Origin of the sequence: Agrobacterium sp. 22094, assembly GCF_052046015.1 — a bacterium.
GTDB classification, from domain to species: Bacteria; Pseudomonadota; Alphaproteobacteria; order Rhizobiales; family Rhizobiaceae; genus Agrobacterium; species Agrobacterium cavarae.
The window spans coordinates 1,643,448-1,697,069 of sequence record NZ_JBQEPX010000001.1; the positions used below are offsets into that span (position 1 = coordinate 1,643,448).

Consider the following 53,622-nt stretch of genomic DNA (forward strand, 5'->3'; position numbering starts at 1 on the left):
GTGCGCCTGTAAGGAAGAGATTCATCGAAGCGCCCCTTCCGGAAAGACGGAGCAGATATAGGCGGATGGATCGCCAAGAGTCCCAGCGGCATCTTCGCTGAGTTTCATCAGCGATTCTGGAAAAAGCCCGACGGCGATGATCAACGCCGTCAGAACTGCGACGGGCATCAGGGACGACCCTTTCATATCCGCGACGGCACGTGGCGCATTACCTGTTGATGGTCTCCAAAAACAGAGAAGAAACGCCCTTGCCAAGGCGATGGTGGAGATGAAGCCCGCGACGAGAATGGCGGCAGCAAGCCACCATGCACCAATATCGATGGCGGACTTCGTCAGCATGGCTTTTGGCCAGAAACCGGAAAAGGGCGGCAAGCCCGCACCGGCGAAGAAGAGTGCCAGCACCATGGCCGAGAACCAGGGGGCCTTGGCGTAAAGCCCGCCGAGGCCGGACAGTGTCCATGCACCGCCAAGCCGCGCGGTGTGGCCAATAGCGAGGTAGAGCGCGGTCATCAGCACGATCGAGTTCAGTGCATAAAGCACCACGCCGCTGAGTGCCGCCTGGGTGCCGATCGCAATACCCGCCATCATGTAGCCGATGCCGGAAATGACGATGTAGCCGAGCATGCGACGCAGATCGTTCTGGGCAAGAGCGCCCATGGCGCCGAGGATCATCGTCAAGGCAGCCGAGATGGCAATGACGAAGCTCAGTTCCTCCCGCTGGACCGGAAACAGCATGACCATGACGCGCAACAGGGCATAGATGCCGACCTTCGTCAGCAGGCCGCCAAAGAGTGCGGAAACCACAATTTTCGGCGTGTGGTAGGACGCGGGTAGCCAAAAATTGACCGGAAAGGCAGCCGCCTTCATGGCGAATGCCAGCGTGAACAACGAAGCCAGAGTGATCAGCGGCGCGGTCTCGCCGACTGCCGTGGACTTCATGGCGATGTCGGCCATGTTGAGCGTGCCGAAGATGGCATAGAGATAGCCAACGGCGATCAGGAACAACGTCGTGCCAATGAGATTGAGGATGGCATATTTGAGCGCACCATCGATCTGTTCCCGCGTCGAGCCAAGCACGATAAGGCCGAAGGAGGAGACGAGCAGCGCTTCAAACCAGACATAGAGGTTGAAGATATCGCCGGTGAGAAAGGCGCCGGTGACGCCCGCCATCAACAGCATCAGGAATGGGTAGAAGCCGTACCGCCTCCCCGATTCATCGATATCGCGCGCCGCGTGAATGGCGCAAACCAGCGCCACGATACCTCCGGCCAACGCGAACAATGTTCCCGTCAGATCCGCGGTAAAGGCGATGCCGAAGGGCGGGAGCCAGCGGCCCATGACCATGTTTAAGGGGCCATTCAAAGCGACACGCCAGGCAAGTGCGGCATCCAACCCGACGAGGATGCCAAGTCCTGCAATTGCGATCGGTGCGTGGAGGCGGGTTTGGTGGCGGATCATCATCAGCACCGCACCAATACCGATGCAAAGCGCCACGGGCAGCACGATCAGCCAATCGGCAAAGGTCGTCGGCTGCATGACGAGTGCAGCCGAGAGATCCACACTTGCTGTTGGGCCGGATGCGGTGAGAAGCAATTGCGCGGGCATTCAGTACCCCACCGGCGGAAGCGGTTCGCTTTGCGGTTCGGCTGCGCGCATCTCATCCGTGTCGTCGGTCTTCAACTCCTGGAAGGCCCGCCAGACCAGCACCAGCAGAAAACAGAAGAAGCAGAAGGAGATGACGATCGCCGTCAGGATAAGCGCCTGGGGCAATGGATTGGCCGTATCCGGTGGCAATACGTCAAGACCAGCGGGAATGATGGGTGGCACCTCGCGATGCAGGCGCCCGGCAGTGAAGAGCAGAAGATTGACGGCATTGCCGAGGATCGCGATGCCAAGCAGAAGGCGCACACTGTGACGCGACAGCATGAGATAGATCGCGGTCGAGAAGAAGATGCCGACGAGGATAGAGAATATCGCTTCCATCAGTCGCGATCCTTTTCTTCCAGCGCAAGTGCGATGGAGGTGAAGCCGCCGACCACGACGAGGTAGACGCCGATATCGAAGGAGATAACGGTCGCGAGCGGCACTTCAACACCGAAGAGGCTCGGATAGATCCAAAGGCCGGTCATGAAGGGAACGTTGACGACGAGGGATATCATACCGGAAAGCGTCGCGACCAGCAGGCCAAAACCGGCAATCGACAGCGGATGGAAGATGATCGCGCGCCGCACGGTTTCGACGCCAAAGGCAATACCGTAGATCGCCAGTGCCGAGACGGCGATCAATCCGCCGATGAAGCCACCGCCTGGCGCGTTATGGCCGCGCAGCAGAACGAAAATGGAAAACAGCGTCATCAGGCTGGTGATCACGGGCGCTGCGGTTCTGAAGATCAGCGTGTTCATGCCCTGCCCTTCCCGGCGCGTTCATACTCATCATCAGGATTGTTGTCGCGAGGGCGCAACGGCGCTCCCGGACGAATACGGATCAGTGCCAGAACGGCGAGTGCCGTGATCATCACCACTGCGATTTCGCCGAGCGTATCTGTTCCGCGAAAGTCAACGATGATGACGTTCACGACATTGTTTCCATGCGCGATGATCTTGGAATAGGCGTTAAAGAACGCCGTCAGGCTGTTATCGAAGCTCTGCTCAGTGGTTTTCAACAGCATCAGAGCAAAACCCGTGCCGCATGCAATCGCGATCGTTCCATCGAGAAGCTTCTGGCCAAGTCTACGGTGATCGGATGGCGATAGACGCAAACGTGTCATGACGAGCGTCAGGATCACCACCGACAGTGTCTCCACCATGAACTGGGTGAAGGAGAGGTCCGGCGCGCCAAACAGCAAGAAAAGAACAGCAACTGCGAAGCCCTGGATGCCGAGCGCGATGATCGCCGTTAAACGGCTCGCCGCCATCAGCACCGCGATGAGGCCAATCACGGCGATGGCGATGAAGGTCAGTTCATGGATTTGCGCATCCTGTGGCCATGTGGGCTTTGCAGGCAGTTCGCCATAGACGAAAAGTGGTACCAGCAGTGCCACGGCGATCATGGCGCAGGTCGCGGTGATGTAAAATTCCAGTCGGCCGGGTTGAAGCACGCGGGTCAAGACGAAGGAGATGCGGACGAGCGCGGAGATGAAAGTATCGAACCCCTTGTCCGGCCCGGGGCCGATGGCCCGCAGGGTGCGATCCATCAGAGAGCGTGCCGTGCCCAGCATCGTGAAGATCATGATCCCAAGACCGATGGTGAAGAGTGAGAGCGCCAGTGGGACACCGACATGCGGCATGAGCGATATGTCTATCACGCGCGGCTGGTCGGCGATGGCCGTTGCCATCGGCGTGGAGACGGCCGCGTGAAACGAACTGGAAAACACCGCCGCAAGAAGTCCCGAAAGAGCCAACACAGCCGGTCCGAGCCACAGCAGGACCGGCGCCTCGTGTGCCATCTTCGGTGTCCGCGGCGTGATGCCGATAAAGGGTTTGAGGCCGACCGCAAGAGCGATCGCCAACATCAGAGCATTGCCGATGACCGCTACGCCGGTGAAGAGGATGGCCCGCGGATTGGCATGCGCCAAGGCATAATAGATTTCCTCCTTTGCCAGAAAGCCCAAGAAGGGTGGCAGTCCGGCCATGGAGAGCGCTGCGGCAAGAGCCGCGACAAAGGTGATCGGCATCGCCTTTCGCAAGCCGCCGAGTTGGCGGACATCCCGGGTTCCGGTCTCGTGATCGATGATGCCAGCGACCATGAAGAGAGCGCCCTTGAACAATGAATGCGCCACGAGGTAAAGCACCGCCGCTTCGAGCGCATGCTCCGATCCAAAACCGATCAGCATGACCAGAAGGCCAAGCGAGGATACCGTCGTATAGGCGAGCATCAGCTTGAGGTCGGTCTGGCGGATGGCCATCAGCGCACCGGTCAGCATCGTCAGCCCACCGAAGAAGGGCAGCAGAATTTGCCAGGCCGCCGTGTCGCCGAGAACCGGATTGAGCCGCATAAGGAGATAGACACCCGCCTTCACCATGGTGGCGGAATGCAGATAGGCCGACACCGGTGTCGGCGCTTCCATGGCATTGGGGAGCCAGAAGTGAAAGGGAAACTGCGCGGATTTCGTGAAAGCGCCGCCGAGGACCAACAGCAGTGCCGCAAAGTAGAACGGGCTTTGGCGCAGCACATCGCCGCCATGAACCAGCAGCGAAAGCTGGGTCGTGCCGCTCATGTTCCAGATGAAGATGAGGCCCGCCAGAAGCGCCAGACCACCACCGCCGGTGACGACGAGCGCCTGAAGTGCTGCCCGGCGTGACGCTTCTCTCTCATGATCGAAGCCGATCAGCAGGAAAGAGGTGATAGACGTCAGTTCCCAATAGACGAACAGCATCATCAGGCTGTCGGAGATGACGACGCCAAGCATCGCTCCCATGAAGAGAAAAAGGAAAGCGAGAAAGCGACCCTGCTGCGGATGCACGGCCATATAGCCGCCAGCATAGAGCACGATCAAAGTGCCGATGCCGGTGATCAGCAGCGCAAAGGTCAGGGAAAGACCGTCGATGAACCAGGAGAAACTGAGATTGAAGCTCGGCACCCAGACGTAACCACCGGTCACCACCTCGCCTGCCGCGATCTCAGGAAGGAAGCCTAAGAAATGGACAAAGGCAAATGCGGGAATGAGCGCCAGCAGCCAGGTAGCCTTGACGCCAAGCTTTCCAACCAGCGGGGGCGCGAGCAGCGCCGCCAGGAATGGCGAAAAAAGTGCGATGAATGTCAGCGACGTGACACCGAATGCCATCTGGCCTCCCCTTAAGAGCCAAAAGCTGACTCTCTATCAGAACAGACTGAATTATGGGAAAGGTCGAGACCTCTCAACCCTTTGAGTAGCGAAAACGACAGACTACACGCCGATTTGTCCCTCTTTTAATAGCAAAGCAGCATCCCTATATCTTCGGCAACAGAAAGGGGCCTCTGATGAGCGATCTCAAATCTCCGAAAATTACCAAGACCGATGCCGAATGGCGCGAACAACTCACGCCGGAACAGTATCGAATCCTGCGCGAACACGGCACCGAACGCGCCTTTACTGGCCCCTATTGGAACAGCACTGAAAAAGGCCTGTACCGTTGCGCAGCCTGTGACGAAGCGCTGTTCATCTCCGACACCAAATTCGATGCCGGTTGCGGCTGGCCGAGCTATTTCGAGCCCGTCAAGCCGGATGCGGTTACCGAGCACCGCGATATCAGCCATGGCATGGTGCGCACGGAAATCCGCTGCGCCAATTGCGGCGGTCATTTGGGCCACGTCTTCCCCGACGGCCCACCACCGACCGGCCTGCGCTATTGCATCAACGGCCACTCCATGGTGTTCGAGCCGCAAGCGTAAGAATGATAGTGAGGGCCGGCGTGTGAGCGCCGGCCTTTTACTTTTGCTCGGGAATGTCCAGCCCTCAAGCAGACAGGAATCCCTTCAAAAAGGCGCACTTCTGTCGCCGATGCTCCTCCGGGGCGCACCCTCGCTTTAATCAAAACAATTTGGACGACGTCTCCCAACGAAAGTTGCAGAGCTCTCACGCTCAATCCGCGAGACGTATTCGCCTCGGCATCCTGTTCTTCCCGTATTCAAGCACTCCCAGCTCCATTTGCCACGCTCCTGGATCGGACCTCCTGTCTCCATTCAAGTGCACGCGGCTCTTTGGTCAAACAAATTTTATAGATAATTTTGCATTTTCAGCCACTTTTTAGCGCCTTGACTCTTTCGAGACTCGAAATAAGCTAAATTCCATCAATAAATTATCTATAATTTGAGAGTGCCATGATCAGACCTGATATATCTTCTTCCCTTCCCGCAACACGCAGCTTGCCTCGCCAAGCTCTCATGATCGTCGCTGGCGTGGCGCTGATGACGCTTGCAGCCAAGACGCAGGTTCCCTTCTGGCCGGTGCCGATGACGCTTCATACGCTGGCGGTGATGGGCTTTGCCGTTGCATTTGGGCCTCGCATGGCCTGCGCGATCTTCATCGCCTATCTAGCAACCGGTGCTGCAGGACTGCCGGTTTTCTCAGGCTCCCCCGAACGCGGTATCGGTCTTGCCTATATGATCGGGCCGACCGGCGGATATCTTGCCGGCTTCCTCGTGGCATCCTGGCTGACGGGATGGCTTGCTCAGAACGGGACATTATTGCGGCGTTTGTTTGCCATGTTGGCGGGACTTGTCGTGGTCTATACCTTCGGCATGGCATGGCTGGTGGCCTTCCTCCCCACTGCGAAGCTGTTTTCCGTTGGCGTTGCGCCCTTTATCCTGGGCGACCTCGTCAAAATCGGCGTTGTAGCAGCTGCTTCGATGCTTCTTCCCAAGGTCAAGGGGTTGGAGAAAGCTGCGAATGACTGAGGATGCGAAAGAGGACGGCGTCATCCGGCATGACTGGAGCGTCGACGAGATTGCGTCGCTCTATCGGCTTCCGCTTCTGGAACTTGTGGGCCGCGCCAATGCGGTTCACCGGCAGTATCACGACCCGAACCGGGTGCAGAAGGCGAGCCTCCTGTCGATCAAGACGGGTGGCTGTCCGGAAAATTGCGCCTACTGCCCGCAGTCGGCCCACCATCGCGAAGTGGATCTGACCCGCGACCTGCTGATGGAGCCTCAAAAGGTGCTGGCGATGGCAGCAACGGCCAAAGCTGCGGGTGCGGAGCGTTTCTGTATGGGGGCTGCCTGGCGGCAGGTGCGTGACGGCAAGGAGTTCGATGCGGTCATCGAAATGGTGGAAGGCGTGCGCCGCCTCGACATGGAAGCCTGCGTCACGCTCGGCATGCTGAAACCGCACCAAGCCGAGCGCCTGGCAAAGGCGGGTTTGACTGCCTATAACCACAATCTCGATACCAGCCCGGAATTTTATAGCCGCATCATCAGCACCCGAACCTATCAGGATCGCCTGGAGACGCTTTCCACCGTTCGCGCCACAGGCGTCGAACTGTGCAGCGGCGGGATTATCGGCATGGGTGAAGGCATTCCCGATCGCGCCGCCATGCTGCAGGTTCTGGCGGGCTTCGCGCCTCACCCGGAAAGCGTACCCATCAACGCGCTGGTCCCCGTCGAAGGCACGCCGCTTGCCAAGCGAGAACGCATCGATCCGCTGGAACTGGTGCGCATGGTGGCAACTGCACGCCTCGTCATGCCGCAATCCACAGTGCGCCTGTCGGCCGGTCGCTCCAGCCTGACCCGAGAGGCACAAATCCTCTGCCTCATGGCGGGCGCCAACTCGATCTTCTACGGCGACACACTGCTGACGACGCCGAATGCCGGCATTGGTGAGGATGCCGAATTGCTCGCCGCTATCGGGCCGGTCAATGATGATGCGGAACGAGCATCCGCCGCTTAGCCAAAGCATTTGAGGCGGGCAGCCCTTCTTGCTGCCCGTCTTCTTCAGGCGGTCGCGAAGGCAAAACCTTCATCTGCCCAGCCGGTCATTCCACCGATCATGATCTTCACCCTGCACCCAAGCCGGGCGAGGTTCAGAGCCGCCCGATCCGCGCCATTGCAATGCGGGCCGGCACAGTAGACGACAAAGAGCGTGTCCTGCGGCCATGCCCGCATACGTTCTGCCGTCATATCCACATGACGAAGATGGATGGCGCCCGGCAGGTGACGCTTTGCAAATACCGCCGGCGAACCGACGACATGCAGAAGGACGAAATCCTGTTCGCCCTTCTCCATGGATGCAAAGACATCCCAGCAATCGGTCTCAACCGAGAGGCGCTTAGAGAAATGGTCGATAACGATCTCAGCGGGAGCCGCTGGTATTTCAGTGACATAGCTCAAGGTTCGTCTCCTTCTTATCAAGTGTCCGCAGTTTAGATCGTGCTTTTCCTCCTTTGCAGATGGCAGGATTGCCATATATCGTAAAGATCATGACAAACCATCCAACCCCCAGCGGCAATCCGAACCGGCTCGTCGTGGCGCTTGCCTATGACGGGCTTTGCACATTCGAATTCGGCGTTGCCGTCGAAGTCTTCGGTCTCGCTCGCCCAGAAATGGGAGACGACTGGTATGGCTTTGCGGTGGCCGCGGTGGATGACGGAGAAATGCGCGCGACAGGTGGGGTTCGCTTTACGGCCGATGGCGGCTTGGAGCTTGTCGAACAGGCGGGCACCATCATTGTGCCTGGCTGGCGCGGGATGGATGCGCCCGTTCCGGACGCACTTTGCGCGGCGTTGCAGAGGGCTCATGCGAAGGGCGCGCGGCTGCTTTCCATCTGTTCCGGCGTCTTCGTTCTGGCAGCAAGCGGGTTGCTCGACGGCAAACGCGTGACCACCCATTGGCGTTACACCGAGGTCCTGAAGGAGCGTTATCCGGCCATCACGGTTCTGCCGGATGTGCTCTATGTCGATGAAGGCACAGTGCTAACCTCTGCCGGAAGTGCTGCGGGCATCGATCTCTGCCTGCATCTGATCCGTCGCGACTTTGGCACGAAGGCTGCCAATATGGTGGCACGTCGCCTGGTGGTGCCGCCTCATCGTGATGGCGGACAGGCGCAGTTCATCGATAAGGCCGTGCCTGAGCTTCATGAAAAGGCAAGGCTTGGGCCACTGCTCGATACGATGCAGGCCGATCTCAGCAAGAGTTTTACGGTTGCCCAGCTCGCGGATATGGCAGGCATGAGTGCGCGGACTCTGCTGCGCCGCTTCGAGGCGGCAACAGGCACCACACCGGCAAAGTGGCTTTTGCTGCAGCGACTTTCAAAAGCCAGGGATCTGCTGGAAACATCAGCGCTGACGATCGAGGCAATTGCCGAGAGCTGCGGACTTGGCTCTACTGCCAATCTGCGTCACCACTTCCGCCAACAGTTTTCCACTACGCCTGCCGCCTATCGCGGCAGGTTCAGCTCTACAGCATCGGCCCGAAAATCGAACTCGATTTTCGAAAAGCACGATGCGTAGATTCAAAAAAGGAAAGCGTCCTTTGTGCGTCCGTTGGGACGCACGGCGCTTTAGCCGCTTATGAGGGCACACTGAGTTCCATCGTGGTGAGGTCCAGCCATCTGCCGAATTTCTTGCCGACTTCCGAATATTGACCTGCAATGCGGAAGCCGAGCTTTTCGTGAAGACGAATGGAAGCAACGTTTTCGGACTCGATGGCCCCGATCAGCACATGCACGCCGGCCGCCTTGGCGTGTTCGATGAGCGACAGCATCAGCAGCCTGCCAATACCGTGGCCGCGTGCGTCCTTATGCACATAGACCGAATGTTCGCGCGTGTGGCGGTAACCGTCAAATGCGCGCCAGTCGCCAAACGAGGCGTAGCCTACGACAGCGCCGTCCTTGATCGCCACGATCACTGGAAAGCCGCGCTCCTTGCGCAGCTTGAACCATTCCTTGCGGTTATCGAGATCCACCAGGATTTCGTTCCAGATAGCAGTCGTGTTCTCCACGGCATCATTGTAAATTTCCATGATGCCGGCCAGGTCTTCGACGGTGGCGTCGCGCAGTTGAATGCTCATTCTCGATATCCGCTTCGTATCAATGTCTACCCCGACCATAGGGATCAAGGCAGAGCGTGTGAAGCAATTTTCGGAAGGCTTCAAGCGAATGGTGGGATCAGGAGCCGATCACCGGCGCAAGGCTGAAGCTCGTCATTACCGCGGAGTAATGGACCGCAGCGGCCACCACCACGAAGCCGTGCCAGATGGCATTCTGAAACCGCAGGCGTTCCCATACGTGGAAGATCACGCCCATGGAGTAGATCATGCCGCCGATGACGATCAGCCACATGGTGATCGGTGCCAGATGGTTCGATAGAGGCTCTGCCACCATAACCCCGCTCCATCCCATCCCGAGATAAAGCAGGATTGCCAGCCGGTCATATCGTCCGGGATAGAAGCATTTGAGGAAAATACCGCCGAGAGCCGCCATCCAGATTCCGGCGAGTGTCAGTGCAATCAGAGGATCTTCGATGCCGCGCTGGAGAAACGGCGTGTAAGTGGCGGCTATCAAGATGAAAATTGCCGAATGATCGAGCCTGCGAAGCAGCCACTTCGCCCGCGAATGCGGCCAGATGTTATAGGTGAAGGAAATGGAGAGACAGAGAATAAGCCCGAGCGCATAGATCCAAGCCGCAGCAATCGCGCTGAGGCTGCCCCAAAGGGTCACGTAGAAAATGAGCGCAGTCGCCCCCACAAGGGCAAAGGCAATGCCGACGCCATGCACGATGCCATCGGCTACAATTTCATGAAGGTCATACCGGCGGCCAAAAGGCCAAAGCTCGCTCATTTCGTTTTCCCGTCCGTCGTCGCCACATCATGACGCCATTATGAGACGGGAACAAGACGACGGGCGGAGTCAGACTTCACTTTCCGTTCCTGCCTGTTGCAAAACCGGAGACGGGTTTAACGGTCCACCAGTACCGAGCACTTGGCATGACGCACCACGCGATCTGCGGTGGAGCCAATGAAATAGTTGGTGAAATCCGGTGTGTGCGAGGAGATGATGATGAGATCCACGCCCATCTCTTCCGCGAACGCCAGAATTTCACGGGCTGGAGCACCGCTTCGAATTTCCGTCAACGAAATATGCGGCGACTTCGCCTTCAGAACGGCGAGCTGGCTCTTTGCATCCTTCACCGCATTTTCGATGATGTCCATCGGCACATCGATTGCCAGATAGCCCGGCAGATCTTCCACCACATTCATCAGCACGATCTGGCCGCCTTGATCGAGAAGCGCCTCGGCCTTTTTCACCGCGCGCTCTGCCTTGTTGGCGTTGCTGAGATCGACAGGAACCAGAATTTTTCCGTACATTGCATGCTCCCTTGGTTTGGAAGCAATTCTGATGCTTCCTGCCTGTAATTATAGGCTCTCCAGGAAAGTTTCGCCATAACGGACGTCAAGTCCGAACGCGTTGCTGTCAACGATTATTAGACAGTTTATCGCCGAATGGTGAGCTTCTCGGAACGATCGACTGTCTCCATATTGAGGTCAACAACTTCGCGGCCTAGCGAACGAAATGGAGACGGTCCAATGGACACTAAAAAGCAGTTTGCCTTCACCCGCCCCGGCTATGTGGGACAGGCGCATCTGGTGGTGAAAGATCTCGGTCAGGTCTCCCGCTTCTATCAGGACGTCATCGGCCTTTCGGTTATCGACAAGAGTGCCAGCGGTGAGATTCTTGGCGTCAATGATTTGCCGCTCTTGACGCTGACAACGTCCAACGATGCCGCGAAAGCGCCAACCACCGCAGCCGGCCTTTTCCATACCGCCTTCCTCCTGCCAAGCCGCAATGCCTTGGCGGACTGGCTAGCGCATGTGGCGCATAACAATATCCGGCTTGAGGGTGCGTCGGATCACCTCGTCAGCGAGGCGATCTATCTGTCCGACCCGGAAGGAAACGGCATCGAGGTCTATCGCGACCGGCAACCGGACGAGTGGAACTACCAGCCCGACGGAACGGTGGAGATGGCAACGAAGAGGCTCGATCTCCAGGCACTTTATGAGAGCGCCGGCAAAACCCCATTCCGGCAGGCCGCCGAAGGCACTGCAATCGGCCATATTCATCTTCAGGTCGGCGCACTACCGCAAGCGGATGCGTTCTATCAGGATGTTCTCGGGTTGAAGATCATGGCACGTTATCCCGGTGCCAGCTTCTTCGGCTACGGTGCCTACCACCACCATGTGGCAGCCAATATCTGGAACAGCAGGGGCGCCGAAACGCGCAAAGAGAATATGACAGGACTGTCGGGCTACTCTTTGAAGTTCAACGAAAAAGAGACCCTCGCCACGGCACTTGCCGCACTGGACCGATTGGAAATTCCGACCGAGCGTCAGAGCGACGGGATTGCCGTAAAAGATCCATGGGGCATCGGTTTGAAGCTGTCTGCATAACGCGTGGTCAGCGTGAAGCGGAGTCGAGAGATCGCGACACGCTCTGACCGCTTGAAAAGGGCGCAAATCACGTGCCCTTTCCTTATTTTAGCGGTTCTGGAACTGCGACCCGCACGGAGAGTTATAGCTCTCCATGAGGGGTCGGGAAAAAGATGAACAACCACGTTTTCAGCCGGAAGAAAAAAAAGAAAGCCGAAGCGCTTCCCATCGAGCAAAATCGCGATCCGGTTCTCAAAAGTGCGCTCGCCACGGCGCAGGACGATGCCCGCAGCCAGCAACCGCTTGGGCGTGAGGCGCTTGATGTGGCCGTCGCATGGTCGGTCGTCGGCCTCTTCATCATCGTTCTGATGAGCGTGATCCACGCGCTTTCTCTCGTCCTCATCCCCATCGTTATGGCGATCGTCGTCGGCATGATCCTCGGTGTCGCAGCGGAAAAGCTCGGCTCCTACGGCATTCCCGGTTTCGCTGTTGCCGTCATTCTGTCATCGGCGGTGGCGCTCGTTCTGTTTCTTGTCATCAACTCGTTGGTCGAGCCTCTATCGGCGCTTGCGAATGAAGGTCCGGCGCTGCTTGAACGGACGCTTGATCGCTTCCTGCCCTACCTGCAAGGCTGGCGATGGGTGAACATTTCCTCAGCGACATTCAACCTCGGCAACATTTCGATGGAATCGCTGATCTCGCGCAGTGGCGAGATCATATCGGTGGTGGGTGCCAACCTGACGCCCGCTATCGTCCAGGGTCTGATGTTCTTCGCGGCATTGCTGCTTTTTCTCTACAGTCGTCTGCGACTGCGTAAAGCCGTCATCATGGCCTTTCCGCAGCGCCATCAGCGGCTTAGAACCATCCGCACTATCGCCTCCATCGAAAACGTTCTGGGCTCCTACTTCGCCACCGCTTCGCTGCTCTATGCAGCACTTGGCGTTTCCATGGTGGTGATCGCGTTCCTTGGCGGCCTCGCCATGCCGTTTCTCTGGGGGCTGTTCGCGTTTCTCTCCAGCTTCGTCCCGTTTATCGGCATCACGGCGATGACGTTGGCGCTGGCGATTGCGGGCATCATCACGCATGACAATCTGTTTCTCGCGCTGCTTCCCTCCATCGTCTTCTTCACCATCCACTTGCTGATGGAAAACCTGGTCTTCCCGGCGGTCGTCGGCAAGAACATGGAGATCAACCCGTTCCTCGTCTTCGTTGCCATCATCTTCTGGACATGGATGTGGGGCGCAGCGGGCGCGATGCTCGCACTGCCGCTCTCGCTCATCGGCATGACGATTGCGCGCGAACTCTTCCCCTCGCGTCGGGTCGTACCAAACCTGCCAGACTGATCCGTCGGGCCTACTTGGTCAGTTGGAAGGTGGGTTGAAGGCCGGATCGTCCAGCCGCACGAAGGTCACGCCGCGCGCTTTCAGAGCCAGCAGACCTTTCACCACACCCTCGCCTGCCTCATGGGTCGGCTGGTTGATGTGCGAGATCACCACATCGCCATCCTTCGCGCCAGCAATATGCTTTGCCGTCATCGCGCTTCCAAGAAGTGATCCGCCATCGCCATTGATGGAATAGCCGGCGACGCGCTCGCCGAGCTGATTGATCGTGGTCATGGAGGTGTTGGTATATTTTGCCGTGGCGCCGCGAAACCATTGCGGCTGCCTGCCGGTCGCAGCAAGAATGGCCTGCCTTCCGCCCTCGACCTCCTGAACGACGGCCTGCTCGGAACCGGCCGCTGCAATGCCATAGATCGACACCGGCTTGTCCACCGCCGGGATATGATTTTCGCCGTGGTTTTCCAGTTCGAAAAGATCCGGGTGGGCCATCAGGATCGCGAGAGCATCGCTATTGTGTTTCAGCCAGCGGGCCGTAACGAAGATGGTCGCCGGAATCTTTTCCTGCACCAGCGTGTTGAGAATGCGAAAATCGGTCTTGCCCATGCAGGCATCCAGCGTGATGGCGACGCGCACCGGCGCACCCTTTGCCTGCACCTTCGAAACAGGCATTCTGAGGCTCGGCTCCAGAAGCCCCGTTCCGGCAAAGGCTGGTATGGCAAGGGTCGCAAACAGGGCGGCAAGGGCAATAGGCTTCAACATATCAGACGGGCTTTCGATCAAATTTCACTGGCAATGCGGCTCTCAAAACGCCGGAATTATGGCGTCGCTGCCGGTAGCGCGTCCAGTTCGGCGAGCTTCGCCAGCGCTTCCTCCACGCGGTGCGTATCGCTGACACCAAGCGGCATGATGGGCAGCGGCGGCTGGCGGTGGGTGAGCGAGAGGAGATTTGCGGCCGTGTAGATCACGCGGTAGCTGCCAAAGGTCTTGAAGAGCGCCCAGAGCGGTTCAAAGAACGTCTGCAAGCGTTGCACCTCCGCCTTGTTGCCCGCCTTGGCAGCGGCGAAGAGACGCCGTGCCGGAACGGGCAGAACCCCGGCAATCACACTATACCAGCTATCCGCACCCTGAAGCAGCGCGTCGGCGCAGCCCCAGTCTCCGCTGTAGCCAATGGCAAAACCCTCTCCGAGGCGTGGACGTAGTCGTTCCAGTTCCGCCTTGAACTGCATATCCGAAGGCAACGGCATTTTCACCGAGAGGATATGGGGAATATAGGCAAGCCGCACCAACAGCTCTTCACCAAAGGTGAAATGTGTGGTGGACGGATTGTTGTATATGCAGAGCGGCAGCGCCGTGGAGCCAGCGACCGCGGCGAAGTGATGATACGCCTCTTCCTGGGTCAGAGGTGTATAGGAGACAGGTGCCAGCAAAAGCGCATCGGCGCCTGCCTTTTCGGCATCCTGCGCCAGTGCAAAAGCCTCATCCGTGCGCAGCGCCCCTGCCCCGACGATGAGTGTTCGTTTGCCTTTCAGGCATTCGACGGCTGCCTGCACCGCGCGTAAGCGCTCTCCGCGGCTGAGATAAGCATAGCTGCCGGTACTGCCGAGAAGTCCGATGGAATCGACGCCTGCCGCATCCAGCCTTTCGATCAGGCGAGACAACGCTTCCACATCGACGCGGCCATCCTCATCCGCTGGCGTCAGCGGAAATGCCGAAAGGCCATGAAACCTGCTGCTCATGCGACGTCACCCCGAAATCCCTCTTCGAGAAGGATTACGGGGCAAATGACGGAACGACAATAACGATATGAAATCATTGAGATATGGTTGCAGATAAGCAACTACTATCCCATTGGCTTTCTCAGGTTCCGCAATAGGTTCTGAAGACCCTCTCATGGTTCATCGGCGCTTGCATGTAGACGGAGAATTCCGGCAGTTCTTCGAAAGGACGGGCGGTTGCCCTTATCATCTCGTGGAACGGCGCAAAATCATTATCCTCGACGGCCGCGGCAATCACCTCCTCGATCCTGTGGTTGCGCGGAATGATGGCCGGGTTGACGGCGCGCATGGCGTCTGCACGCTCCTGGCCTGAACGGCTCTCCTGCGCCGCGCGGTTCCTCCAGCGCTCCAACCATTCGTCCGCAGCAGTGAGGTCGATGAACATGCCGCGGAACGGCTCGGCGTTATCGCTTGCGGCATCACAGAGCCTGCGGAAGGTCAGGGTGTAGTCCACCTCCGACCGCTGCATCAGCGCCAGGAGATCCTGCACCAACTGCTCGTCACCCTCTGCCTCAGTCTGAAGCCCGAGTTTAGTGCGCATGCCGGAAAGCCAGCGTTTCGGAAACGCCTTGGCGAAATCCGCCAGGACGCCGTTGGCCATATCGACGGCCTTGTCCTGATCCTCATCCAGTAGCGGTATCAGGCATTCGGCAAGCCTTGCGATATTCCATTGGGCGATGCCGGGCTGGTTGTTATAGGCGTAACGGCCCTGGGCATCGATTGAGGAAAACACTTTGTTTGGATGGTACTCATCCATGAAGGCGCAGGGGCCAAAGTCGATGGTTTCACCGGATACGGCCATATTGTCGGTGTTCATCACCCCATGGATGAAGCCCACCATCAGCCAGCGGCAGATCAGGTCGCATTGCCTCTCGGCAATGGCCTGAAGCATGGCGAGATAGGGCGTTTCCGATTGCCGGGCTTCCGGATAGTGCCGATCGATGACGTGGTCGGATAGCGCCTTCAACGCTTCGGTATCTTCGCGCGCGGCAAAAAACTGGAAGGTGCCGACGCGGATGTGGCTTGCTGCAACGCGGGTGAAGACGCCGCCTGGAAGACCAATTTCGCGCTGAACGCGTTCACCTGTCGTCACTGCTGCCAAGGCACGGGTTGCGGGAATACCGAGCGCGAACATTGCCTCGGAAACGATATATTCGCGAAGGACCGGTCCTAGCGCCGCACGTCCGTCTCCCCTGCGGGAGAAGCGCGTCGGGCCAGACCCTTTTAATTGAATGTCCCGCCGCCTGCCTTGGCGGTCGATCACCTCACCTAACAGAATGGCGCGGCCGTCCCCGAGCTGGGGCACGAAATTACCGAACTGATGTCCGGCATAGGCCATCGCCAAAGGTTCGGCCCCCTGGGGCACGGCGTTGCCAGAGAAGATCGCCGCCAGCCGCTCGTCGTCCATGCCCTCTACGTCAAGACCAAGCTCTTCTGCCAAGGGCCGATTGAAGGCGATGAGCTGCGGTGCCTTGACCGGTGTAGGAAGAACGGCAGCGGTAAAGTGCTCCGGCAGGCGGGCATAGGAATTATCGAAACGGATCACGGGCTTGCTCCCTTTTGCCCCTATATTGGGTCTGAAGCCCGGCTTTGCCAGTGTTCGAGATGATACCAATATCCGAACAGGTCAGCCTGCAGCGCCTCCCCGTCATTGGTGCGCCTCCATTCCGGGATGGCGGCGAGGCCTTACGGATTGGTCTTCATCACACGGGACTACTGCCCGGCCTTTTTGCCAGTGAACTTTAACCTGCCATTTTCATTCCTATTCTGAGCTTGGTTTGCAAAGAAAGGATAGTGGAATGAATGACATCGCTGCGCCAACCGAGAGCGAAAGCGCGATCCGTACCATTCACACCGATCTTCCCGTCAATGCCACATTCCATGTCTGGCTCAAGGCGAAGAAACCAGATGTTGCAGGTGCTGTCTCGTTTTCAAACGCCAATGGCAAGTTCGGCGAAGTCTCCACCTCCAATCTGGAAGAGTACAGTTTTCGCATCTATCAGGTGTTTGGCGGCGGGCGCGTCGATATCGCCTATGACACGATGACGACCGCCGTCTCGGTGATCTATTGGTTCACCGCCTCCGATGTGCTGGAGACCGGTATTACCGTCGTCCACACCAAGCCGGACAATGCCCCACCGGATCTGCCGGACAGCTATCACTTCCGCCCACCCTTTGGCTGGATGAATGACCCGAACGGGTTTGGACGGTTCGAGGGGCACCCGCATCTTTTCTACCAGCATTATTCGCACGGGCTTCGCTGGAACACGATGCATTGGGGCCATGCGATCTCGTCGGATTATCTGCGCTGGCGACACCTGCCTATCTTCCTTTTCCCGTCGGAAGATCTGACGACGCGACCGGACAAGCGCGGCGGTGCCTATTCCGGATCTACCATCCCGCTTGTGGAAGGGACCGGTATTCGCGTCTTTTTCACCGAACAGGTGCAGGACCGTGTGCCTGAGCAACAGATCCAGCTCACCGCCACCTCCTCCGATCTGATCATGGCGGGACAGGCGGAGGTCATCCTCGGCCACCGGCCCGATGGGCAAGGGCTTACGCCGGACTTTCGCGACCCTTATGTGGTGCGCGGCCCCGATGGCCTCTGGAAGATGCTGCTCGGCAGCCAGAGCGACAGCGGCGGCGTCATCCTGCTTTATGAAACGCAGGACCCGACAGCCGCTTCCGGCTGGACCTATGTGGGCAAGCTTTGGGTGGAGACCCGCTACAAGACCACAGCGATTGAGTGCCCCTGCCTGCTGCCGCTCGATGGACCGGCCAATGCCCGTTCCACGCGCTGGGTTCTGACCTATGGCCTGATGCATTCGGAAGATCCGGCCACGGGACGGAAGAACCTGACCATGGCCGATGTCGGCTGGTTTGACGGCAAGAAGTTCGTCAAGGAATTCGGCCAGGAGCTCGATTTCGGCACCGACAATTATGCCTTCCAGGCGTTTCTCGATGGCGACAGCATCGTCGGCATTGGCTGGTTGGCGAATTGGGCGGATGCGACACCCGAGATCGACTTCCCCACCTCCATGACCTTGCCGCGGCGGCTGCATTTTTCCAACGGCGCACTTCTCACACCGCCGATCGGGGCGGCGGAGAGCCTGCGGCACCGCATTCTGGACCGCACGAGACTGGCGGCTGGCGACCGGGTCGATCTCTCAACGGGTGCGGTAGAGTTGCTGTTCGAACTCAACAAGCCAGGCCTGCCTTTCGATCTGGAACTCGACCACCCGGATGTCAGGCTCGGTGTCGTCTGTGACGAAACCGGTCTCTGGATTCGCCACGAGGACGGTCGCGACGGTCCATCGCCGCGTTATGTCTCGGAAGGGGCACGCCCCTATCGCCTGCGCATCTTTGTCGATTACGGATCGATCGAGGTGTTTGCCGACCGGGGACGCTACGTCGGCACAAAGCGCATCGCCAGCTTCAAGCCGGTGCGCGCAGCCCACCTGAAGACTCTGGAGGGGGCAGTCGCGCATGCGACAATCTGGAGTCTCAAACAGTAAATATAGGAACCTTTGCTGCTTTGGCGCCTTTCCTGAATGACGAGATTTTCAAGAAGGGCGATCAGATGACACAGATTAGAGAAACAGATCCGGTCCATTTTCCCACGCAGGCGAATGAGAACAAAGGCGAAAAACGCAAGGCTGGCAAAGGCATCGTCCTGGTGATCGCAGGCATCGGCATCCTCGCCTTTGTCATCTACATGGCGACGATCCTGATCGCCTCGACCCAATCCTAAATCAAGCCCGCATATTGAGAGGAAAACCCATGGACCCGCGCGAACCACTTCTGGAAAGTGAAGACGCACTCGATCAGGCAGTTTCAGACCTCGATGTCGAAGAGCTGCCATCGAAAGGCGAAATCCCGCAAGAGCTGGAGCATGAAATCGAGGAAGACGAACTCGAAACGGAAGACGACCCTTACCAGGAGAGCGACGAAGCCCTTCCAGACGACGAAGAGGAGCGCGTCATCGACCGCAATCCCTCCCGCGAAGGTGGCGCTTTCGACGAGGTTTGACGCTAAGCCTTTGTAGCTAACATCGTGCCTGAGCGAGCTGATTTATGCGGCTAGCTCAGGCGTGTAACCCACTTCCTGCATGGCAGCGATCGCAGTGTCAGCGTCGCCGTCTACCACGACCTTGTGCGATGACAGATCGATACTCACTTCAGCACCGGGCAGTGCCTCGCTCAATGCATTTCGGATGGTTTTCTCGCAATGTCCGCAGGTCATGTCCGGCACGGTGAATGTAGTCTCAGTCATGGTCTTTCCTTTCTTTTATCAGTTTTGATGGTTCGGCTTCCGGCCAGGTCATCCAGGATCGGGCAATCCGGTCTGTGGTCGCCGCCGCAGCAATGGGCGAGGTGCGACAGCGTTTTCACCATGCTCCTCATATCCTCGATCTTGCGCTCCAGGTCGGCGATATGGGTGAGAGCAATTGCTTTCACCGCGCCGCTTTCTCGCGCCTTGTCCTGCCAGAGTTTCAGCAGAGCTTCGGTTTCCTCCAGTGAAAAACCGAGGGTTCGGGCGCGTTTGATGAAGCGGAGATTATGGACCTCCTGATCGCCATAGAGCCGGTAATTGTTATCAGCACGGGTCGCGGGAGAGATCAGGCCGATCTGCTCGTAATAGCGTATCATCTTCGCAGAGACGCCGGAGGCCTCTGAGGCTTCGCCAATATTCATGACGTCACCTTTCCACCCGTGACGCTTATGGTCTTGAGACGCAGCGCATTGCCTACGACGAAAACAGAGGACAGCGCCATGGCACCTGCTCCGATCATTGGTGACAGCGTGATGCCAAAAGCCGGGTAAAGCGCGCCGGCGGCGAGTGGGATCAGCGCGACGTTGTAGCCGAACGCCCAGAATAGGTTCTGGCGAATGTTGCGCATCGTTGCGCGGCTCATTTCGATTGCATGGACGACACCGATCAGATCGCCACCGACCAGCACCACATCCGCACTTTCAATCGCGACATCGGTGCCCGTCCCGATGGCGATGCCGATATCGGCTTCGGCAAGCGCCGGCGCGTCATTGATGCCATCGCCGATGAACGCAAGGATTTTCCCGCCCTGGCGCAGGTCGTGGATGGCCTCTACCTTGCCTTCCGGCAGAACGCCGGCGATGACCCTGTCGATGCCGACCTCATTAGCAATCGTACGCGCCGTTGCCCCATTGTCGCCGGTCACCATCACCACCTCGATGCCCATGCTGCGAAGCGTTCTGATCGCCTCGACGCTTGAGGGTTTCAAAGGATCGGCAACCGCTATGACGGCGGCAAGCACACCCTCGATCGCGGCATAAATCGGAGTCTTGCCTTCACGGCCCAAGCGCTTTGCGGCGTCGGCGAAAGGTGCGACCGAGAGGCCGAGCCTCTCCATATATCGATCCGCACCGACATCGACCTGGCGGCCATCAACGACTGCGCGGATGCCATAACCGGTGATGCTTTCGAAGTTCCGGGCATTCATCGGTTCGAGTCCTGCAGGAGCTGCCATTTTTTCCCGTGCGGCACGGGTGATGGCCTCCGCAATCGGATGCTCTGATTGCGCTTCGACCGCTGCGACCAGACGCAGAACGTCGTCCTGTTCAAAGCCATCCGCGACGATCAGGTCAGTCAGTTCCGGCCGGCCTTTGGTCACCGTGCCGGTCTTGTCGACCACGACGATCTCGGCACTGCGCAGCTGCTGTAGCGCTTCGCCCTTGCGGAAAAGTACGCCGAGTTCGGCGGCACGGCCGGTACCGACCATGATAGAAGTCGGAGTTGCGAGCCCCATGGCACAGGGGCAGGCAATGATGAGCACGGCAACGGCGTTGATCAATGCAAATGTGTAGGCTGGATCGGGACCGAAGACCGCCCAGATGATGAAGGTCAAGAGCGCGATGCCGATAACGACCGGGACGAACAGCGCGGTGACTCTATCGACCACCAGCTGAATGGGAAGCTTCGAGCCTTGTGCCTGCTCCACCAGACTGATGATCTGCGACAGCATCATATCCCCGCCGACCTTCGTCGCCCGATATTTGAATGCGCCGGTCTTGTTGATCGTGCCGCCCACAACCCCAGTGCCCACGGTCTTTTCCACCGGAACAGGCTCTCCCGAGATCATCGATTCGTCCACATAGGAATGACCGTCGACCAACTCTCCATCGACCGGCAACCGCTCGCCGGGACGAATGACGACAACGTCGCCTGCCCTGACCTCTTCCACGGCCAAATCGACAATCTCACTGTTACGCTCGACGCGAGCGGTCTTGGCCTGAAGGCTCGCAAGCTTTCGGATCGCATCGCCCGTTTTGCCGCTGGCGCGGGCCTCAAGCAGCCGGCCGATGAGGATGAGCGTGACGATGACGGTGGCAGCTTCGTAATAGACATGCCGTGCATTTTCCGGCAGGACACCCGGCGCGAAGGTCGTGACCAGGGAATAGAGATAGGCTGCGCTGACACCGAGTGCCACGAGCGAATTCATCTCCGGCGCTCCATGGAAAAGGGTAGGAAAGCCGCTCTTCAGGAAGCGTCGTCCCGGTCCAAAAATCACCGCCGTCGCCAACAGGAAATAGACGTAGTAAAGGTTCTGGGTATCGATCACGCCCATCAACCAGTGGTGCATCGGCGCATAGATATGCCCGCCCATCTCCAACACGAAAAGTGGCGCGGTCAGCACGGCCGCGATGATCACATCGCGCTTCAACGTCGCTTCATCACCCATATGGTGGGCGTGATCATGTGCACCATGCTGATGATGAGCAGAGTGGTCATGCTGCGTGGCCTTTGCCGTGGCAGGTGGGAAGCCAGCGGCTTTCGCCGTTTCGGTCACCATCTCGCGCTGGCGCAAGCCGCCCACACCCTCGACAACGACCTTGCCGTCAGCCTCGACCTTTGCGTTGATGACCGTCGCGACGGCCTCAAGCACGCCCTTCAATCGTGAAGCGTCCGCCTCACCTTTCACGCCATCGACGGAAAACTCGGTTCGTGTAGGCTCGATCTCATAGCCGATCTTCTTGACCGCCGCCGCCAAGGTCTTGGCAGAAAAGCCTTCTGCAGGCTCCACCGTCAGCTTCTTCGTCGCGAAGTTGACAGAGCTCGAGGCGACACCCGGAACCTTCGCCGCCGCCGTTTCCACACGACGAACGCAGGACGCACAGGTCATGCCTTCGACGGGAACCGACAAAGGCTCCTGCAATTGCTTGGGTCTGACCATCTCGTTCATCGCTCTCCCCTTTCGAGGTCTGTCACTGTCATGGTTATGACGGGCGGAACTTCTAAATAGTTCCGACGTGAAACAACACCAATGTAGGGCTTCCCATCATGGGAAGGTCAAGGGAGGAAATTGCGTTTTATGGCTTGTTCGCCAAAACAGGCAGCCGCGATCCAGAAGCACGCTCTTCGTGGGGAAAGCTAGCCGCCGCTACGTCTTGCCAAATAGACCGTCGCCCCACCACAGTTCTGGTCGTCGATCTCATGTGCGATGATCTGAAAGCCACCGCCAGCAAGGATCACCCGATACTCCTCAAATGCCAGGCTGGCGTGATAAAGCGGTTGGCCACAGAAACGTCCAAGCTTTTCCCGACGGTCTGGCCCCGCCGTAAACATCAAGACGGCCTCTTCTGCTGCCAGGCGCATGCATGTTTGGAGGACAATTTGCTGGTCGTCCGGCGTCAGGTGAAAGAGGCTGTGCCAGGCGATCAGGCCATCAAATCGGCTATCCAATTTCATATCGCGCATATCTCGGACCAGCCATTGATGGCCGGGAAAGCGCGCACGACAAAGCGAAATCAGCGCTGGCGAAGCATCGATGCCAGTCACCTCGTGACCGTTTTCGATGCAGTAGCGCGCGATGGGCTCCCCGGCTCCGCATCCGATGTCCAGTATCGAAGCCTTCGGCGGCAGATATACGAGAAACCTGTCCAGCCAATGCTTCTCCATCAGCACGCGGCTGCGCGACCGATCAAAATCCGCAGCATATGTCTGGTACAGCGCGATGACATTGCTTGCGGCATCAGCAGACATGACCGCTTCTACCGATGGGTGGCGTAGCGCTGAATATCGCGCAGGAACTCGCCGCGCACCACCTCGCCCATTGGCTGCTCCGATGGCTTGTCGCCCACACGCAGGCGAACGAAGACGATGTGCTGACCTTCGCGTTCGGCCCAGCCGACGAACCAACCGAAGGGCCGATTGGGATCTGGCTTACCATCCGGCCCCTTCATGGTGCCGGTCCCGGTCATGCCATGAGCACTCCAGGCTTCCGCACCATCAAACACCGGAACGATGGCCTTGGTCTTGTTCTGCGCATCACGAGAAAAAGGCAGGTTGTTGGCCAACAGTCGGCGCATGAACCCCACCTGCTCGACCGGAGAAATCTCCGGGGAGGTGTTCACCCAGGAGTCGGTCAGCCCATTGTCCTTGCCCGGCTCTCCGGCCACGTCACCATTGCCGAAACCGAGGCGCCGGACATAGGAGACAAATTTCTCCTTGCCGAGACGTCTGGTGATCTCGCGCGAATACCAGCGGATCGACTCTTTCTGCCAGGTCGTCGGATCGACTGTCTTGCGCTCCTGCGGCGCGGCATCCATGCCCTTTTGCCAGTCCCAGGCCGGATTGAACTCGTCCTGCAGAATTCCGGCGTCATAACCGATCAGCGCAAGCGGCACCTTGAAGGTGGAGGCTGGCGAGACGCGCCTGTCGCAGGCGCCCTGCTGGTTGATGACGGCACCGGTTTCCACCGATGTGACCAGCGTGCATTCGAAAGGCTGCACGGCCTGAGCGCGCGCGGGCCCGACACCGGATAAAAGAACGCAGATCGGCGCAAGAAGCGTTAAAGCACGCCGCACTCTTTCAGATGCGCTCTTCACGCTTGAGCTCCTGGTTTTCTCGCATGACGTCATCGCAAAACCGGGTCACGTTTTTACGCTGGCCATGCTTTTGACTTTGGCGCATGCAGGGTCCTTGATTGTCCGGCAGATTATCATAGCCGGGAACGGGCCTAAGAAAAGCAAGGTAGCGGGATACAGGGGTCATGCGGCAGGAATAGGACGGGATTTTACACGGGCCGAAGAGAGCGCACGGGTTTGTACTCAACGCGGTTTTTGCGCCTCCGGTCGCTCTCCCACCGTCAAAGGCCAGTCCACCACATAGTCCTCAAAGTCGTCCACATCGACGTCATTCTCATTGACGGTGCGACCACGCGCGGAAATGCCCGCCACGTGAACGGTTTCGGGATCACCCGACACCAGATGGTGCCACCAGTAGAGATCCTGCCCGTCCCGCACCAGCGCATAGGCGCATGTCGGCGGCAACCAGCCGATCTCATCGACCAGCTTCAGATCGAGCTGGATGCAATCGGGCACGGTGGCACGGCGGTTTTCATAATCGGAACAGCGACAGCTCGTGCCATCCAGCAGTTGGCAGGCGACGGAGGTGAACACCACCTCGCCCGTATCCCAGTCTTCCAGCTTGTTGAGACAGCAGAGGCCACAGCCATCGCATAGGCTCTCCCATTCGCTGTTACTCATTTGCGCCAGCGATTTGGTTTTCCAGAACGGCGCGTCACTCATCGTTAAGATTTCCGTTTCATTTTGCATCTTCGGGCATCAAATAGGAAAGCCCGTTTTGTCGTATCGCCATAGGCTGGATTATAAGATAATTCTTAAATCCGGCGGAGTGGTGGTGAGGAATGACCCGCGCAAGCTTATCGCGTCAAGCGTTCACTCACCACATCGAACAGGAATACGTTTCAGGTGCAGGAAGACAACAACAAGAAACCGGCGCGCCGTAAACGCCATATTCTGCTTCGCATCGATTCCTGGATCGATTCGAGCCTGTGGACAGCCGCATCCCGTGTGTTCGATTTCTGGGAAGAGGTGACGATCGCCTCTCGCAAGCTGCATGTGCGCGGCTGGAAGAAATTTCTCGTCAACATGACCTGCAACGCGCTGACCGTCGGTACGGCCGGCTCCGTCGTCATGCTGGCGCTGGCGCTGCCCGCCTTCGAGGAAACCAAGAAGGACTGGCGCTATCGCGGTGATTTTGCCGTGACTTTCCTTGATCGCTACGGCAACACGATCGGCCATCGCGGCATCATTCACGAAGATTCCGTTCCAATCGACCAGATGCCGGATCACTTCATCAAGGCGGTTCTGGCAACGGAAGACCGACGCTTCTTCGACCATTTCGGCATCGATTTCATCGGCCTTGCCCGCGCCATGAGCGAGAATGCGCGCGCAGGTGGCGTCGTCCAGGGCGGCTCGACGCTGACGCAGCAGCTTGCCAAAAACCTGTTTCTGACCAATGAGCGCTCGCTGGAGCGCAAGATCAAGGAAGCCTTCCTGGCATTGTGGCTGGAAGCCAACATGTCGAAGAAGGAAATCCTCGCGCTCTATCTCGACCGCGCCTATATGGGCGGCGGCACCTTCGGTGCAGCGGCGGCTGCGCAATTCTATTTCGGCAAGAATCTGACGGACGTCACATTGGCGGAATCCGCCATTCTTGCCGGCCTGTTTAAGGCTCCGGCGAAATACGCGCCGCATGTGAACCTGCCGGCTGCGCGTGCGCGCGCCAACACGGTTCTTTCCAACCTCGTCCAAGGCGGCTTGATGACCGAAGGCCAGGTGGTCGGTGCACGTCGCAACCCGGCGACGGTCATCGACCGCGAAGAGGTCCAGGCACCCGATTACTTCCTCGACTGGGCGTTCGACGAAGTGCAGCGCCTGGCCAGGGACGGCAAGATCAAGGATCACACCGTGGTGGTGCGCACCACCATCGACACCGGCCTACAACAGGCCGCAGAGCAGGCCATGGAAGGGAGCCTTCGTGAGTTCGGCGAAGGCTACAAGGTCAAGCAGGGCGCAATGGTGATGATCGAGAATGGCGGCGGTATCCGCGCCATGGTCGGCGGTCGCGACTATGGTGAGAGCCAGTTCAACCGCGCAACGGCAGCCCTTCGTCAGCCGGGTTCTTCTTTCAAGGTCTACACCTATTCCGCTGCGATGGAAAAAGGCTACAAGCCGGAAACGCTGATTTCCGACGCGCCTGTCACATGGCGCGGCTGGTCGCCGCAGAATTACGGCCGCTCCTATGCCGGCAAGGTAACGCTGCAGACGGCGCTGGCGAAATCCTACAACACCGTGCCGGTGCGGCTTGCCAAGGATGTGCTCGGCACGCAGATCATCGTCGATACCGCAAAGGCCATGGGCGTTGCCACGCCGCTTCGCAGCGACAAGACCATTCCGCTCGGTACTTCTGAGTTGACAGTGCTGGATCAGGCGACGGGCTACGCCGTCTTCCCGGCGAATGGCATGCAATCGCGCCGCCATGGCATCGAGCAGGTTCTCGACTACGAGGGCAAAGTTCTCTACGACTTCGATCGCGACGAACCGCCGGCGCATCGTGTGCTTTCGGAAGAAGCGACGTCGAAGATGAACCGCATGCTGGTCACCATCCCGGTGGAAGGTACCGCACGGCGTGGAGCGCTCGACAATGGTATAGTCTCCGGCGGCAAGACCGGAACGTCCCAGGCCTATCGCGACGCCTGGTATGTCGGCTTCACCGGCAACTACACGACGGCGGTGTGGTTCGGGAATGACGACTTCACCTCGATGAACAACATGACCGGCGGCGCCCTTCCCGCCATGACCTTCAAGCGGCTGATGGACTATGCCCATCAAGGCATGGAACTGCGTCCTATTCCAGGCATCCAGAACCCGCTGCCAACCGGCTCGCGCCCGCAACCTGGCGCCAATGGCGCTCAGGTGGCCTCAGCTGACGCCAATGCACTGCCGGCTCTCACCCGCCCCCGCTCTCTTTCGGCAGAAGCCACCCGCGTTCTTCGCGCAGTCGGCCAGCAGTTGAAAGAGGCTTCCGCGCCGACCTTGTCGCCGCAGAAGGTGGCTGATGTGGGCGGTGATGGGGTGAAGCGTTGAGAGGCTGACACCTTCAAGCGACCGAAAGCCGCTGATGGTTTTTGAAGTGGCCGAGCGCCAGCATCAGGCATAGCGCGGCTCCGCTGCAGACAATCATCAGCGAAAGCATGGCGGACGGGCCCGCAGTCGCCATGAGGAATGAAAGAAGCGGCGGCGCGGTGGCATTCACGAGATTCATAGGCAGGCCGATCATCGACATCGCTGCGGCGTAGTCTGATTTCTCGTAGAACTCCAATGGCATGGTCGCCCGCGCGACGGCGAAAGCGCCGCTGCCAATGCCGAAGATCACGACATAGGCAAGGATAGCTCCACTGCTCGCACCGAGAATCACAGGTATCAGCATAGCAACGGGGATCATGGCTCCTGAAAAGATTCCGGCTCGAACCGCGTTCCATCGTTTGCCTCCCACCAATTCTATCAGCCGCCCGCCCGCTTTCAGAATGCCCATGAGGGAGGCCAGACCAACCGCCAAACTCAGGTCTGCGCCCAGCGCCTTGAAAAGCTCTATGCCGACCGCTTCCATTCCCAAGGTGACAAAGCTGTTCAGCGAGATCGCGGCGACGAGGAACCAGAGAATGTGGCCTTTCCGACTTGTGGTTCTGCTGGAGACTGGAGCGGCGGGATGGCTTCTGACATCCGGCAGGCTCAAGGCGATCAAGGGGAGCACAAGAAGAAGAATGCCGCCCGCATAGATTTGCGTTGCGCCGCGCCAACCGACGAGGTGATCAAGCCACGCCGTCAGCGGCCAGAAGACGCTGCCGGCAAGGCCGGTAACCAGCATCAATGACCCGATCATGCCTCGCGCTCTGTTGCCTGCGAACTCCGCGAGATAGGCATAAGCAGAGGTGGTGAGAAACATGGCACCGCCAACGCCGATGGCGCACCAGCTTGCCAGGTAGGCCAAGAGTGAGTTGACGCTCCCCATCGCAGCAAGGCCGATACAGATCACGCTTGCACCGCATAGCATGACGTGTTTCACCCCCAACCTCGCGAAGGCTTTCCCCGCAACAGGTGCGGACAGGCCCATCACCACATACATCGCTGTCACACCGAGGAACGCCGTCGCTGGGTCGGTTTGAAAATCTTTAGCAATGGAGGATGCCAGCACCGGCAGGATGCCGACCACCCCCCATCCGGCGATTTGGGTGATGGCCAGAGTTATAAAGACAAGGACACGCGATTTCATCGCTGCACGCTAATGCGGTCGCGTGTCAATCATGTAACATCCTTGCCTGGACAATCGTCACGCTTTTGGAATTCAGCGGGCGTTTGTCGCAGAGAAGGCGACGCATCCACTGCCAAGTCATCCATCTGACCTCACCGCCAACCCGCACGTCAAAATAGCTGCAACCAAATCGCACCTCCAACCGTTTGCAAGAGCACAAAAGCGCCCATCGGGACTTGGGCGCTCCCCTCAATACCGGTTGGAGCCAAGACATGAGTGATGCATCCCACGGGGAAGCTTCCGCCTATCCTTTTCAGTTGCTGTTCGTGCCTTTTCCCTTTGTCTGCTTTTCGCTGACGTTTGCGACGGACATTGCCTATTGGCGCACCGCCAACCTGATGTGGTCGAATTTTTCGGCTTGGCTTCTTTTCGCGGGGCTGGTCGCCGGCGGTCTGGCAATTCTTGCCGGTCTTATCGATCTGCTGCGTAGGCGCACACGACCGATGCGTCCGTCCTTCGTCTCCATCATCCTTTTCATCGTGATGCTGATCCTCGCCTTCATCAACAGCCTCGTTCACGCAGGTGACGGTTGGACGGCTGTGGTGCCTTACGGGCTGCTGCTTTCGGCCATCACCTTCGTGGTGTCGTTGATGGCTGTTTCCGCCTCCTCCCGCAAATATGCCCGTCTGGCCTGGAGAGTATGATCATGGTTTCCCGCATTTTAGCCCCCGCCCTGCTGCTTGCAGGCGTTGCACTCATTCTGCCGGCCTGCAGCGACCAGAACGATAATTTCGATATTTCCCAGCAGATCGGCCCCGACCCTGTCCTTCCCGAGCCCTCCATGAGCCTTATCCCCGACCTGAAGGTCGCAGAGGTGGTGGGCTGGAAGGACGGTGAAATGCCGACGGTGCCGGAAGGCCTGAAGATTTCCGTCTACCAGAAGGACCTCGTCAATCCGCGCACCGTGCATACGTTGCCGAATGGCGACGTTCTGGTCGTGCAGTCGCGGGCACCGGAGGGTGGGCAATCATCGTCGCGTCCCAAGGACATCATCCGCAGCTTCATCATGTCGATTGCCCATGGCGAAACCGGTGGACCGCCGAAGGAAAGCAACATCATCACCCTGCTTCGGGACACGAACCGAGACGGCATTGTGGATGAACGCCACGATCTTCTGAAGAAGCTCGACTCGCCGTTTGGCGTCGCCTTTGCCGACAACACGCTTTATGTCGCAACGTCCAATGAAATCCTCGCCTATCCCTATCAACTGGGTCAGAACGAAATCACCGCCGAACCGCGCGTGCTGACCCAGCTTCCGGGTGGCCCGATCAATCACCACTGGACAAAGGATCTGGCACTGAGCCCCGATGGCAAGTTCCTCTATGCCTCCGTCGGATCGAACTCGAACATCACCGAAAACGGGCTGGAGGCCGAGAAGAACCGCGCCGCCATCCTGCAGGTCGACCGTCAGACGGGTGCGTGGAAACTCTTTGCGTCCGGCTTGCGCAATCCGAACGGTCTTGCCTTCAACCCCGAAAGCAAGGAGTTGTGGGCCGTGATCAACGAGCGCGACGAGCTCGGCCCGAACCTTGTGCCCGATTACATGACCTCGGTGAAGGAAGGCGGGTTCTACGGCTGGCCGTGGAGCTATTACGGCAACCATGTGGATGACCGCGTGCATCCTCTCCGGCCGGATATGGTGGAGAAGGCAATCAAGCCGGATTACGCGCTGTCCAGCCATGTTGCTGCACTCGGCCTTACTTTCTCGCTGAACTCGGCGCTGCCGGCCCCCTACCAGAACGGCGCCTTCATCGGCGAACATGGAAGCTGGAACAGGACGGCCTTCAATGGCTACCGCGTGACCTTCGTGCCGTTCGAAAACGGCAAGCCCGTCGGCAAGACGCAGGACGTGGTGACGGGATTCATTCAGGGCGACAAGGCGAGAGGCCGTCCCGTCGGCGTCGGCATCGACGGCACCGGCGCGTTGCTGGTAGCAGATGATGCGGGCAATACGGTGTGGCGTGTCGCAGCCGCAGATGGCGCTGTCACACCGGCGCCGATTGCGACCGACGATGTCTCCGGCACATCGTCGGGCCCTGCCCAAGCGGGACAACCGGCAGCACCCGCTGCTCCCGCCCAGCCTGCGGCACCCGCACCTGCACAGCCCGCAGCTCCCGCATTGCCGGCACCGCCCGCCCCTGCGAATTGAGAAATATCGATGATAAGGAACGGCTGGCCACCTGATCGGGTGGCCGGCCCTTTTTATGACGTCCGCGCGGCCTTACGCCCGCGCATCTTGGCGTCGTTGAATGCGATCGCGGACCGGATCAGCGCCGATAGCGCATCGTCATCAATGTCATCACCTTCGCGAAGGTCGATCGCACGGCGTGTCCCTCCGTCAAGCGAAGCGTTGAACAGACCGAACGGATCCTCCAGCGACGCGCCGTGAGGGAAGGTCATTTTTACGGTGGAGCGATAGGTCTCCCCGGTACAGATGATGCCGTTGCAGGCCCAGACGGGCACGCCACGCCATTTCCAGTCCTCCTCCACACGTGGATCCGCACTGCGAATAATAGATCTGATCCGCGACAGCGCCTGCCCACGCCAGTCCGTCAACTCGGCAATCCGTCCGTCGATCAGCCGGGAAGCCGGAGAGCCTTCCTCATCCTCTGTCGGAGCGATGCCCACAGAGTCGGCGGCGTCCATATGCATGTGCTCTCCTCCACCATCAGCGCTAGGTAGCGCATCCTAGCACATGCAACCTTGATTTGAACTTTATAAATACTGAAAAACACGACAAGCGCACAGAAGGCTGCAAAATATTGCGGGTCCTTCAAAGCCAAAAAAAGTCTTTGCCTTTCAACGCGAAAGACTACAGCGGCAGGGGTGGGCAGCTTGAATATCCCCATCGAAGGTGAGCAATTGCACGCGAGGGACATCTCATCTAGGGGGAACTACTATGAAGAAACTCAATCCAGTGCTCGCCGCTCTGGCAGTGTTCGTCTGTACATCCGCAATGGCACAGGCCGACGACCTGACCTTTACGCTGAAGAACGGTACCAAGTCCGTCCTGACGCGCTTTTACACATCGCCGGTTGGCGTCAATGAATGGGAAGACGACGTCTTCGGCGAGCAGGTTCTCGAACCGGGCGAAAGCATAGACATCACCATTGCCGACGGCCGCACGGTCTGTCGCTACGACATGCGTTTCGAGTTCGAAGAAGGCTCCGGCCTCGACACGACGGAAGACAGACAGGATCTCTGCAAGCTCGGTTCTTACACGATTCACGAGTAAGAGACAGCTCGTAAGGGCGCTGGCGTCATCGATCAGCGCCCTACGGCACCTGCCCAAGAATCGAAAACATTTTTTGAGAGCGCGACATGCCGATCCAAAGAGCGAGGTGCGTCCGTTTCGCGTCCAAAGGGACGTACGCGCTCTGGGAACGAAGACTGAGTTTACGGTGTCGCTTGCAGAATCCTGCGAGACACGCGCTTCGGAGCCGGCGCAGATGCACGCCTGGCTCTTTTACGCAGCCAAGAGGGCGACACTTCGACCCTCCTCCACCGGAGTTTCCCAACGCCGCACATATTTCAGAACCAGAATATTCCAGTACAGGTTTGCCCATCCCTCATCCAGGGCATTTCCCCGAGTCGGAATCAATGCTAACCGTGACACTGCTCCAAATCGGGAAAGCAGTGTGTTTCGAGTTCCGTTTCTTGTCGCCATCTCGCTCGTCATTGCCTTCGGCGGTGGCATCGTTTCCACGCTTGTGGCGCTGGAAGCCACATCCGGTTTCGGGTCGATCAAGATCGGTGCGTGGAACGCGTTTCCCGAATCGCAGACGATCGAAGCGGACCCTTACGCCAAGGCGCACCGGGCGGATGCAGGCAAGCTTCTCTATGGAACGGCTGAAGGTTTGGCCTTTACCGCGGCGAATGACAGCAGCGGCCAGCGCTTGACCGGCCAGTGCCGCTATACGCTTACCGGCAACCTGCCGCCTGCCCGCTTCTGGACCATCTATGTTGCCGATCAACAGGGTAATCTTTTGGATGACGGATCTGGACGGCCGATCGCCCTGAATTCACGCAACCTTCTGCACGGCCCTGAAGGTGGTGTCTCCATTACGCTTGCGTCAACGGCAACGCCGTTCAACTGGCTTGCCGTGCCGACAAACGGCGATTTCAAGCTGGTCCTGACGCTGCTCGATACCCCGATTGCTGGAAGTGCGGGTCTGATCGACATCACCATGCCGACGATCAACAAAACGGATTGCGGCAATGCTTAGGCTCATTTTGGCAATCTTCACGGGCCTGGTGGGTGCAGCTGTCCTCCACCTCGTCATCCTCTTCTCGATCCCGCACTTTTCCAACCGCGATGCCTACACGCGCGCAGAATTTCAGGCTGTGCCCAATCGTTTTCATCTGGTCGACAAGGATGGTCACCGCAAGGGTGGTCTGAGCAGCGAAGACCCTTTCATGCGGGTTGCCGTGTGTACCTATAACGTCGAAGAGAAGCCGGTCAGGCTGTCGGCCTTCGGTGCCGTGCCGTTCTGGTCGATCGCAATTTTCGACAGTGCATCCAATGAAATCTTCAGCATGAACGACCGCACATCGGCTGGGGGTGAACTGGATATTCTGATTTCCACCCCGGAGCAGAGCGGTGCCATTCGCAAGGCGGAAGTTCAAGCGCTATCGAAATCGATTTTGGTGGAAGCAAATCGCAACGAGGGCTATGCCGTTTTGCGAACGATGGTACCGCAGGCAAGCTTCCTGGAGGAAGCAGAGCGGTTTCTCGGAGAGGCTACATGCGAGCCCGCACCGCTGAAGTAGGCGCACTTCAGAGCACCATAAAAGATCGGTCAGGCGTTGAGAGCCGTTTCGGAAGACGCCGCCGCATTGCCCTTCCGCTTGCGCGTCTTGGTCTTCTCGGCGAAGTCATAACGCTCGTAGCGCACACCGGTAAAAAACAGCAGCTGCGCTGGGCCGGCTGCGATTGCGTTCGCGTCAGCCGTTTTGTGAGGACGGCGCGTCGCCGTCGAAATCGAAATAATGTCTGCCATTGCCATCTCCTTTCACAGGCACGACGGATGTTGTTGACCGGATCGCGATGCATGACTTTCCATCCGACGATCCAGTATGAGGAAGCGCCATATCGAGCTTTTCAGCAAAAATTTCTTCTTGATCTGCGTGCCGGAGTCTTCAGGACGGCGGCATCAAGCCGATATGGAATGCCAGTACCACTACATCGGGCATCACCAGTCCACGGACTGGGCATTAACTGAGGCTTGGACATTCGTCCGTCCCTCATAAGCGAGCTCATGTCAGAACTTTAGCACCGAATCTCGGACTTGCCCACGACATTAGAATCATCGGGAGGTTAAGCAAAGGTTAATAATAAAAGCGGCTTGCAGCCTTCCCTCCAATATTGAGGTTCATTACGCCCCAATTCCGGTTCATACGAGAGGAACGCCAAAGTTGGCTTGCGGTTCCAGCGGGTCGAAAAATCCTTTCGTTAACAAAACAGCTGTGAATAAGCTGAAAAATCCTCTTGCCGACGCCCGTGGTTAACAGGGCGTCAACGCATTCGTTATAGTTTGAGCGCTCCTGTAGTTTTGCGTCTGGTTGGGTATTGCGTTGACAGACCGTTTTCGAGAACTGGAACGGCCAAGGGCCGAGAGGAAGAAGGACGTGGTATTGATGGCAACCGTCTCGAGTTTCGAAGGCTTGCCTTACCCGTCGAAATCAGAATTGCGACAGTTCGCAGAACTGTTCATGCCGCTGTTTTCCGCGTCCACCGCCGAAGCGAAGAGAGAGGCGATTGCGGCGCTGTCGCAGAACCCGAACGTGCCCTCGGCCGTCGCGTTCTTCATCGCCAGCCAGCCGATTTCGCTGTCCGCACCGTTTCTCGTCTCCTCCAAGGCGCTGGATGACGAGACGCTGATTGCGATTGCACGAACGCAAGGGGCGGCGCACGCTCGTACGATCGTCCGGCGCGAAGACCTCTCCCCCACTGTCGTCGATGCCTTGGTGGGCTTACGTCACTCCCGCCACGCGACCGGCTCAACGCACGACAATCTTCAAAGCTCTACGTCTCCAGCGGCGCTGACCGAAAGCGAGGCGCGTGCCGAGCGGGAAGAGAAGCTGCGCAGGCAACTGCGTACCATGGCGCGACAGATGCACCGCCCTGCGGGCGACACGCTTGGCGTTCGCCGCCTGACCGAAGTACAGGAAGCCCTGCTTGTGCGGTTTGCACGTGAACGCGACGCAAGCCGTTTCGCCGCCACGCTTTCCGACTCGCTGTCTGCAAGCCACTGGCTGTCGGAGCGCATCCTCCTCGATATTTCCGGTCGGCAACTGGCAACAACGCTTGTCGGCATCGGCATGGATACCGACGACGCCATCTTCATCCTCGAAAGCTTCTACCCGCATATGCGCCAGCTCGTTGGCGATATCAGCCGTGCGGAATCCATGCTGGAGTCGTTGGAGACGGCCGAGTGCGAGGAGCGGATCGAAAGCTGGCGACGGGCAGATCGCTACACCACGAGTTCCGGCAGCGACGCCGACGAGCGTCGTGAAGAGCCCGCTCCAACCCACAAGCTTGTGGTGCGCCGTTAAGGTCGATCGCTGGATGCGGTAGAAGGAAAGGATCTGTCACCCCACGATGGTGAACAGGTCTCCGACCTTGTCGGTTTCAAGTTCGACCACCCAGAGATCGGCGTCAAAGCGACGCTCTTTTTCCAGTAGCGCCTCTACCTCCTGGGCTTGCGCTTCAGTGAGACGACGTTCGAAGCGGCGCTCGGCCCTCACCTCCTCGTCTTCGGCGAAGCTCTGGGGTGCAGGACCATAGAGATTTTCGCGCCCATCACGCAGGCGTTGGCGGATAAAGATCGCGCCGGCCTCGTCGGCCCCCTTGCGTTCGATAGCGGCGAAATCACCTGCAGCGAAGACGCGGCGCGTGAGGGCGGAAACGAAGATTTCGGATTTGAGGCGCATGGGAGAACTATAGGACCTCAGGGACAATGGGGCCATGCTTTTGTTAGCCGCGAGACTGGTCCTGGTCGCCAGGTACCAAACCGTGGGGGGAAGGGTGAAAGTCCCAATTATTGAGTGTTTTGGCGTCAAGCGCTCGTCCTTTGAATCGCGAAAGGACGGCAAATGACCAGGAGGCTCAGTCAGAGATTCAACTGAGGCTCACAAGGCCCCGATAGATTTCAGCTTTTTCAGCACCGCTTCGCTCGGCTCGCCTGTTTCCGGCAGGCGATAATGCTTTTCGAAATTGCGAATGGCCTGACGGGTCTGTTCGCCGGCAACGCCATCCACTTTCACATCGGCATAGGCAATGTTGACGAGGCCTTGCTGGATCTTGGAAACCAGATCCTTCCCGACCGGCTTTGCACCACTGTCGGACGTAAGAGACACGTTCTGCGCCTTCGGCGGATGAACCTCTGCGTTGCGAATGGCGGCTGCGACGGGGTCGATCGCCACTCCGCCCCCATTGGCTGCTGCTGGTCGATCCTTCGGCAGGGCTTTGGGAATGGCGGCGACGGTTGTCGCGCTGTCGATCTTCAAAGCCGAGAGAATGCGGCTGGTCGGCTCCCCCGTCTGTTCCATGCCGACCGTCTCTTCGAAGAAGAGGATGGCCGCCGTCGTGCGCGGTCCCGTCAGACCATCGGCCGGACCATCGTAGAGGCCGCGGCGCGCGAGTTCCCGCTGGATTTCTGCGACGAGTTCGGATGGCGGATGGGTGCCGGCCGGCTGTGCCTGACCGGCGGGTACCGCTGCCCCCCCCTGCCCTGCCGGAGGCTGAGCCTCAGTCTGCTGCGTGGGTTCTGGAACATCCGTCTGGCGCTCTATGCGGAACGTCGTGACATTGCCGTGCTGGCCAAGCGTCGATGTCATGCGATAGCCGGCAATGCCGTTTGGATCTTCCTCATCACGCGTGCGCAGGAACGGGGATGGATGGTGGCCGGGTTGATACCAGAGAGCGTTGGCAGCGACGAAGCCGAAAACGACAAGGAACGCGGTCGAGCCGCCGACCAGTTTGGGATGGCTCAGAATCTGCTGGCCGAGGGCGCGTACGGCCACGGACAGCAAACCCGGCTCCTTCCGGACCGTCTTTTTCCTAGGCGATTTTCGCTTTGGCGCGGCCATCCGCAGTGTCCTTCCTCTTCATCATGTCGGCGCCACCCGCCGTGTCTTTCAGGCGCGGCGGAAATTCCACCGGCGCATCGGCATCTTCACAGCTGCTGAGCGGCTGGCCGGAGCCATCAGCCGGCATCAATATGGTGACAACCGTTCCCTCGCCCGGCTTGCTGGTGATGACAAGGCTTCCGCCATGCAATTCCACAAGTCCTTTGACGAGCGACAGTCCAAGCCCCGTGCCCTCATAGCGACGGGTATAATCATTCTGAACCTGCATGAACGGGCGGCCCAGAAGTTCGATCTTGTCGGCGGCAATACCGATGCCGGTGTCGCTGACCGTCAGCTTGAGCATCTCGCCCTGCAGAGCCGCATCAATCACCACCACACCACCGGATTCGGTAAACTTGATGGCGTTGCTCGCAAGATTGATCAGAACCTGCTGGATGGCGCGCTGATCGGCAACGACTTCCGTCAGATCGCGCTGGATGCGGCTTGTCAGCGTCAAGCCCTTCTGCTTTGCCTGAAGACCCAGCATGCCTTCGCAGGACGCGATGACATCGCCGATGCGGAAAGGCTCCATCATCAATTCGTAGCGACCGGCCTCAAGCTTGCTCATATCCAGCATGGTGTTGACGACCGACAGCAGGTGACCACCCGACTGGCGAATGAGTTTGACATATTCGCGCTGGCGATCATTCTCCAGTTTGCCGAAATATTCGCCGGCGAGAATATCGGAGAAGCCCAGGATGGCATTGAGAGGGGTGCGCAGTTCGTGGCTGACAGCGGCGAGAAAACGCGACTTCGCCTCCGTCGCCGTCTCTGCCTCGATCGTCCTGCGGGCCGCTTCGCGGCGCAAAGCTTCCAACTCGCTGACATCGATAAGCTGACCGACGACGCGCACCAGCCGACCGAACTGGTCCCGCTCTGCGGTCATATCCATGCGGGCATAGACGAACTGAATCTGCCGATTGACGGAGCCGGTCTCGAAACGCAGATCGACGCTGGCGTGATCCTCACCCTGGCGCATCGTGTCGAAAGCCTGCATCAGGGCGATGCGATCGGAAACATGGACCATCTCGGCGAGGATATGGCCGGCGCAGTTCTGCAGCTGAAGCGGAAACTGCCGCAGGTCGCGACCTGATACCGCGTGAACGATGCCCTGCTCGTTGAAGAACAGCAGGAGACCTGGCACCTGCGATGCAAGCTGCTCACGGTCGATGACAGCGTCCTGAGCCTCGCGCGCGGGCTTATAGACCGTCAGGAGCACAGCGCAGGATGCCAGAAACAGCGCAACGACAAGGGCTGCACCGAGCGGCAGCGCCACGGATGCCGGCAGGACAAAGCAGATGATGGCGGGAACGATGAAGAGCGCCACAAGAGAGAAAGCAACGAGGCGGCGCAGAACGGCGATGATCGCCAAGCTTTCGCTGGCATCGTCTTCCATGCGCGACAGCCACATGCCCGCGACATGATCGACCAACGCAATCGCTTTTTCCGCTATGTTACGCAATACCAGTACACCGCATTCTAAAAGCAGCAGGCTCGAACCTACCTTGAAACATGCCCGACAATAGGGCTCCGCGGCTTAAGGAATGGATAAAAGCAGGCGCGCCAAAGCCGCCTCAAGCACCATCAAGTCCCATTTCGGGGCAAATCACAAGCACTTTGTCTGTTATGGTTAATGACGGGTAAGCAGAGGATTTCCTTGTATTTTTTCGGTACCGTTAAGATTTGTGGCGGGCGTTATCGTCGCGAAGGCCTGCGATTGCGCGCGCCCGCCGCAATTATGCTTAACATCGGTCGCTAAAATCCGACCTAAATCACAATCGTCACCAGCGGCGGGAACAAGTCGCTAAAATTTGAATTAAATCACGCGTTTTTTTGCAAAGGGGTGTTGGTCTCTTGGCTCTAGGGTGTTTGCAAGCCCGGACAACAGGGCAACAGCGGATGATCCGAAAAGGGCGCCGGTCAAACAGGGTAGTCTTGCAATGTGGTTTCTGATCAAAGGAACAATCTGGTTTTCGCTGGTGCTGGTCGCACTGTCCTATTTTGGCGGCAACAACACCGATAGCCAGAACTCGCAAATGAACGTCGCCGGCGCGGTTTCCGCTGCCAGCGAAGCCTACCGTTACGTCAGTGCCATCTGCGTCGAAAAGCCGGACGTCTGCGTCAAGGGTGCGGAGACCTTCCATGCTCTGGGTGAGCGGGCACGCGAAGGCGCCAAGGTAGCCTATGAATTGATCGACTCCCACCTGAACACTGCCGATGAACCCAAGGTCGCCCCTGCTGGCGAGGCTGTCGCCAAGGCCGAGACCGTTGCAGCCAGCGACGATATCAAGACCGGAACCATCAAGGTCGATAACACCATTCCCCTGCCGCAGAAGCGCCCCGCGCTCTGACGATAGAGGGAAGCGATCAAGCCTAACCAATTCGAGAGATCCTCTCAAAACCCCTTGTGACTCATCCCCGCTATAGATGAGCCGCCTGACTGCCCGACTCCTGATGCCCTGCCCGAAGCCCATGCTTTGCCGCAGGGCTTTTTTCTTGAGGCAGCGGTTCAATTCCATTCGCCATTGCCCTATATCGGGGCAGCAACATGGATGGCAGGCAAATGGCTTCTCTCGACAAGATCATGGACGACTTCTCCTTCCTGGACGATTGGGAGGATCGCTACCGCTACGTGATCGAACTGGGGAAGGAACTGCCGGATCTGGCGGACGAGAAGAAGACCGCAGAGAACAAGGTCCAGGGCTGCGCCAGCCAGGTCTGGGTCGTAAGCCACAGCGATGGCGGACCTGACCCGATATTGACCTTCGAGGGCGATTCGGATGCGCATATCGTGCGCGGGCTGGTGGCTATCGTGCTCGCCACCTATTCAGGCAAAAAGGCCTCGGAAATTGCCGCCCTCGACGCCATCGAAGTGTTTGGCAAGATCGGTCTGGTCGAACATCTCTCATCGCAGCGCGCCAACGGCCTTCGTTCGATGGTCAATCGCATCCGCGAGGAAGCGAGGCTGCTGGCCGCCTGATCGCGGCGGGCAAAGCCGCCGCTCTCATTGTTCTCAATCGTAGAGATAGTGCTTCGCCCACTGCGATTCCGGCACCTTGTCGCCCACCTTGTAATCGAAGTTGCGGATGCCGAGTGTCGTCGGCGCCACCTGGCATTTGTATCTGAGGCGGAACCATTCGCCACCACTGCGGAAGACCGCGCCGGAAGCCTTGATCGAATCCTTGGCGACATCGGGATCGCCAAAGGCATAGGCAATCACCTTGTCGGGCTTCATGCCTTTCTGCTCCTTGGCAATGCGCTCCATCGCTTCGATATCGCACCGTTGCTCCAGGCGCTCCTCGGGCGCAAGCTGGTTCAACTGTCTTATGACATTTGCATCGATGGCGTAGGACGGAAGCGAGAACGAGAGGACGGAAGAGGCGGTCAAAAGGGCGATCAATAGAGGCTTTTGCATCGGATTTAATGAGGCTTTCTCAAGTCTTCTTGGCATTCTTCGGGCGGGGAAACGCCTGCCGCATCTCCTCGAAGCAACAGGCGATGGCGTCGTCTACCGCCAGAATGTGATCGAAACCCGACGAAAATGTGCCCTGCTGATATTCCGTCGGGGACAATGAAACTTGATAGCGCCGCAGGGGCACTTTACATCATTAAAACGCAGAGTGATTTTCCTATGAAAGCGAGTTTGTCTTGACCATTTTCAAGAACCTGCCCACCCCGCCCCATGCACAGAAGAAGCCGGTGAGCGATACGCATCACGGCATCACGCGCACGGATGATTACGGCTGGTTGCGGGCGGATAACTGGCAGGCGATGTTCAAGGACCCTTCCCTGCTCGACCCCGCGATCCGCACCCATCTGGAAGCGGAAAACGCCTATATGGAAGCCGCGATGGCGGATACGAAGCCGCTTCAGGAAAAGCTCTTCGAAGAAATGAAGGGCCGCATCAAGCAGGACGATTCCTCAGTTCCGGTCAATGACGGGCCTTATGCCTATGGCACGCTGTTCGTGACCGGCGGTGAGCAGCCGCATTACTTCCGCACCCCGCGCGATGGCGGCGAGAAGCATGTCCTGCTCGACGGCGACAAGGAAGCGGAAGGCAAGGACTATTTCCGTCTCGGCGGACTCGATCAATCCTCCGATCACAGCCGCGGTATTTGGAGCTATGACGACAAGGGCTCCGAATTTTACACGCTGCGCATCCGCGACCTTGCGACCGGCGTCGATCTCGATGATGTCGTTGAAAACACCGGCGGCGGTGGCGCCTGGGCGCCTGACGGCAAGAGCTTCTTTTACACACTTCAGGACGAAAACCACCGCCCGTCCAAGGTCTTCCACCACATTGTCGGACAGCCGCAATCGTCCGACCGGCTGGTTTACGAGGAAAAGGATCCGGGCTTCTTCATGGGCGTCGGCGCCTCGGTTCTCGATGACTTCATTTTCATCGATATCCACGATCACGAGACGAGCGAATACCGCATCCTCTCCACCAAGGATCTGATGGCGGAGCCGCAGATCGTGGCCGAGCGCGAGGAAGGCATCGAGTATTCGATGGCGGAAGGCGGCAATGTCTTCTTCATTCTTACCAATGATGGAGACGCCAAGGATTTCCGCATCGTCGAAGCCCCGATAGAGGCGCCGGGCAAGGAAAACTGGAAAGAGGTCGTGCCGCATGAGCCGGGCCGACTCATTCTCTCCGTCGATGCCTATGCCCGCCATCTGCTCTGGCTGGAGCGCCGGGACGGCCTGCCGCGTATCGTCATTCGCGATCGCTCCACCGGTGAAGAACATGCGATCGCCTTTGCCGAGGAAGCCTATTCGCTAGGGCTGCATGGCGCTGCCGAATACGACACCGACGTCATCCGCTTCAGCTATTCATCCATGACGACGCCAAGCCAGTTGTTCGACTACAATATGGTGACGCGCGAGCGCACGCTTCTGAAAACCCAGGAAGTGCCATCCGGGCATAACCCGGACGACTATGTGACACGCCGCGTTATGGCGCCTTCGCATGACGGTGCACTGGTGCCAGTGTCGCTGCTTTACCGCAAGGACACGCCGCTCGATGGTTCCGCACCTTGCCTGCTCTATGGTTACGGCGCCTATGGCATCACCATTCCGGCCTCCTTCAGCACCAACAACCTGTCGCTTGCCGATCGGGGCTTCATCTATGCGGTCGCGCATATACGCGGCGGCAAGGACAAGGGGTTCGAGTGGTATGAAAACGGCAAGATGGAGCACAAGCAGAACACCTTCAAGGACTTCATCGCCGCCGCCGACCATCTGGTGAAGGAGGGCTTCACCTCCTATAGCGGCATTATCGCCGAAGGCGGATCTGCCGGCGGCATGCTGATGGGAGCTGTCGCCAATATGGCGCCGGAGAAATTCGCTGGCATCATTGCCGCCGTTCCCTTCGTCGACGTGCTGACCACGATGCTCGACGACACGTTGCCACTGACGCCGCCGGAGTGGCCGGAATGGGGCAATCCGCTGGAGTCCGAAGAGGAGTATCAGTGGATTGCTGCTTACTCGCCCTATGACAATGTCGGTGCCAAGCCATACCCGCCTCTCCTTGCGATCTCCGGTCTGACGGACCCGCGCGTGACCTATTGGGAGCCGACAAAGTGGGTGGCAAAGCTGCGTGAGAAGACCACCGGCGACGCGCCAATCCTGCTCAAAACCAATATGGCCGCAGGTCATGGCGGCAAGTCCGGCCGCTTCCAACGGCTCGAGGAGATCGCCTTCGAATATGCCTTCGCGCTGAAAGTCGCGGGCAAGGATCAAGTCTAAGGCCATTCAAGCCATTTTGGAGAGATCGGCGGTGCGTTCGGGCGCATCGCTGATTCTGCCCATTCTCAAAGTGATTCCCCGCGTAATGCAGGTTCGAACGGCGTCTGATCGTCAAAGAATCGGCATTTGGGGGGTTTTTGTTATTTTGCAAGCCCCTAAAGTGCAAAAACGAAGCAGGGGTTTGTCCCCTGTCAAGCACCGTCAACGCATCCGAACAACGCGCAGCAAGCTTCGCGCAAGCTTCAGCGGTTAAAAAACCGTTAACAGCTTGGTGAGGCTAACGATGAACATCGACAACAACATTGGCGGAGCGCCCTATCAAAGTCGCTCACAACCTATTGAGAAAGTGCAAACAGACGCCGCTGTCTCAGAGGTTTCTTCGCCTGCCTTTTCCGGCAGCACGATTTCCTTCGTTAACGCCCTGCAAGCAGGTGCGCTGGCAAGCGTGCTCTGGACCGTCAACCGCGACGCGGTGAAAGAGGCTGCGGCGGCGCCATCGACCGCGTCACAGGGACCTTCAGAAGCCGCTGATGCGGCATGGGTCTATCAGGCCTATACGGAACACTGATACCGCCGGATGCTTCCGGCGGCGCCCACTCTACCGGCTGTCGCGGCTTCAGGCAAAGCCCCGAGCCATTGCAAGAGCGCGTTTTGCGCATCGATCACGCAGCCGCGTTGATCTCGACCGTCACATGCGACAATTCTTCAATCTCTAAAAGCTTTTCCCGGTAGGCTGCAGCTGATGTCTCGCCTCTCGTGGACAGGGACACGATGGCAGCGTGATGGCCTGGGCCAACTTGCCAGACATGTAAGTCGGTAATGCTTTCTTCGCCCGTTTCGACCACGTCGCGGATTTTCGCCACGAGTGAGCGCTGCTGCGGCATCGCATCCACCAGCACTGCGCCCGTGCTGCGAAGCAGTCCCCAGGACCAACGGGCAATGACGATACCGCCGACAAAGCCCATCGCCGGATCGAGGAAGGTCCAGCCGTTCCATTTGCCGAGAACAAGGGCCACGATGGCCAGCACCGAGGTCAAGGCATCTGCCACCACGTGCAGATAGGCGGCGCGCAGGTTGTTGTCGCGGCTCCCATGATGCGCGTGCGATCCATGGGAATCCGAGTGATGAGCGTGAGCGCCGTGATGGTGGGCGTGGCTCTCGTGGCTATGATCATCGTGATGATCGTGATGATGTCCATGGTGATGGTGATCGTTCTTGAGGAGAAGCGCGCTGACGATGTTGACGACCAGACCGATCACTGCAACGATGATCGCCTGGTTGAAGTCGATCTCTACCGGCGAGAGGAAGCGCAAGGCGCTCTCCCAGGCAATCAGCAGCGCAACGACGCCTAACACTACCGCACTGGCAAAACCGGCGAGATCACCAAACTTTCCCGTACCGAAGGTGAAGCGCGGATCATGCGCGTGCTTGCGGGCATAAAGATAGGCAAGCGCCGAAATCAGCATCGCGCCTGCATGGGTCGACATATGCCAGCCATCGGCCGTCAGGGCCATGGAGCCGAACCAGTGACCTGCTGCGATCTCCACCACCATCATGACGGTGGTCAGAGCAATGACCATCCAGACGCGTCGCTCGTTGCGCTCGTGATCGCTGCCTAAGAAAACGTGGCTATGTGTGCCATCCGCGTGGCTATGTTCCATCGTTGCCATCATCGTCACCTTATCGAATGTAGGTTTTGAGAACCTGCGCCAGCTCTTCCGCAGCCTTGGCGCGTTCCTCGTCATTTGCGGCGTGCAGCACATGCTCGTGCAGATGCTCCTGCATCACTTCGCCCGTCAGGCCAGAGAGCGCGCCGCGAACCGAGGCGAGGAGTTGCAGAACATCGCCACAGGGCTTGCCGCCCTCCAGCGCCCGTTCCACCGCTTCCATTTGCCCCTTCATGCGCCGGATACGCGCCATAAGCTTATCCTTGTCGCGGATCGTATGGGACATCTGCCTATCCTCCCTATAGTATAGGGGAGTATACTATTTTCTCTTGAGGCAGACGGCAAGTCCCCTATGCTGCTTGAGAAGATGCAGATGGTAGCAGAGCGTTCGATCAGCCCTTCAGCGCATCAAAGAGCGGCATGCTGATGAGGGCTGCGGTTGCGATCATTCCATAGCAGATGCGGCGAAAGGTCTTCTCTTCCGCAAGGCCGAACATTCGACTGCCGAGCCATACACCAAGGCCGTAAACCGGGGCGACCAGAACCGCTAGGCCGATGAGCTTCACCGTGATGAGACCATTCCACAGATAGGCTGTGGCATTGAGCACCGTGGAAATTGCAAAATAGAGAATGATATTGGCCCGAACGATGACCGGCGGCACAGCCCCACCCAACCAATAGGCCACGACCGGCGGCCCGCCAATCTGCGCCACGCCGGAAAACACACCTGCGATCAGTCCGACGACCGCCGTCAGAATTGCCTTTGGCTGGTCTCTATAGCGCCAACCGGACATCAGGAGCGACAAGAGCACAACAACGATGACGACGATGGCCCAGCGGATGGTGACGGGATCGAGTGTCATCAGGAGGTGGACGCCAAGTGGCACGCCAATGATGGCGCCGACCGCCATGGTGAGCACGTCGCGGCGATCCGCACGACGGACTGCCCCCGGTATCATGCCAAGCGTCATCACCCCATCGACCACAAGAAGAAGCGGAACGGCAATCTGTGGCCCCATGACCGAACTGGCGAGCGGCACGAAGATCAGCGCCGCGCCGAAGCCGGAAAAACCGCGCGCGAGACCTGCGCTCAAAGCAACAAGCACCAGAAATGCCAGGGCGGAAAGGGAAAGATCGGTTGATAGAATACTGGGCATGACGGGTGATCATTAAAGGGAGGCGTTGTCGCTTGCGTCATACTCCATCAGCGCCCGTCAATAGCCAACTGCTTTTCTTTTATGGCTGACAGCGGAGACGGCAAAACAATTGCGTTCCCATTGGCTCAAACCTATATCTCTACAAGCTATAGCTATGAGGATGAGGCCTATGTATTCCATCGGCGATTTATCGAAACGGACAGGCGTGAAAGTCCCGACCATTCGCTACTACGAGCAAATGGGGCTGCTTGACGAAGCCGACCGCTCCGAGGGCAATCAGCGCCGGTATGAGAAGGCCGATCTGGAACGTCTCGCTTTCGTGCGGCACGCCCGCGATCTCGGTCTCAACATCGACGCGATCCGCGAATTGATCGCGCTCAGCCAGCATCGCGAAATGCCATGCGCGGGTGCGGACCGCATTGCCGCCGATCATCTGGCCACCGTGCGGGAAAAGATCGCCAAGCTGAAGAAGCTGGAACACGAGCTGGAGCGTATCGTCTCGCACTGCGACGGACATTCCATCGAGGACTGCTATGTCATCCGGGCGCTGTCAGATCATGGTCTGTGCGATCACGATCATTGAGACGTCATGCCGGGAAAGGACAGTCACCAGCGCCAGCGACTGTCCTCTGCTGCGCCCCTAGCGGTTATAGACCGCTGTGATCTTTGCCGTGGCAAGGGTGTTGGCGCCAATCATAAATCCCGCAAGCGCGTTGCTGGCATTGTCCGGCAGGTCCAGATGCTCGGTGCCGAGGGCATGGACGGTGAAGATGTAGCGGTGGACTTCACCGGGCGGCGGGCATGCCCCGCCAAAACCGGCTACACCATAATCATTGCGGATTTCCACAGCGCCCGCAGGCAGTGTCTTCTCGCCGCTCGCGCCAAGTTCGAGCGACGTTTGCGAGGCGGGAATATTCACCACGTTCCAGTGCCACCAGCCCGAGCCTGTTGGCGCATCCGGGTCGTAGGCCGTGATGGCAAAGCTCTTCGTGCCAGCCGGTGCGCCAGACCAGGATAGCTGCGGCGACTGATTTCCGCCCTCGCAGCCGAAGCCCTTGAACACGAAGGTCGACGCAAGTTGCTGACCCTCGGCAATTGATGTGCTCGACAATTTGAAGTCCGCGGCACTTGCTGTCGTGGCGGTCAGAAGAGCCAGAATGACGCCGGTCGCAACGTTCTTTTTCAGCATGATGTGGTGTCCTTTCCAGACGTTGATCATGCTCCAAGACATAAACCGGCCAGGAATTTCGAGCTTCCGGCTCGCGATCAAAGACTATCGAAAAACGATCAGAATTCGGCTGTGCGGATAGAGCGTGGCTTAAGACCGAATCTCTTGCGGAAGGCCTCGGAGAAATGCGAGGGCGTCTTGAAGCCGCACTCCAACGCGATACTGGAGATCGGCGTATCCGTCGATTGCAGCATCCCAAGCCCCTTCTCCAGCCTCGTGTTCAACAGGATCTGCGAAAATCCCGGACCGGATTTCGCCAGCCACCTGCGAAAACTGGCTTCACTCATGGCAAAATGGCGCGCGACGTCTTCGGCCCGCCAAGGCTGGCTGATGTCGGTCTCTATCAGCTGCCGCACCTTGTTCCAGGGTTGATCTTCCCCTCGCCGCGGCAGATGGACACCGTGATGGCGGAGCCAGACCAACGGCTCCAGAAGCCGATGGCGTTTGACCGACAAGGGTAGAGTGTCATCATCCAAGGCCTGCCGCGTGACCTCCACCACATCATAGTCCGCGCTTGCTGCTTGGCGAATAATCTGGACACCGGGCGAGCCTGACGCCCGCGGTGGACCGGCGAAGACCGCATCAATCAATTCGTGATCGAAATAGATGCCGGTCGCCCGATAATTCGCGGCGCTGACAGGACGGTTTTCCAAGGTGACGATAGAACCAGAGGGGAAAATCAGGAGGTCACCCGCCTCGCCGACGAATTCGCCATTCACGGGGCAGACGACCCTTTTGCTGCCGGCGCAGATGAAGCACAGGAAGGTCACGCCGATGAACAGATCCGTAAATGTCGCGGCCGTGGCCTGGGTAATGGGAAAAATCGAGACGCCCGTGCCCTGAAAACCCAATTGCTCTGCAGATTGCGCCGTCATCGATGCTTTTGTCCCTGCCATTGACTTATCGAGCGCGAGAGCACGCCGCGCAGACACATAGCGGACTGACGACGACCGATGTCAATGCGCCGCTTGCCCTCGTGGCAGGCATCGAGACGGACCCATCCAAAATGCGAAAACCGCCCCTTGACAGCTTTCCAATTCGAGCGCATTGAATCGCCCATGATCAACGAACGCGCACCCATCTCCTGCACGTATTTTTGGGCCTACCTGTAAAGGGCGGCTCGACAGATCACTTTGTCAACAAGCCGCCGTCAGGCGGCTTTGTTGTTTTCCAAGCGTCCTGACGGCAAAAAACCAGACAACCGAAGGACCAGACCCATGACCGAAGATAGCCTCCTGACACTGCCAAGACCGCCCGTCGTCACCATTCGTGGTGCGCGCGCAGCCGATCTGCCTGAACTCAACGAGATGATCACCCTGCTCGCCGCCCATCATGGCGATGCCGCCGCGATCACGCCGGAGAAGCTTGAGCGCGATCTGTTCGGCCAGGTTCCATGGATCACCGCACTGGTGGCGGAAGCTGCAGGCGAACTTATCGGCTACGCCATTCTCGTGCCGCTCTACCGCGCCCAGGAAGGCCGCCGCGGCATGGAGTTGCACCACCTCTTCGTGCGTGACGGCCATCGCGGTCACGGCACCGGTCAGCACTTGGTGGCGCGCGCCCGCGACGTTGCAAAACGCTGCGGCTGCGACTTCCTGTCGGTCGGCGCTGCGACCGGCAACTTCGCCGCACACAAATTCTACGAAAACATGGATTTCGTTCCGCGTCCCGTCACCGGCATGCGCTTCATGCAAGCGATCGCCTGAGCTTCTTCGCTTCTGGAGGATGACATGACTCGTATTGCCATCGCGCTGACGCAAGACTTTGCCGACTGGGAGCCTGCGCTGCTTGCCGCTGCGGCCCGCAGCTATCTCGGTGTCGAGATCGTCACCGCTTCACCCGACAGCCAGCCTGTGACGTCCATGGGCGGGTTCAAGGTGATGCCGGACATGTCCCATGACGCCCTCGACCCGGAGACGATCGACGCGCTGGTCATCCCGGGCGGTTTGAGTTGGGAAAAAGGCACTGCGCCCGATTTTAGCGATCTGGTCCATCGCTTTAGGGCAAAAGGCCGCGTGGTTGCAGGCATCTGTGCTGCGGCCAGCGCGCTCGCCGGTACCGGCATCCTGAACAGTGTGGCCCATACGGGCAACGCCCTAGCGTCGCATCAGAAATACGGCGGCTATGACGGAGCAACGTTCTACCGCGATCAGCCACAAGCCGTCAGCGATCAGGGTGTTGTCACAGCACCAGGCAATTCACCGGTCAGCTTCGCGAAAGAGGTGTTGAAAGCCCTCGGTCTGTGGGGACCGGAAGCCGAAGCGGAACTATCGGTATTTTCCGCGGAACACGTGCCGACTTAACGATCCAGCACACGGCAGAGGCGCGCCGGTCCTTGCGCGTCTTCTCCTGTCATGACTCGGCGAAGATCGCGGCTGTTGATATGGAGGCTGCGCTCGAAGGGGATACTCAGCCGCTCGATCTTGTTGGTGGCCGCCGCGAGAAATGCTTCGCGGTTTGCCACGAAGTAAGCGCGACAGGTTTCTTCCGTCAGCGCATCATTGATCAACACCTTGAAAGCAAGCCGATGCATGGCGCAAGGCGCGCCATGACCGGGAACGGAAAAACGCAGGCAATCGAGGTCATCGCTCCAATCGACTGCGTTCTCCTCTGTCATCATGTCACTTTGCAGCGTCGAAGCGCTTGAGGAACAGGCCGCTGAGGGAGCCCAAGATCAGCCAGAAAACGAAGCTCGTGACGGTGGCGAGCACGACGAAGCGGCGTTCCAGCGGCAGCGGCGCCAGCGCATGTTCACCCGCAGGTGGCAATGGCGCGCCGACGACATGCGGCGCAACGATCAACACGACGGCAAGGATCACCGCCCATGGCTCCGAGCGGCGGAAGGCGAGGAGCGCGATGCCTCCGGCAGTCGCGGCAGCGGTTGCGATCCACCAGACCTGACGCGCACCAAGATCGGCAGCGGGGCTGCCCGGCAGTTCCGGCGGCAGGCCGATCATCGGGGCCAGCATCACGGCGGCGAAACCGGCGAGCCCCCAGAACAGACCTTCGCGCCAGCCGCCCTGAGAGCCGCGAAGCGAGATAAGACCCGTGAGCACCAGCGCATAGCCGATGACCGTAAGGACATTGGCGGCGACGGTGTAGGCGTTGCGCTCGAAGCCATCCGCAGGTGCCCAGGCTTCCGCGTCATGGTGGTGATCCGCGGGGATGGCGGCATCATGAGAATGACCCGCCTCGCCACCGGCGCTCTCGAAGGTTTCCGCCTGCAGGATCAGTGGCGTGGTGCCGACCGCCTGCATGGCGCTGACGGCAAGACCCGCAATCAGGCCGACGAGGACCGCGGTAAAGACGATGTTTCTGAAAAACGGCATCTCATCTCCCCTCAATGGCAGGGGAAAGCATTGGCGTGACGCGTATCATGCGCCGCGTTGTGCATGGCCTCGACATGCGAGAAGCCAACGAAACCGACAATGAACAGGCCAAGTGCAACCGCACTCAGCGCCTGCAGGAGCTTCGATGTGGTCGAAGACACGGCGCTCGACGCCGTATTCTGTTGGATAGACATGGTGACCCTCTTCTTCAGCGGCGCGCTGCTTTCAGGCAGCCGGACGCACGCATTCAACCTTCACCACGGGGAAAGACAAACAGGGCTTTTCGGACGGATGGTGCCAACCCGAAAACCGTGCTCTTCCGGACACCCCGCCGGCATTGACGACACTTCGTAATGGCAGGTCTCCTGGCTCGCGGGTCGTAGCCTTGAAAACACCTTCCCGATGCCAAGTTTAGCATCAGTGGCTGTTGTTTTCAGGCTCACCGCTCACAGTTGCGGGGGCAGCCACGAATGAGAGCGGAGCTCCGATCGTGTTCCCTTTTCACTTTCCGGCAGAACCGGAAAGACCATCACGCCTCTGTTATCGGCCAGGGGTTCTGGAGAGTCAATGCGAGAAGCTTGGGCCTCCCGTATTCACAGATGTCAGCGCGCCGGAATGGCCTTGAGATAGGCGGCGATCGCGTTGCGATCTTCAGCGGAAAGCTTCGCCATATTCTGCTGCACCTTGACCATGGAGCCGCCGACGCTATCGAAATCCGGGGTGAAGCCAGTTTCGAGATAGCTAGCGATATCGGCGACCGACCAGGAACCGATGGCTTGCGAGCCCGGCGTGATGTCGGGGATCGTCCCCTCACCCTCTGGGTTCGGGCCGCCTGCCAGCCACTTGTCTTTGCTCAGACCGCCAAGTGCCGTGCGTGGCGTGTGGCACTCGCCGCAATGGCCCGGGCCTTCCACCAGATATTGGCCGCGCGCCACATCGGCGCTGGCATTGGCAAGCTGCACGCGTGGCGCGCCCTTGTCGAAATAGAGGAATTTCCAGCCGCCGAGCGCCAGTCGCATGTCGAGCGGGAATGGCAAATCGTGAGGAGGTGCGTCATTGGTGCTGGCGGGCAGCGTCTTCAGATAGCCGAAGAGATCATTGATATCCTGCGCCGTCATGCGGGCATAGGACGTATAGGGGAAGGACGGATAGAGATGCTCGCCGTTCTTTCCGACCCCTCGGGTCATGGCATCGCCGAACTCGGCCACCGTCCAGCTTCCGAGACCATGCTGTGGATCGGGTGAAATATTGGGAACATGGAAAGTGCCGAAGGGGGTTGGCAAGGCCTGGCCGCCGGACAGCGTCTTCAAGGCATCGCCGCTGGCATTCGGAGCAGCATGACAGCTTGCGCATCCGCCTGCCCAAAACAGCGTTTCACCATTGGCCAGATCGGGTTCACCCAGATTGGCCCAGTGGCTCGGCGGCTGGCGCTCAGGTGCCGTCACCCACATGAAAATGCCGAAGCCGGCGAGACCTGCGACCGCAATACCGCCTGCCAGCTTTCCCCAGATGGATGCCATCCGCCTCTCCGCTATCGATAAAATATCATTGAAGGAAATAGCCCGCCGCTGAACCGGCGGGCTCTTCTTGGGTCGCTTACTTCTTCACACGATAGGCCTGATGGCAGGAACTGCAATCGGCGCCGAGCGTCTTCAGGGCAGCACCTGTGCTCGCCTGATCGGTGGGCAGTTGTGCGAGAACGGCATCGGCATCCGCGCCGAGCTTTTCCGACTTCGCCTTGAAGTCCGCAAAGTTCTGCCAGATGGCAGGCGACGCAGCGCCGCCTTCAGAACCCGCCGGGAACTGATCTGGGAATGCCTTGGCGTTGGTGCTGATCGTGGTGACAGCTGTCTTCACGGTCTCGGCGTCATAGGGCTTTTCGCCCTTGGCGATCGCGCCGAGCGCGCCCATGGCGCCACCGATCTGTTTCATCAAGCCTTCGCGCTTTTCAACCTCGCCGGCCGCGGAAACCGCTCCGGCGCAAAGACAGCCTATGAGAATGGATGCGGCAATCGTCTTGAATTTCATGCTCTCTCTCCTTGTTCCGGTGGCACCGGAGGGTGGTTGTTCGCCGTTCCGCATCGACTTCATGAGACGCGTATGCGTGCCGGGCGGCACACCGAGTCGAACAGAAATGAAGATGCAGGCTTCACATGGCAAAAAGAAGTCACATTCAGGTGATTTTCCAGAGGAAAATCAGATACCTAAACTTGGCTTTTTCAGTTTCCTTTGCGCCCATGGCAAGCGGCGAGAAAGGCTCACAAGGGGCCGACAGATCTTCGACAATGACGGGAGCGACCACATGATCGTGACGTCAAAACATCAGAACACGGTTTAGCTCCCGGCCAAAGCCACGCAGGGCGATGCGGTCCGGATAGACATCGGCGATGGCAAAGGCGTTCTGGTCCGGCGTGTCCACCATGCCTTTGACGTTGACGAAGTGGGTATTGCCGATCACGCCGTAATTGCCATCGTGATTGTGCCCGCAGAACCACGCCCTGACGCTGTCATGAGCGGCCAGCAATTTTAGCACCTCTGGCGCGTCCCACATATTATGCGCGTTCGCCGGATAGAGCGGGTAATGGCAAAAGAGGACGACCTGCTCCTGCATGGCATCGGCCTTGGCAAGCGTTGCCCGCAGCCAGGACAGTTGCTCATTGCTGAAAGAACCATTCCAGTCCTGCGCGTTCAGGTCTCCCGCCTCGCGTAGCGCCTCCAGACGGGTCGTGGCAAGCTCGCGGCGCGGATCGCCAGTTGGAGGCGCGAAGGTGCTGACATCATTGCCGTCCAGCACGATGAAACGGAATTCGCCGAGACTGAAGTCATACCACCTTGCCGGCATGCCGAGCCGATCGTGGACCTTTGGCAAATGCTCCGGCTCGACAGCAAAGTCGTGGTTTCCGGGTAGCAGAATGGAGCGATGACTGAGGTGATCGTAACAGCCAAGGATACCGTCGAAGCTCTCCCAGCCGCGGTCGATCAGGTCGCCAAGGGTGACGACAAAAGCCAGATTCTCCTGGTTGAAGGCGTCGATCGCAGCCGTCAGCTTTTTCGTGCTCTCCGCGTAAAAGCGATTCATCTCCGGTCGGGCTGGGATGTCGGCATATTGCGGGTCAGCGACGATGCCGAAGGAAAAGAGCGGTGCGATGGATGTGGCTGTCATGATCGCTACCGCTTAGAAGCGCCGCATGACAGAGGTGTGACAACGCCTGCAAGGATCGGAAGACGCCGCAAAGCAAAACACCCGGCGCAAAGGCCGGGTGCTGCTTATCCGATCGATCGGAAAATTACTTGGAAGCGGCTTCGTAGCGCTCCAGAACGTAATCCCAGTTGATGAGATTATCGACGAAAGCTTCAAGGTACTTCGGACGCAGGTTGCGATAATCGATGTAGTAGGAGTGTTCCCACACGTCGACGCCGAGGATCGGCTCTGCGCCATGGACCAGCGGGTTTTCACCGTTCGGGGTCTTGGAGATTTCAAGCTTGCCGTTCTTGACCGAAAGCCAGGCCCAGCCGGAGCCGAACTGCGTGGTGCCGGCTGCGATGAAGTCAGCCTTGAACTTGTCGTAACCGCCGAGATCGGAGGCAATCGCCTGCTCGAGCTTGCCGGGCAGCTTGTTGCCGCCGCCGTCCTTCTTCATCCACTTCCAGAAATGGACGTGGTTGTAATGCTGGGCAGCGTTGTTGAAGAGACCAGCATTGGTGCCGAAGGACTTCTTCACGACTTCTTCGAGCGACAGGTCGGAAAGACCGGCTTCTGCAGCCAGCTTGTTGCCGTTGTCCACATAGGCCTTGTGGTGCTTGTCGTGGTGAAACTCCAGCGTTTCGCGCGACATGTAAGGCGCAAGCGCGTCGTAGTCGTATGGGAGTTCGGGAAGTTCAAAGGCCATGGTTTTACTCCTTGTTGCAGCGGCTGGGCCGCTCCTCGAAACCTTGTGCGCGGACCATAGGATCAGCCGTCAATTCAGGCAACCTGTGAATTGTCAAAATGTTCCAGCAAAAGAGAAAATTCCTCTCACGCCTCTTCAAAAACATGATTGCGACCCAGTTTGCCGTACCGATTCCGAGCGATCCGTTCGGCTGATCCTATGAGAGACTATCGAAAGGACATGGCAGTGAAACAACAGGCTTTGGTTTTGATCATGGCATCCCTTGTGGCGCTCCCCGCAGCCGCATCGTCCGATAATGCTTGGGAAGCGTTCGTCGCCGACGTGCAGGCAAAATGCCTCGATGCGGGGGCAAGGCTGATGGATGACGC

The 53,622-nt window shown here is 58.8% G+C and carries 61 protein-coding genes and 1 riboswitch (2 of these 62 running past the window's edge); of the genes, 24 read left to right on the top strand and 37 right to left on the bottom strand.

The features are described 5' to 3' along the window. The 5 genes in view from ACTJK5_RS07920 to ACTJK5_RS07940 are tightly spaced (each overlapping or abutting the next) and all read right to left on the bottom strand, a layout consistent with a single transcriptional unit that may run on beyond the window. Positions 1–25, bottom strand: the start of a protein-coding gene (locus ACTJK5_RS07920; RefSeq protein ID WP_440612124.1) for a Na+/H+ antiporter subunit E. Its footprint begins 455 nt before the window's first position; 25 of the gene's 480 nt are visible here — the first part of the coding sequence; the start codon lies at positions 23–25; the stop codon falls past the left edge of the window. Continuing rightward, positions 22–1,605 carry a Na+/H+ antiporter subunit D gene (locus tag ACTJK5_RS07925; protein WP_440612125.1) on the bottom strand — a complete coding sequence of 528 codons (1,584 nt, stop codon included), beginning with the start codon at positions 1,603–1,605 and terminating at the stop codon, positions 22–24. The genes ACTJK5_RS07920 and ACTJK5_RS07925 overlap by 4 nt, the downstream gene beginning before the upstream one ends. Next, on the bottom strand, positions 1,606–1,983 hold the full coding sequence (locus ACTJK5_RS07930; RefSeq protein WP_113179357.1) for a Na+/H+ antiporter subunit C: 378 nt from the start codon (positions 1,981–1,983) through the stop codon (positions 1,606–1,608). Further along, complete coding sequence (locus ACTJK5_RS07935; RefSeq protein ID WP_440612126.1) at positions 1,983–2,402, bottom strand: Na(+)/H(+) antiporter subunit B; 420 nt, start codon at positions 2,400–2,402, stop codon at positions 1,983–1,985. Before ACTJK5_RS07935 ends, ACTJK5_RS07930 begins: the two co-directional genes overlap by 1 nt. Further along, on the bottom strand, positions 2,399–4,783 hold the full coding sequence (locus tag ACTJK5_RS07940) for a putative monovalent cation/H+ antiporter subunit A (RefSeq protein ID WP_440612127.1): 2,385 nt from the start codon (positions 4,781–4,783) through the stop codon (positions 2,399–2,401). The genes ACTJK5_RS07935 and ACTJK5_RS07940 overlap by 4 nt, the downstream gene beginning before the upstream one ends. Before the next feature lie 176 nt (positions 4,784–4,959). Between ACTJK5_RS07940 and msrB the strand changes: the two genes are divergently transcribed. The 3 genes from msrB to bioB all read left to right on the top strand — a co-directional run bounded on the left by msrB (position 4,960) and on the right by bioB (position 7,363). After that, entirely contained in the window at positions 4,960–5,370 is a 411-nt protein-coding gene (msrB, locus tag ACTJK5_RS07945) for a peptide-methionine (R)-S-oxide reductase MsrB (RefSeq protein ID WP_062425754.1), read from the top strand. 429 nt (positions 5,371–5,799) lie between these two features. Beyond that, on the top strand, positions 5,800–6,375 hold the full coding sequence (locus tag ACTJK5_RS07950) for a biotin transporter BioY (protein ID WP_440612128.1): 576 nt from the start codon (positions 5,800–5,802) through the stop codon (positions 6,373–6,375). After that, positions 6,368–7,363 (top strand): biotin synthase BioB, encoded by a 996-nt coding sequence (gene bioB, locus ACTJK5_RS07955; protein WP_144621038.1) that lies wholly within the window; start codon positions 6,368–6,370, stop codon positions 7,361–7,363. The genes ACTJK5_RS07950 and bioB overlap by 8 nt, the downstream gene beginning before the upstream one ends. Positions 7,364–7,407: 44 nt before the next feature. On the opposite strand, the gene ACTJK5_RS07960 is transcribed toward bioB, so the two are convergent. Continuing rightward, a complete protein-coding gene (locus ACTJK5_RS07960) occupies positions 7,408–7,803 on the bottom strand; it encodes a rhodanese-like domain-containing protein (protein ID WP_440612129.1) in 396 nt (131 codons plus the stop codon). 89 nt (positions 7,804–7,892) lie between these two features. On the opposite strand from ACTJK5_RS07960, the gene ftrA reads away from it, so the two are divergent. Continuing rightward, positions 7,893–8,921 carry a transcriptional regulator FtrA gene (gene ftrA / locus ACTJK5_RS07965; RefSeq protein ID WP_440612130.1) on the top strand — a complete coding sequence of 343 codons (1,029 nt, stop codon included), beginning with the start codon at positions 7,893–7,895 and terminating at the stop codon, positions 8,919–8,921. A 58-nt stretch (positions 8,922–8,979) separates the two neighbouring features. Here the strand turns inward: ftrA and ACTJK5_RS07970 are convergent, their stop codons facing one another. From ACTJK5_RS07970 to ACTJK5_RS07980, 3 genes are all read right to left on the bottom strand, one after another. Further along, entirely contained in the window at positions 8,980–9,480 is a 501-nt protein-coding gene (locus tag ACTJK5_RS07970; RefSeq protein WP_440612131.1) for an N-acetyltransferase family protein, read from the bottom strand. A gap of 97 nt (positions 9,481–9,577) precedes the next feature. Beyond that, the gene (gene trhA, locus ACTJK5_RS07975; protein ID WP_440612132.1) at positions 9,578–10,249 is read right to left on the bottom strand and encodes a PAQR family membrane homeostasis protein TrhA; all 672 of its coding nucleotides are present in this window, start codon (positions 10,247–10,249) and stop codon (positions 9,578–9,580) included. Between the two features lie 116 nt (positions 10,250–10,365). Further along, complete coding sequence (locus ACTJK5_RS07980) at positions 10,366–10,776, bottom strand: universal stress protein (protein ID WP_112952257.1); 411 nt, start codon at positions 10,774–10,776, stop codon at positions 10,366–10,368. A gap of 219 nt (positions 10,777–10,995) precedes the next feature. Between ACTJK5_RS07980 and ACTJK5_RS07985 the strand changes: the two genes are divergently transcribed. Next, a complete protein-coding gene (locus ACTJK5_RS07985) occupies positions 10,996–11,856 on the top strand; it encodes a VOC family protein (protein ID WP_440612133.1) in 861 nt (286 codons plus the stop codon). A gap of 152 nt (positions 11,857–12,008) precedes the next feature. Further along, positions 12,009–13,178: an AI-2E family transporter gene (locus ACTJK5_RS07990; RefSeq protein ID WP_440612134.1), complete on the top strand. Its 1,170-nt coding sequence runs from the start codon at positions 12,009–12,011 to the stop codon at positions 13,176–13,178. Between the two features lie 18 nt (positions 13,179–13,196). Here ACTJK5_RS07990 and ACTJK5_RS07995 read toward each other — a convergent pair whose 3' ends face one another. The 3 genes from ACTJK5_RS07995 to ACTJK5_RS08005 all read right to left on the bottom strand — a co-directional run bounded on the left by ACTJK5_RS07995 (position 13,197) and on the right by ACTJK5_RS08005 (position 16,493). Next, complete coding sequence (locus ACTJK5_RS07995; RefSeq protein WP_440612135.1) at positions 13,197–13,934, bottom strand: polysaccharide deacetylase family protein; 738 nt, start codon at positions 13,932–13,934, stop codon at positions 13,197–13,199. Between the two features lie 56 nt (positions 13,935–13,990). Next, complete coding sequence (locus ACTJK5_RS08000) at positions 13,991–14,911, bottom strand: dihydrodipicolinate synthase family protein (RefSeq protein WP_440612136.1); 921 nt, start codon at positions 14,909–14,911, stop codon at positions 13,991–13,993. A 121-nt stretch (positions 14,912–15,032) separates the two neighbouring features. After that, positions 15,033–16,493 (bottom strand): protein adenylyltransferase SelO, encoded by a 1,461-nt coding sequence (locus tag ACTJK5_RS08005; protein WP_440612579.1) that lies wholly within the window; start codon positions 16,491–16,493, stop codon positions 15,033–15,035. Positions 16,494–16,749: 256 nt separating this feature from the next. On the opposite strand from ACTJK5_RS08005, the gene ACTJK5_RS08010 reads away from it, so the two are divergent. The 3 genes from ACTJK5_RS08010 to ACTJK5_RS08020 all read left to right on the top strand — a co-directional run bounded on the left by ACTJK5_RS08010 (position 16,750) and on the right by ACTJK5_RS08020 (position 18,979). Further along, entirely contained in the window at positions 16,750–18,465 is a 1,716-nt protein-coding gene (locus ACTJK5_RS08010) for a GH32 C-terminal domain-containing protein (protein ID WP_116493969.1), read from the top strand. A 65-nt stretch (positions 18,466–18,530) separates the two neighbouring features. Continuing rightward, positions 18,531–18,701: a hypothetical protein gene (locus ACTJK5_RS08015; protein WP_440612137.1), complete on the top strand. Its 171-nt coding sequence runs from the start codon at positions 18,531–18,533 to the stop codon at positions 18,699–18,701. A gap of 29 nt (positions 18,702–18,730) precedes the next feature. Next, positions 18,731–18,979, top strand: coding sequence for a hypothetical protein (locus tag ACTJK5_RS08020; protein ID WP_062438144.1), 249 nt, complete (start codon positions 18,731–18,733; stop codon positions 18,977–18,979). Positions 18,980–19,021: 42 nt separating this feature from the next. Here ACTJK5_RS08020 and ACTJK5_RS08025 read toward each other — a convergent pair whose 3' ends face one another. The 6 genes from ACTJK5_RS08025 to ACTJK5_RS08050 all read right to left on the bottom strand — a co-directional run bounded on the left by ACTJK5_RS08025 (position 19,022) and on the right by ACTJK5_RS08050 (position 24,516). Further along, on the bottom strand, positions 19,022–19,222 hold the full coding sequence (locus ACTJK5_RS08025; RefSeq protein ID WP_440612138.1) for a heavy-metal-associated domain-containing protein: 201 nt from the start codon (positions 19,220–19,222) through the stop codon (positions 19,022–19,024). After that, entirely contained in the window at positions 19,219–19,644 is a 426-nt protein-coding gene (gene cueR / locus ACTJK5_RS08030; protein ID WP_440612139.1) for a Cu(I)-responsive transcriptional regulator, read from the bottom strand. Before cueR ends, ACTJK5_RS08025 begins: the two co-directional genes overlap by 4 nt. Then, on the bottom strand, positions 19,641–22,169 hold the full coding sequence (locus ACTJK5_RS08035; RefSeq protein ID WP_440612140.1) for a heavy metal translocating P-type ATPase: 2,529 nt from the start codon (positions 22,167–22,169) through the stop codon (positions 19,641–19,643). Before ACTJK5_RS08035 ends, cueR begins: the two co-directional genes overlap by 4 nt. A gap of 188 nt (positions 22,170–22,357) precedes the next feature. Next, complete coding sequence (locus ACTJK5_RS08040) at positions 22,358–22,969, bottom strand: class I SAM-dependent methyltransferase (protein WP_113262079.1); 612 nt, start codon at positions 22,967–22,969, stop codon at positions 22,358–22,360. A gap of 8 nt (positions 22,970–22,977) precedes the next feature. Then, positions 22,978–23,793 (bottom strand): class D beta-lactamase, encoded by an 816-nt coding sequence (blaOXA, locus tag ACTJK5_RS08045; protein WP_440612580.1) that lies wholly within the window; start codon positions 23,791–23,793, stop codon positions 22,978–22,980. A 243-nt stretch (positions 23,794–24,036) separates the two neighbouring features. Next, positions 24,037–24,516, bottom strand: coding sequence for a YcgN family cysteine cluster protein (locus ACTJK5_RS08050; protein ID WP_062425774.1), 480 nt, complete (start codon positions 24,514–24,516; stop codon positions 24,037–24,039). A gap of 183 nt (positions 24,517–24,699) precedes the next feature. On the opposite strand from ACTJK5_RS08050, the gene ACTJK5_RS08055 reads away from it, so the two are divergent. After that, a complete protein-coding gene (locus ACTJK5_RS08055; protein ID WP_440612141.1) occupies positions 24,700–26,880 on the top strand; it encodes a transglycosylase domain-containing protein in 2,181 nt (726 codons plus the stop codon). 13 nt (positions 26,881–26,893) lie between these two features. Here the strand turns inward: ACTJK5_RS08055 and ACTJK5_RS08060 are convergent, their stop codons facing one another. Continuing rightward, positions 26,894–28,066: an MFS transporter gene (locus tag ACTJK5_RS08060; protein ID WP_440612142.1), complete on the bottom strand. Its 1,173-nt coding sequence runs from the start codon at positions 28,064–28,066 to the stop codon at positions 26,894–26,896. Positions 28,067–28,317: 251 nt separating this feature from the next. Here ACTJK5_RS08060 and ACTJK5_RS08065 point away from each other — a divergent pair, with 251 nt between their 5' ends. Further along, positions 28,318–28,749: a DUF2231 domain-containing protein gene (locus ACTJK5_RS08065; protein ID WP_112359476.1), complete on the top strand. Its 432-nt coding sequence runs from the start codon at positions 28,318–28,320 to the stop codon at positions 28,747–28,749. Between the two features lie 2 nt (positions 28,750–28,751). Then, entirely contained in the window at positions 28,752–30,254 is a 1,503-nt protein-coding gene (locus tag ACTJK5_RS08070; protein WP_440612143.1) for a PQQ-dependent sugar dehydrogenase, read from the top strand. A gap of 53 nt (positions 30,255–30,307) precedes the next feature. On the opposite strand, the gene ACTJK5_RS08075 is transcribed toward ACTJK5_RS08070, so the two are convergent. Continuing rightward, complete coding sequence (locus ACTJK5_RS08075) at positions 30,308–30,757, bottom strand: DUF1801 domain-containing protein (protein WP_440612144.1); 450 nt, start codon at positions 30,755–30,757, stop codon at positions 30,308–30,310. Positions 30,758–31,004: 247 nt separating this feature from the next. On the opposite strand from ACTJK5_RS08075, the gene ACTJK5_RS08080 reads away from it, so the two are divergent. The 3 genes from ACTJK5_RS08080 (at position 31,005) to ACTJK5_RS08090 (ending at position 32,875) form a co-directional block, all read left to right on the top strand. Then, on the top strand, positions 31,005–31,340 hold the full coding sequence (locus ACTJK5_RS08080) for a hypothetical protein (RefSeq protein ID WP_144621057.1): 336 nt from the start codon (positions 31,005–31,007) through the stop codon (positions 31,338–31,340). A gap of 403 nt (positions 31,341–31,743) precedes the next feature. After that, positions 31,744–32,331, top strand: coding sequence for a DUF1214 domain-containing protein (locus tag ACTJK5_RS08085; RefSeq protein WP_062438163.1), 588 nt, complete (start codon positions 31,744–31,746; stop codon positions 32,329–32,331). Beyond that, a complete protein-coding gene (locus tag ACTJK5_RS08090) occupies positions 32,324–32,875 on the top strand; it encodes a DUF1254 domain-containing protein (protein ID WP_062438164.1) in 552 nt (183 codons plus the stop codon). The genes ACTJK5_RS08085 and ACTJK5_RS08090 overlap by 8 nt, the downstream gene beginning before the upstream one ends. 29 nt (positions 32,876–32,904) lie before the next feature. On the opposite strand, the gene ACTJK5_RS08095 is transcribed toward ACTJK5_RS08090, so the two are convergent. Next, complete coding sequence (locus ACTJK5_RS08095; RefSeq protein ID WP_130977749.1) at positions 32,905–33,105, bottom strand: hypothetical protein; 201 nt, start codon at positions 33,103–33,105, stop codon at positions 32,905–32,907. A 637-nt stretch (positions 33,106–33,742) separates the two neighbouring features. Between ACTJK5_RS08095 and ACTJK5_RS08100 the strand changes: the two genes are divergently transcribed. Then, entirely contained in the window at positions 33,743–34,660 is a 918-nt protein-coding gene (locus ACTJK5_RS08100) for a DUF2336 domain-containing protein (protein WP_440612581.1), read from the top strand. A gap of 36 nt (positions 34,661–34,696) precedes the next feature. Here the strand turns inward: ACTJK5_RS08100 and ACTJK5_RS08105 are convergent, their stop codons facing one another. From ACTJK5_RS08105 to ACTJK5_RS08115, 3 genes are all read right to left on the bottom strand, one after another. After that, positions 34,697–35,038, bottom strand: coding sequence for a DUF1491 family protein (locus tag ACTJK5_RS08105; protein WP_440612145.1), 342 nt, complete (start codon positions 35,036–35,038; stop codon positions 34,697–34,699). Between the two features lie 198 nt (positions 35,039–35,236). Beyond that, positions 35,237–36,196, bottom strand: coding sequence for a peptidoglycan-binding domain-containing protein (locus ACTJK5_RS08110; RefSeq protein ID WP_335322745.1), 960 nt, complete (start codon positions 36,194–36,196; stop codon positions 35,237–35,239). Beyond that, positions 36,168–37,688, bottom strand: a complete 1,521-nt coding sequence (locus tag ACTJK5_RS08115; RefSeq protein ID WP_113262097.1) for a sensor histidine kinase — start codon at positions 37,686–37,688, stop codon at positions 36,168–36,170. The genes ACTJK5_RS08110 and ACTJK5_RS08115 overlap by 29 nt, the downstream gene beginning before the upstream one ends. A 487-nt stretch (positions 37,689–38,175) precedes the next feature. Between ACTJK5_RS08115 and ACTJK5_RS08120 the strand changes: the two genes are divergently transcribed. Both ACTJK5_RS08120 and ACTJK5_RS08125 read left to right on the top strand, forming a co-directional pair. Further along, positions 38,176–38,586 (top strand): DUF5330 domain-containing protein, encoded by a 411-nt coding sequence (locus tag ACTJK5_RS08120; RefSeq protein WP_113262086.1) that lies wholly within the window; start codon positions 38,176–38,178, stop codon positions 38,584–38,586. 212 nt (positions 38,587–38,798) lie between these two features. Beyond that, positions 38,799–39,215, top strand: a complete 417-nt coding sequence (locus ACTJK5_RS08125) for a SufE family protein (RefSeq protein WP_062425787.1) — start codon at positions 38,799–38,801, stop codon at positions 39,213–39,215. A gap of 33 nt (positions 39,216–39,248) precedes the next feature. Here ACTJK5_RS08125 and ACTJK5_RS08130 read toward each other — a convergent pair whose 3' ends face one another. Next, entirely contained in the window at positions 39,249–39,650 is a 402-nt protein-coding gene (locus ACTJK5_RS08130) for a DUF930 domain-containing protein (RefSeq protein WP_062438172.1), read from the bottom strand. 233 nt (positions 39,651–39,883) lie between these two features. On the opposite strand from ACTJK5_RS08130, the gene ACTJK5_RS08135 reads away from it, so the two are divergent. Both ACTJK5_RS08135 and ACTJK5_RS08140 read left to right on the top strand, forming a co-directional pair. After that, the gene (locus tag ACTJK5_RS08135) at positions 39,884–41,983 is read left to right on the top strand and encodes a S9 family peptidase (protein WP_113262087.1); all 2,100 of its coding nucleotides are present in this window, start codon (positions 39,884–39,886) and stop codon (positions 41,981–41,983) included. 283 nt (positions 41,984–42,266) lie between these two features. Then, positions 42,267–42,551 (top strand): hypothetical protein, encoded by a 285-nt coding sequence (locus ACTJK5_RS08140; protein ID WP_113226736.1) that lies wholly within the window; start codon positions 42,267–42,269, stop codon positions 42,549–42,551. Positions 42,552–42,645: 94 nt separating this feature from the next. Here ACTJK5_RS08140 and dmeF read toward each other — a convergent pair whose 3' ends face one another. From dmeF to ACTJK5_RS08155, 3 genes are all read right to left on the bottom strand, one after another. Then, a complete protein-coding gene (gene dmeF / locus ACTJK5_RS08145) occupies positions 42,646–43,656 on the bottom strand; it encodes a CDF family Co(II)/Ni(II) efflux transporter DmeF (RefSeq protein WP_440612146.1) in 1,011 nt (336 codons plus the stop codon). Positions 43,657–43,663: 7 nt separating this feature from the next. Further along, positions 43,664–43,936: a Ni(II)/Co(II)-sensing transcriptional repressor DmeR gene (gene dmeR / locus ACTJK5_RS08150; RefSeq protein ID WP_333629929.1), complete on the bottom strand. Its 273-nt coding sequence runs from the start codon at positions 43,934–43,936 to the stop codon at positions 43,664–43,666. Positions 43,937–44,042: 106 nt separating this feature from the next. Further along, positions 44,043–44,807, bottom strand: coding sequence for a sulfite exporter TauE/SafE family protein (locus tag ACTJK5_RS08155; RefSeq protein WP_440612147.1), 765 nt, complete (start codon positions 44,805–44,807; stop codon positions 44,043–44,045). Between the two features lie 169 nt (positions 44,808–44,976). On the opposite strand from ACTJK5_RS08155, the gene ACTJK5_RS08160 reads away from it, so the two are divergent. Next, complete coding sequence (locus ACTJK5_RS08160) at positions 44,977–45,390, top strand: MerR family transcriptional regulator (protein WP_440612148.1); 414 nt, start codon at positions 44,977–44,979, stop codon at positions 45,388–45,390. A gap of 57 nt (positions 45,391–45,447) precedes the next feature. Here ACTJK5_RS08160 and ACTJK5_RS08165 read toward each other — a convergent pair whose 3' ends face one another. After that, entirely contained in the window at positions 45,448–45,996 is a 549-nt protein-coding gene (locus ACTJK5_RS08165) for a YbhB/YbcL family Raf kinase inhibitor-like protein (protein ID WP_440612149.1), read from the bottom strand. A 98-nt stretch (positions 45,997–46,094) separates the two neighbouring features. Next, on the bottom strand, positions 46,095–46,910 hold the full coding sequence (locus ACTJK5_RS08170) for a helix-turn-helix transcriptional regulator (protein ID WP_440612150.1): 816 nt from the start codon (positions 46,908–46,910) through the stop codon (positions 46,095–46,097). Between the two features lie 342 nt (positions 46,911–47,252). Here ACTJK5_RS08170 and ACTJK5_RS08175 point away from each other — a divergent pair, with 342 nt between their 5' ends. Next, complete coding sequence (locus ACTJK5_RS08175; protein WP_062425795.1) at positions 47,253–47,741, top strand: GNAT family N-acetyltransferase; 489 nt, start codon at positions 47,253–47,255, stop codon at positions 47,739–47,741. Positions 47,742–47,765: 24 nt separating this feature from the next. Then, a complete protein-coding gene (locus ACTJK5_RS08180) occupies positions 47,766–48,338 on the top strand; it encodes a type 1 glutamine amidotransferase family protein (protein ID WP_440612151.1) in 573 nt (190 codons plus the stop codon). Here the strand turns inward: ACTJK5_RS08180 and ACTJK5_RS08185 are convergent. The 7 genes from ACTJK5_RS08185 to ACTJK5_RS08215 form a co-directional block, all read right to left on the bottom strand. Then, positions 48,335–48,652: a hypothetical protein gene (locus ACTJK5_RS08185; protein WP_440612152.1), complete on the bottom strand. Its 318-nt coding sequence runs from the start codon at positions 48,650–48,652 to the stop codon at positions 48,335–48,337. The two genes, ACTJK5_RS08180 and ACTJK5_RS08185, sit on opposite strands and share 4 nt — an antisense overlap. Positions 48,653–48,656: 4 nt before the next feature. Next, the gene (locus ACTJK5_RS08190) at positions 48,657–49,364 is read right to left on the bottom strand and encodes a CbtA family protein (RefSeq protein ID WP_440612153.1); all 708 of its coding nucleotides are present in this window, start codon (positions 49,362–49,364) and stop codon (positions 48,657–48,659) included. Between the two features lie 11 nt (positions 49,365–49,375). Continuing rightward, positions 49,376–49,558, bottom strand: a complete 183-nt coding sequence (locus ACTJK5_RS08195) for a CbtB domain-containing protein (RefSeq protein ID WP_082447245.1) — start codon at positions 49,556–49,558, stop codon at positions 49,376–49,378. 144 nt (positions 49,559–49,702) lie between these two features. Then, positions 49,703–49,910, bottom strand: a riboswitch (cobalamin riboswitch). A gap of 56 nt (positions 49,911–49,966) precedes the next feature. Then, the gene (locus ACTJK5_RS08200; protein WP_440612154.1) at positions 49,967–50,884 is read right to left on the bottom strand and encodes a c-type cytochrome; all 918 of its coding nucleotides are present in this window, start codon (positions 50,882–50,884) and stop codon (positions 49,967–49,969) included. A 76-nt stretch (positions 50,885–50,960) separates the two neighbouring features. Next, positions 50,961–51,392, bottom strand: a complete 432-nt coding sequence (locus tag ACTJK5_RS08205) for a c-type cytochrome (protein ID WP_062438183.1) — start codon at positions 51,390–51,392, stop codon at positions 50,961–50,963. Between the two features lie 286 nt (positions 51,393–51,678). Beyond that, a complete protein-coding gene (locus ACTJK5_RS08210) occupies positions 51,679–52,527 on the bottom strand; it encodes a metallophosphoesterase (protein ID WP_440612155.1) in 849 nt (282 codons plus the stop codon). A 124-nt stretch (positions 52,528–52,651) separates the two neighbouring features. Continuing rightward, positions 52,652–53,254 (bottom strand): superoxide dismutase, encoded by a 603-nt coding sequence (locus ACTJK5_RS08215; protein ID WP_062425801.1) that lies wholly within the window; start codon positions 53,252–53,254, stop codon positions 52,652–52,654. A 219-nt stretch (positions 53,255–53,473) separates the two neighbouring features. Between ACTJK5_RS08215 and ACTJK5_RS08220 the strand changes: the two genes are divergently transcribed. After that, a protein-coding gene (locus ACTJK5_RS08220; RefSeq protein WP_112952234.1) for a hypothetical protein crosses the window boundary here: on the top strand, positions 53,474–53,622 show its 5' portion. 190 nt of this gene lie beyond the right edge of the window; 149 of the gene's 339 nt are visible here — the first part of the coding sequence; its start codon is at positions 53,474–53,476; its stop codon lies off the right edge, out of view.

Excerpts from the sequence above, each read along its gene's own strand:
- ACTJK5_RS07980 (WP_112952257.1), bottom strand. The coding sequence starts at position 10,776 with ATGTACGGAAAAATTCTGGTTCCTGTCGATCTCAGCAACGCCAACAAG.
- ACTJK5_RS08120 (WP_113262086.1), top strand. The coding sequence starts at position 38,176 with ATGTGGTTTCTGATCAAAGGAACAATCTGGTTTTCGCTGGTGCTGGTC.
- ACTJK5_RS08065 (WP_112359476.1), top strand. The coding sequence starts at position 28,318 with ATGAGTGATGCATCCCACGGGGAAGCTTCCGCCTATCCTTTTCAGTTG.
- ACTJK5_RS08205 (WP_062438183.1), bottom strand. The coding sequence starts at position 51,392 with ATGAAATTCAAGACGATTGCCGCATCCATTCTCATAGGCTGTCTTTGC.
- ACTJK5_RS07995 (WP_440612135.1), bottom strand. The coding sequence starts at position 13,934 with ATGTTGAAGCCTATTGCCCTTGCCGCCCTGTTTGCGACCCTTGCCATA.
- ACTJK5_RS08020 (WP_062438144.1), top strand. The coding sequence starts at position 18,731 with ATGGACCCGCGCGAACCACTTCTGGAAAGTGAAGACGCACTCGATCAG.
- ACTJK5_RS08185 (WP_440612152.1), bottom strand. The coding sequence starts at position 48,652 with ATGACAGAGGAGAACGCAGTCGATTGGAGCGATGACCTCGATTGCCTG.
- ACTJK5_RS08140 (WP_113226736.1), top strand. The coding sequence starts at position 42,267 with ATGAACATCGACAACAACATTGGCGGAGCGCCCTATCAAAGTCGCTCA.
- ACTJK5_RS07930 (WP_113179357.1), bottom strand. The coding sequence starts at position 1,983 with ATGGAAGCGATATTCTCTATCCTCGTCGGCATCTTCTTCTCGACCGCG.
- ACTJK5_RS08200 (WP_440612154.1), bottom strand. The coding sequence starts at position 50,884 with ATGGCATCCATCTGGGGAAAGCTGGCAGGCGGTATTGCGGTCGCAGGT.
- ACTJK5_RS08195 (WP_082447245.1), bottom strand. The coding sequence starts at position 49,558 with ATGTCTATCCAACAGAATACGGCGTCGAGCGCCGTGTCTTCGACCACA.
- ACTJK5_RS07990 (WP_440612134.1), top strand. The coding sequence starts at position 12,009 with ATGAACAACCACGTTTTCAGCCGGAAGAAAAAAAAGAAAGCCGAAGCG.
- ACTJK5_RS08180 (WP_440612151.1), top strand. The coding sequence starts at position 47,766 with ATGACTCGTATTGCCATCGCGCTGACGCAAGACTTTGCCGACTGGGAG.
- ACTJK5_RS08155 (WP_440612147.1), bottom strand. The coding sequence starts at position 44,807 with ATGCCCAGTATTCTATCAACCGATCTTTCCCTTTCCGCCCTGGCATTT.
- ACTJK5_RS08075 (WP_440612144.1), bottom strand. The coding sequence starts at position 30,757 with ATGCATATGGACGCCGCCGACTCTGTGGGCATCGCTCCGACAGAGGAT.
- ACTJK5_RS07935 (WP_440612126.1), bottom strand. The coding sequence starts at position 2,402 with ATGAACACGCTGATCTTCAGAACCGCAGCGCCCGTGATCACCAGCCTG.
- msrB (WP_062425754.1), top strand. The coding sequence starts at position 4,960 with ATGAGCGATCTCAAATCTCCGAAAATTACCAAGACCGATGCCGAATGG.
- ACTJK5_RS08040 (WP_113262079.1), bottom strand. The coding sequence starts at position 22,969 with ATGTCTGCTGATGCCGCAAGCAATGTCATCGCGCTGTACCAGACATAT.
- ftrA (WP_440612130.1), top strand. The coding sequence starts at position 7,893 with ATGACAAACCATCCAACCCCCAGCGGCAATCCGAACCGGCTCGTCGTG.
- ACTJK5_RS08035 (WP_440612140.1), bottom strand. The coding sequence starts at position 22,169 with ATGAACGAGATGGTCAGACCCAAGCAATTGCAGGAGCCTTTGTCGGTT.
- ACTJK5_RS08110 (WP_335322745.1), bottom strand. The coding sequence starts at position 36,196 with ATGGCCGCGCCAAAGCGAAAATCGCCTAGGAAAAAGACGGTCCGGAAG.
- ACTJK5_RS08025 (WP_440612138.1), bottom strand. The coding sequence starts at position 19,222 with ATGACTGAGACTACATTCACCGTGCCGGACATGACCTGCGGACATTGC.
- dmeR (WP_333629929.1), bottom strand. The coding sequence starts at position 43,936 with ATGTCCCATACGATCCGCGACAAGGATAAGCTTATGGCGCGTATCCGG.
- ACTJK5_RS08160 (WP_440612148.1), top strand. The coding sequence starts at position 44,977 with ATGTATTCCATCGGCGATTTATCGAAACGGACAGGCGTGAAAGTCCCG.
- ACTJK5_RS08090 (WP_062438164.1), top strand. The coding sequence starts at position 32,324 with ATGCTTAGGCTCATTTTGGCAATCTTCACGGGCCTGGTGGGTGCAGCT.
- ACTJK5_RS08210 (WP_440612155.1), bottom strand. The coding sequence starts at position 52,527 with ATGACAGCCACATCCATCGCACCGCTCTTTTCCTTCGGCATCGTCGCT.
- ACTJK5_RS08000 (WP_440612136.1), bottom strand. The coding sequence starts at position 14,911 with ATGAGCAGCAGGTTTCATGGCCTTTCGGCATTTCCGCTGACGCCAGCG.
- ACTJK5_RS07940 (WP_440612127.1), bottom strand. The coding sequence starts at position 4,783 with ATGGCATTCGGTGTCACGTCGCTGACATTCATCGCACTTTTTTCGCCA.
- ACTJK5_RS08170 (WP_440612150.1), bottom strand. The coding sequence starts at position 46,910 with ATGACGGCGCAATCTGCAGAGCAATTGGGTTTTCAGGGCACGGGCGTC.
- cueR (WP_440612139.1), bottom strand. The coding sequence starts at position 19,644 with ATGAATATTGGCGAAGCCTCAGAGGCCTCCGGCGTCTCTGCGAAGATG.
- ACTJK5_RS08105 (WP_440612145.1), bottom strand. The coding sequence starts at position 35,038 with ATGCGCCTCAAATCCGAAATCTTCGTTTCCGCCCTCACGCGCCGCGTC.
- ACTJK5_RS08010 (WP_116493969.1), top strand. The coding sequence starts at position 16,750 with ATGAATGACATCGCTGCGCCAACCGAGAGCGAAAGCGCGATCCGTACC.
- ACTJK5_RS08095 (WP_130977749.1), bottom strand. The coding sequence starts at position 33,105 with ATGGCAGACATTATTTCGATTTCGACGGCGACGCGCCGTCCTCACAAA.
- ACTJK5_RS08015 (WP_440612137.1), top strand. The coding sequence starts at position 18,531 with ATGACACAGATTAGAGAAACAGATCCGGTCCATTTTCCCACGCAGGCG.
- ACTJK5_RS08215 (WP_062425801.1), bottom strand. The coding sequence starts at position 53,254 with ATGGCCTTTGAACTTCCCGAACTCCCATACGACTACGACGCGCTTGCG.
- dmeF (WP_440612146.1), bottom strand. The coding sequence starts at position 43,656 with ATGATGGCAACGATGGAACATAGCCACGCGGATGGCACACATAGCCAC.
- ACTJK5_RS08050 (WP_062425774.1), bottom strand. The coding sequence starts at position 24,516 with ATGAGTGACGCGCCGTTCTGGAAAACCAAATCGCTGGCGCAAATGAGT.
- ACTJK5_RS08060 (WP_440612142.1), bottom strand. The coding sequence starts at position 28,066 with ATGAAATCGCGTGTCCTTGTCTTTATAACTCTGGCCATCACCCAAATC.
- ACTJK5_RS07950 (WP_440612128.1), top strand. The coding sequence starts at position 5,800 with ATGATCAGACCTGATATATCTTCTTCCCTTCCCGCAACACGCAGCTTG.
- ACTJK5_RS08165 (WP_440612149.1), bottom strand. The coding sequence starts at position 45,996 with ATGCTGAAAAAGAACGTTGCGACCGGCGTCATTCTGGCTCTTCTGACC.
- ACTJK5_RS08100 (WP_440612581.1), top strand. The coding sequence starts at position 33,743 with ATGGCAACCGTCTCGAGTTTCGAAGGCTTGCCTTACCCGTCGAAATCA.
- ACTJK5_RS07925 (WP_440612125.1), bottom strand. The coding sequence starts at position 1,605 with ATGCCCGCGCAATTGCTTCTCACCGCATCCGGCCCAACAGCAAGTGTG.
- ACTJK5_RS07985 (WP_440612133.1), top strand. The coding sequence starts at position 10,996 with ATGGACACTAAAAAGCAGTTTGCCTTCACCCGCCCCGGCTATGTGGGA.
- ACTJK5_RS08175 (WP_062425795.1), top strand. The coding sequence starts at position 47,253 with ATGACCGAAGATAGCCTCCTGACACTGCCAAGACCGCCCGTCGTCACC.
- ACTJK5_RS08130 (WP_062438172.1), bottom strand. The coding sequence starts at position 39,650 with ATGCAAAAGCCTCTATTGATCGCCCTTTTGACCGCCTCTTCCGTCCTC.
- ACTJK5_RS08125 (WP_062425787.1), top strand. The coding sequence starts at position 38,799 with ATGGCTTCTCTCGACAAGATCATGGACGACTTCTCCTTCCTGGACGAT.
- bioB (WP_144621038.1), top strand. The coding sequence starts at position 6,368 with ATGACTGAGGATGCGAAAGAGGACGGCGTCATCCGGCATGACTGGAGC.
- ACTJK5_RS08070 (WP_440612143.1), top strand. The coding sequence starts at position 28,752 with ATGGTTTCCCGCATTTTAGCCCCCGCCCTGCTGCTTGCAGGCGTTGCA.
- ACTJK5_RS08080 (WP_144621057.1), top strand. The coding sequence starts at position 31,005 with ATGAAGAAACTCAATCCAGTGCTCGCCGCTCTGGCAGTGTTCGTCTGT.
- trhA (WP_440612132.1), bottom strand. The coding sequence starts at position 10,249 with ATGAGCGAGCTTTGGCCTTTTGGCCGCCGGTATGACCTTCATGAAATT.
- ACTJK5_RS08190 (WP_440612153.1), bottom strand. The coding sequence starts at position 49,364 with ATGCCGTTTTTCAGAAACATCGTCTTTACCGCGGTCCTCGTCGGCCTG.
- ACTJK5_RS07970 (WP_440612131.1), bottom strand. The coding sequence starts at position 9,480 with ATGAGCATTCAACTGCGCGACGCCACCGTCGAAGACCTGGCCGGCATC.